Origin of the sequence: Pseudoalteromonas sp. SG43-4 (assembly GCF_014164325.1) — a bacterium.
Classification (GTDB): domain Bacteria; phylum Pseudomonadota; class Gammaproteobacteria; order Enterobacterales; family Alteromonadaceae; genus Pseudoalteromonas; species Pseudoalteromonas distincta.
Window position 1 is genome coordinate 1 of sequence record NZ_JACJFB010000025.1, and the last position, 57,289, is coordinate 57,289.

Below are 57,289 nucleotides of genomic sequence, written 5' to 3' on the forward strand. Positions count from 1 at the left end.
AGAGGAGCCTTCAATCAATCGAACTACTGTATAAAAGGCTTTGGTTGCAGCCAAAGCTTGGGCCTCACATTACCCGAACTTGGTTAAAGTATTAATTAATTTATGGGTTTATTATCCATACAAGGTTAACTAATAGTGTTGGTCACGGTGCTAGGAATGCCCCACTAGATGTTTTAGTACTACAAAGGCTTTTATTAGGTACCACAAAAAAGTATTTCGGTAAAAAAGTACTAAAGCCCGATGGATATTATGGTAGTAAAACTGAAGAGCAACTAAAGCTATTTCAATCCGCTGCATTGGGTAATAAACACCCAAGTAAAAAAGTTATACCTGATGATTTAACTCACAAAGCACTTGTAGCCTCATTAAGTCAGAACTTTCTAAAAAAGCACAAAGAAGCTGCCCTTTTAAATCAAGTTCAAGTTATTGATTATGAACACTTCATTAAAATATATAAAAAGCAGTTCCCTAATGAGCAAGCATTTAATGATCTAAAAAAACTCTTGATTGAGTGTGTAATGGATCCTCACATTACCGATATCCGATGGATTGCTTACATGTTAGCGACAGTAAAACGTGAGTGCGGACGTACCTGGAAACCAATTAAAGAGTGGGGAAAAGGAAAAGGTAAGCTGTATGGTAGCGTACACGATGTTCCAACTACTTCAACTGTAGAAAAAAACATATATTACGGAAGGGGTTATGTACAATTAACATGGGATTATAATTATAAAAAGGTTGGCGATGCTTTAGGGCTTGGAGATAAGCTCTATATAAATCCAGACCTAGCACTTAATCATAAAATTGCATATGCAATAATGTCTTATGGCATGCGAGAAGGTTTATTTGCTAAAGCGAAGCTAGGCCAATTTATATCAGGTGCAACTTCTAATTATATTGGAGCTAGGAGAATAATTAATGGTCAAGATCACGCTTTAGAGATTGCTAATGACGCTATAATTTTTGAGCGACTATTGAAAGCGTCACGAGGTACATTTGAATTTGAAAAGTTATTATTCTCAACAAATGTAGCGTTAGCTTAATACACATATACTTTTATGGATTAACTCTTGGTGAAATTAAATATGACCTTATTTGTTATGATCTTTTTATTATGCTCGCATGTTAATGCCGCTTCACTCAATGCAGATATTAAGAATAATAAACCCTTAAAAATGCAGATACCCTCTGGTCAAAAGTTGCCTCTAGATTTTGAGCTATTAACTCAAAAAAAGCTTCTTGGCTCACTAAATAAAAACGACAACTGTTCTATCAAAGACGAACATCATAACAATCGATTTGTCTCAGTTTTTAAGCTAAGTTCGGGTGATAAATTGCTTGCATTAGCTTGCAACACTGGAGCATATCAAGACAGTTACTTGACCTATTATGTCAAGACGTTAACTAACATGGCTTACCCCATAACTTGGTCAGAACCTACTTTTATTGATAATAAGTGGGAGCTAAAGCAAACTAATTTAATTACCGGCAGTATTGAAGTTAGTGAAATAGGGAATGAATTAAAGTCTCTGCGCTTATACTCTGCTTTTGGCTCTTGCGGTTATAAGGTCAATTACACCATTTCGTTCCCACAACTGATTAATCTAAAACCTAATTTAATACATGCAGACAACGATTGTGGTAATGGCATTTTAGTTGACGAGTGGCCAGTAATTTCCAATTCAAAATAACATCGCTAGTAATTATATTAAGGTCATATACTAATGTGATAAATGCCCCCAGTATGGGGGATTTATCTTTTTTAAATAGCCGCTTTTATAAACTCATGCAGCACTTTAGCGCCCTGCATAGCAATATAAAATTAGTAAAATACGAAAAACTAGTCGCCCAGCCCGAGCAGCAAATAAAAGAGCTAGTTAGCTTTTGTAATTTAGAATGGCAAGCACAGTGTATAGACTTTCACTTAAACACCGCACCGGTCTCTACCGCCAGTAAAGTACAAGTACGCCAACCACTTAACAATAAAGCAATCGGCCGTTGGAAAGCATTTAAGCCACATACTAATAAAACAGTGGAGTACCTTTTAAAGCAAGGTATAAATATTGAGTAAACGCTTTATTTTACCGGTAAGAGACGCCAAATAAGAGGCTTTGTGTAAGTGTAGGTCGGATAAGCGAAGCGCCATCCGACACAGTAAAATACCTTGCCAATTATTATCAACATTTTGTGTTGTGGAGTGGCGGAGAATGCCAACAGCAGATATTACCTTTCAAAGCCTTTAGTGGGACTGCTAAGCCACCATTGCAGTCATTGAGGTTTAAGTTAAAGAGCCAATAAAACTAACACTTCACTTTGTCATCCATTGCTCTACTATGTATAACCAAAATCAGGATGAAATAAGGCCATACATTTCTGTTATTATGAAAAATCTATTATCCATTCGTTCTTATAGCACAAAACCAACCCGTCACTCACATCACTTTAATCAATTGGTTTTACCTTTACGTGGTGTCATAAATATATGCGTTGGTGATTTCAATGGTAAAGTTGCGCCAAGTGAATGTGTTGTAGTTAAAGCCAATGAAGAGCACTTGTTCACTGCAGATACTGAAGCTAGATTTGTAGTTGTGGACATGAAAAACCTACCCCTAAATATTTCATCTTCTCACTGTATTGTTTTTGCAATTAACTCATCCCTTAAAAGTTACTTAACCTTTATCGAAAACCAATTAGAAAATAAAGTTAATGCTCAATTAGAACAGGCGATGTTTGAAATGTTCAGTTTACTGCTTGCAGAGCAACCTTTATTGCCAAAAGTAGATAACCGTATTGGTACAGCAATATCCTTCATAGAGCAAAATATTGCAGAGCAACTTCACATTAAACGCCTGGCTGAATCTGCTTTTCTAAGCGAAACGCAGTTTAAGAAACTATTTAAGCAACAAACAAATATGACTGTGATGAAATACGTAACCAAACTTCGTATGGAAAAAGCGCAAGCTTTACTAACACACACAGATTATCCACTATCAATCATTGGTGAAAAAGTAGGCTACAAAGAGCCGTCAGCCTTTAGCCGAAAGTTTTCACAATTCTTTGGCCTACCACCTAATAAATTCAAAAAGTAAACTTAGTCTTTATTGTCAACGATAGCGTCTTAATTGTTAAAAACTCCTTTCATCATTAGCATACAATTTCTGTATTGAAATAATAAAAAACAGGTATCACTATGCAAAGTCATCACGGAAGTTTTAAAGGTGTAATTGCTATCATTATTGCTAGTTTTTTGTGGGGAACAACAGGCACCGCAGCAAGCTATTCCCCTGATGTGAGTTCGTTTGCAATTGGTGCATTCTCTATGGGAATAGGGGGAGTGCTACTTGTTATTACAGCACGAAAAACGTTATTTATAGATTATAAGCTCATGATTTCACAGCCTAAGGTATTACTTTTAGGTGCCGCTTCTGTCGCTATCTATCCATTAGCATTTTATACTTCAATGCGTTTATCAGGTGTTGCAATTGGCACTGTAGTTTCAATTGCTACGGCACCTTTTTTTGCTGCAATCCTTGAAAGCCTAATTAGTAAAAAAAATATATCACTGGAATGGGTACTGAGTTTTGTTATTGGAGCTATAGGTATTACTTTATTAACGTTAGGTAGAGATCAGAGTAATGATCCTTCATACAGTATTAATCAACAGAGCCTGGGTATTCTTTTGGGGTGTATTGCTGGATTAACCTATGCAGGTTATTCATGGGCAGCAAGGAGTTTAATTGAAAGTGGAGTTCATTCGAAATCGTCAATGTCAGGACTGTTTGGTTGTGCTGCTTTATTGTTACTCCCTTCATTATGGTTTACAGGTGATAACTTATTTTCAAGCGCAACCAATGCATTGGTATCTTTGTATATGGCAGTAATTCCAATGTTTTTAGGATACTTATTATTTAGTTTTGGCTTGAATTATATAAATGCAAGTAAAGCGACATTAATTACCTTAATAGAACCATTAGTTGCAACTGTTTTAGCCGTTTTCGTTATTGGTGAAAGGTTTAAGATAATTGGTTGGATAGGTGTGGCTTTGGTATCACTATGCCTATTAATGCAAACCATCAAACCTCAAAAGCAATTAAGAGTACCTATTAAATCTATGTAGCTTAAGAGCATTGACAATGCTTTTAAAAGCTTACCATAGGGTATAATTCATTTATATAAAGTAAAAAACATGAACGCTCGTAACGAACGTTCATAAAATGTAATAACCAAGGAGACGAGTATTGACTTCATACATCATAATTTCTCACAGTCTGCCTCACGCTCACAGCCGAACTTCGCTAAAGTGCCATTTATAGTATTTGAATTTAGGTCTAGATTGATGATCGTAAATGCCAGCATAGCGGTTGTTCAAGTATTTATATTTAGATGACTTATTTGTATCCCCCTAATCTCTGCCATATTAGAAAGTTACTGGTTAAGATTAGGTTTTTGTATCGCTGATAAAGATGCATATCATGTTCATCACTCTTCTTTATCCAGCAACTCCATTAATCCAACCAGTGCAGCGAAAAGTACAGCCCCTACAGGCCAAATTATCCAAGTTACGCCCCAATCCATAGTCCATAAGCTCCAACCAAGAAAGATAGCGATTAGCAAAGGCCAGTAGAATGCAGCGAGTTTTTCAGCACGTTTTACACGTCTACTCTTTACAGTATCTAGAGGCCCATCTTTTAGAATATTGTTATAAGCCTCGTATTTAGCCGCAACAGGAGACACAATGTATATCCCAGCGGCTATGATGAGCATAAGTACAATTAGCATCATTAGAGTTATACTTGGGCCTCTGAAAAGCATACTAGCAAACATAAGAGGTGCAAAACTGATAATGAACATAAATATACCCAACGATAATCTTCGATTATAGGTAGGTCTGAACTTTGTTAATTTTTCATTGAAAACACCATGTACACCATAGGCTAATTCAAATGCTTCATTATCTATTACCGCTATATCGCTTTCATATTGGTTGGCTCTGAGAAAAAAATTTATTCCCATAGAGACCATAACTACAATACACACAACTCCTATCGCTGCTGCGATATTGCCTGTCAGGTTCAATCGATTGGTTTCAGCCATTGCCAAGAAGAAAAACAAAGGTACTACTGAGCATAAACAAAGTATAACTCCTTTAGTGATTAAGGCTGACACTTCCATCTTATTTTCAATATATTTTGCTGCTTGTTCTAAACTAATTTGAATGATATCAGGCTTTTTATTTTCATCATGAGAATCAAAAGCTTCATTCTCATCTCTTAGTAGAAAGTCAGTAGATACGTCAAAAAGCTCCGCCAACATAATTATCCTATTTAAATCAGGTATGCTATTAGTGCTTTCCCACTTAGACACTGACTGCCTAGAAACATTCATCTTTTCAGCCAATTCTTCCTGCGACCAACCAACTTGTTTTCTTAATCTGACAATCTTTTCTGCTAAAATCATAAAGTTCATTCCTTCATTTGTTGTTGAGCGGTAAGCATAGAAAGTCAGGTAGTTGCAGACCAGCAAGTCAAGTTGTTAATTTGTCAACCAGCGGTTGCAATTAGGCTAAACAGCTAAATTTAAACATTTTATTTGGTGCTAGCAAGTTAGTTTTTCATTTTGAGAGACGAACCAAATTAGACATCCTAAATATAACTAAGCTGTCAATCTATGGCAAAATTTCCCCATCAGGCAGGTCTTCCAGCCCAAAAGCTTTAAAGGTGCCCGTTTGATCCAATTTTGTCACTCGCTTAGGGAAGAGTTTAGTGTTTAATTGCTAAAATCACCCATAGCATAACTAGGGCATCCATAGTTAAACCACCTCAAAAAAAGAATGTTAGTAATGGGTCAATTTTGTTGACTAACGGTTGCTCGATTTAAGTTGTTAATTTACATTATTATTAATAATTTTCAGTAATTTGACATGATTAATTCATTAGAAATCTGTGTAAAAATTAAATGCTAGCGTCTTCTATACTCACAAAGTGATCTTGAAACCGAATTCATTACTGACTGCTTTAGGCTCAAATGAACATCAAGTGATGGAAGTTCAAAGGCAGCAACGAGCTTACACTAGCCCCTCAAACATGCAGTATATATTGGTTTGAATTACCAATAATCTGTTTATTCTTTTACAAAAACTAATGTCAGCTTTCGGCTAATAGTTAGCTTTAGTAAAGCAGGTTCGAACGTCAGCTATAGAGAAAAATGGATTCCAATTACAAGATGCTTGAGCGGCTGTTAATCGCTCCTAGCCGCCTTTAAAAGTCATTCAAACAAGATTAAATTTTAAAACCCTGTCTTAAAATAGGCATACCCGCCGAAGGGATCTATCGCTAATTCATAATATTTAGTTCAGTTAATCTGAGCGCACCACTACGTTTATTTACTTTAGTGTCGGTTCAACGGTAAATAATGTCGATTCAGATAAACATTAATGAAGCAGGTTAAAAAACTCGCTAAATTCCTTATCAACAAAACGCCAAATACCTATTTTGATAAGGAATATAGTCATGAACATTATTACAAAAACAGTTATAGCACTGAGTTTAACAAGCCACTTTAGTGCGCATGCCATTGACCTGCGAGTCGACAATATTCGTGTATACCAAAGTAATTCGCAAAGCTTTTCTGCGCCGAGTTCGCTTTATATTGACGATGGTAAAATTGTAAACGTTGCCAAAGCGACCGACCCACTACAAAACGCAGATAAAACTATTGATGCTAACAACCAATATGCAATACCTGGTTTAATTGATTTACATGTACATTTGGGCTCATCGGGTAGTAACTTTACTGAGTTTCAGTATTTGCCCGTTAAATCGCACTTTAATTCTAATTTGTATTTAGGCGTAACAAACATTGTTGATTTGTTTTCGTTTGAGCAAACCCTAAACGAAGCCGCTCAATTAAAAGAAGCCCAACTAACCCCTAACCTTTTTTATGCGGGTACTTTGTTTACTAACCCTGGCGGGCATGGCACGCAGTTTGGCGGCCACGCATACGAAATTGCAAAAGATGAAGACATAGCTGCACTATGGAAAAAACATATAAGCACTAATCCACATGTAACTAAAGCGGTTATAGAAACCTTTGGCGGTGTGGGTAAATCGTTAACTGATAGCCAATTAAGCGAGCTAGGTAAGCGCTCTAAAGCGGCTAATTTACCGTATTTTGTGCATGTTTCTACACTAGATGATGGCAAACGCGCTATTAAGGCCGGTGCAACGGCTTTAGCCCACGGTATTAATAGCGAAGCGATAGATGATGAGTTTATTACGCTAATGAAACAGCATAATGTAACCTACATTCCTACCCTTGCGGTGTACCACAACCATAGCGATGAAAAGCATAACCATACTATTAGCTCACAAAACGAGTTACTAAAAACCATTCCCGAAAAGCTTCAAGAGTGCTTGTTTGAAAATGTGCCTGCGCCTTCAAAATGGAAAGAACACGCATGGAGTGAACGTAAAACCGCTTATGCAAATATTCAAAAGTTACATAAAGCTAATATCACTATAGGCACCGGCTCAGATGCCGGAAACCCATACACAATCCATGGAACAGGGTTACATAACGAGTTAGATGCACTTAAAAAAGCGGGCCTAACTAATGGTGAAATAATTAATGCGGCAACGGTTAACGGCGCACAAGCGATCAATAAAGCAGATAGTATTGGTAAGCTTGCTAAAGGCTTTGAGGCAAGCTTTATACTGCTTAAGCAAAACCCACTTGATGATATAAACCATATTCACACAATCTCAGAGGTTTATAAAGCAGGTATACAAGTAGACCGCCCAGCGCTTATTGCTCAAAACAAAGCCATAAAGCCACAAGGCCCCACTTGTAATGAAGTAATTAAAAGCAGCCAAGCGCAGCATGTTATTGATGATTTTACCGGTGATACACCATGGCAAGCCTTAAGCGACTCGGTAATGGGTGGTCAGTCTGTGGCAACGCTTACCACGCATAAAAATAGCTTAACTATAGATACAACCATTACAAAGCCAACAAGCTTTGGCGCGTGGGCAGGCGCTGAAATAAAATTTACATCACCGGCTGATGCTTCAGCATTTAAAGGTCTGCGCTTAACGTATAAAGGGTCTACCACGCCTTTTGCTTTGTCTGTTTATCATAGTGATGTAAAAGATTGGGATCACTTTAGTGTACTTTTAAAGCCGCGCGATGAATGGACCACGCTTGATATTCCCTTCACTACACTTAAACAATTTGGTTTTGGTAGCCCAGTTACGTGGTCGGCAACAGAATTAACTGGGGTTAACTTAATGTGGCGTAAAATACCAGGCGCAAGCATTGAGTCATTAAAAAACACACTACAAATCAAAGAGCTAACTTACTTTTAAATGAGTAGCAGTCAAAACACAAAATCATTTGGGTTTTGACTGTTTTTTGTTATGGTTTAATCACTTACAAAAAGAAGCACATACTATGCTCAAACATCCATTTTATAAATACAGCTTTTTTACTCTACTTATTGTAGATATTGCTTATGCCCTTGGGCTAATAATCGCGAACTCCGCCCCCTTTACTACTGGTAGTGCACTCGCTGCATCTGTGTGGTTCGTAACTTTTTACTGGGTTCCTGTTTGGAGTGCGGCAGCAGTTATTTTTTACCTTCGCAATAAACACATTAACAAAATAGCATTTGAATGGTTAATTGCAGTTGTATTTATGGCACTTGGTAATGTGCTTACCGATATATTACTCACACAGCTTTTTGATGGGCATAAATCGATGGGAGTATTTGTTGTATTTAACGGCTTACTTTGGGGATCGTGTATTTACTTTACCAGTATTTTTATTGAAAACAAAAAACGCGCAACAGCCGAAAAACACGCACTTAAACAAGCCCAACTTGCTACATTACGATATCAGCTAAACCCTCATTTTATGTTTAATAGCTTAAATACAATTTCGGCCTATATTCATACAAACCCTGATTTAGCCGATGAAGTACTGCATGAACTTGCTGATATTTTAAGGTACTCCCTTGATACCGCCGAGCAACAGCAAATACCTTTACAGCAAGAGCTTACAATAATAGAAAAATACTTAAATATTGAAAAAGCACGCTTTGGCGATAAACTTCAGGTTAATTACCATATTCCCAATAGGCTTAAAGACATATCGCTACCACCGCTACTTATTCAGCCAATTATTGAAAACGCCATTAAACACAACGCCAACCAAACTTCTCTAATACTTAATATAACCCTGAGTGAGCTTCCAAACGGCGTTAAAATACAAATTAGCGATAATGGTAAGGGTTTTTCGAGCGATGTAATAAAGCACGGGCATGGCAATGGTGTAGGGATGAAAAACATACTCAAGCGCGTCAAACAACTTGGTAAAAGTAAGGTACTACTGAGCAATAATAATGGTGCAGTGGTTACGTTGGAGCTAGCACTATGAACAGCAAAAAACAGCAACATACTATTACTAAAATGCGCGTATTATTTGCCGATGACGAGCTTCCCGCTCGCGAAAAATTAAGCCATCAATTAAGTTTAATGGAGCATGTTGAAGTGGTGGCTATGGCTACAAATGGCAAAGAGGCTATTACATTAATCAATGAGTTGACCCCTGATGTGGTATTACTTGATATTCAAATGCCTGAAATTAACGGCCTTGAGCTTATTGATTTACTTAACTACCAGCCCATTATTATTTACACAACCGCGTATGACCAATTTGCTATTGAAGCTTTTGAGCACGCCTCAACTGACTACTTACTCAAACCTTTTCCTATTGCTAGGCTAAAAAAAGCTCTCGCCAAAGCGCAGCAGCAACTAGAGCAACAACGTGCACATACCCTAGTCAATCACGAACCCAACGAGCAAACGTTTACATTAACCAAAAACACTATAAATAAGCTCATTAGTAAAAACGGTGAGCGGATATTTTTACTCTCCCCTAGTAATATTAAATTTATTAAATCGGAGCAGGGCAATAGTTTGGCGTGGAATGGCGATACATTTCATCATTTAAGCGATACACTTGATCAGCTTGAGCATGCTTTAGCAGCACATAACTTTGTACGAATCCACCGCAGTTATTTGGTTAATATTGACCACATTAAAGAAATACAGCGCTGGTTTAATGGCAAACTTATGGTGATTGTAAATGACGATATTAAATCTGAACTAAGCACCAGCAGAGCCGGCGCAGATAAGTTAAAGCAATTGCTGCATATTTAACTTATCCAATATGCTACTGGTCGTTACTCGAATACACACTTAAAATAGGGAATTTATAATCGGCAAACGATACAGTTACCGATTGTGTTTCGTTGCCTTTAAAACCGAGTTTAAATTCCATTGGCATAAATCGGCTGCCGTCAGCAAAAAGTGCAAGTAAGTGCTCCTCGCCTAATTCTCGATTGCCCGACGATAAGTTAGTTAGCGTTATAACAGCCCAGCGTTCGCCCTCTTCATTGCTCATTAATACATAATTAACGATTTTAAAATCCCCTTTTTTAGGGGTTATGTTGCTATTGTTTGCAAACGATAAGTGCATGCTATTTGGTACTGCACGGTCAACATTTAGCGCTTTGATAGAGTCGGCTTGGCTTGCCCACGAAAGCACCAATAAAATGATCACTAAGGCTTTCTTCACTGTGAGTTCCTTTTTATTACCTAGTAAAATACCTAGTAAATTACCTAATAAATTACATAACAATAACTGTTTAAATTATATTCGCATTCCATACCTATTATGTAAACAAACAATCATCACAATTTTATCCAGCGCTTTGGCTGCGCCACTACAGACTAAGCGCTCATTCAGTGTGCTTGCGCTACTTTGAGGTAATAACGAGTGATAAGAGTAAATAATTCAAAGCTAACTTAAAGTAAAAAGCGCGATTAAACAGGAGTATAAACGTATGGCAAGCACACATAAAAACTCAACAACGGATTTATCTGATCCCAGTAACAGCATTCAAGTAAGAGGGGCACGCGTTCACAACTTGAAAAATGTAGACGTTGATTTACCTCGTAACGCATTGGTTGTTTTTACAGGAATATCGGGCTCTGGAAAATCGTCGCTTGCGTTTGGAACGCTGTTTGCTGAGTCGCAGCACCGCTATCTTGATTCAGTATCGCCTTACGCCCGAAGGTTGATAGATCAAGTTGATGAACCCGATGTTGATTCTATTGAAGGGCTACCGCCTGCCGTTGCTTTGCAGCAGCAACGCGGCGCACCCTCGGTTCGCTCATCCGTTGGCAGCATAACAACTATTTCTAACGCGCTACGCATGCTTTACTCTCGTGCTGGCGATTACCCAGCTGGGCAGAGTATTTTATATGCCGATGCGTTTTCGCCGAATACGCCACAAGGTGCGTGCCCAGAATGCTCAGGAATAGGCCGAGTGTTTGAAGTAACCGAAAAGCTACTTGTGCCAGATGATACAAAAACTATTCGCCAGCGCGCCATTGAAGCGTGGCCACCAGCATGGCAAGGTAAAAACCTAAGCCGTATACTTACCTCGCTTGGTTATGACATAGACACACCTTGGAACAAACTTTCTAAAAAAGCACGGGATTGGATTTTATTTACCGACGAAACACCTAGTGTGCCGGTATACCCAGATTACACCTATGAGCAAACACAAAATGCGATAAAAAATAACGAAGATCCAAGCTACATGGGAACTTTTTCAAGCGCTAAACGCTTTGTTTTACAGTCTTTTGCCACTACCCAAAGCCCGCGTACTAAAAAGCGCGTATCACAGTTTATGCAAATATCGCAGTGCCCTACTTGCCAAGGTAAAAAATTAAAACAAGCATCGTTAAGTGTTAAATTTGCAGGGCTCGATATTGGCGAGCTATCTCAACTTACATTAAACGAACTTGCTAAAAAATTAAGTAATGCCGCCAGCACCAAAGTAAATAAGAATACAAAAAATCCAGAGCAAGCCATTGTTACGCAGCGCATTGCCAGTGACATTCTCACTCGTATTGAAGCACTAACCATGCTTGGTTTAGGGTACTTGTCGCTTGAGCGTACAACGCCAACGCTCTCACCCGGAGAGCTACAACGATTGCGACTTGCCACACAAATTCGCTCTAAATTATTTGGGGTAGTTTACGTGTTAGATGAACCTTCAGCGGGTTTACACCCTGCAGACACTCAAGCACTTTTAAAAGCGCTTGATGAGCTAATAGCGGCTGGCAATTCTGTATTTGTTGTTGAACACGATGTTAGCGTTGTTGAACATGCTGATTGGATTGTTGATGTAGGCCCTGATGCCGGTGTGCATGGTGGCAACATTATTTACAGCGGCCCTGTTGAAGGGCTAAGAAAAATAAAAAATTCGCACACCGGTCGTCACCTTTTTGCTAAAAACGCCAGTCAAGAGTCAACTCAAAACAGCGCGCAAAAAAAGGAGCAAAGGCAGCCAAAAGCGTGGTTAAAATTGGCAGATATTGAGCGTAACAACCTTAAAAAGCTCAATGCAGAATTTCCACTAGGTGTTATGACAACCGTTACTGGTGTTTCGGGCTCTGGTAAATCAAGCCTAGTAAGCCAAGCGTTAGTAGAACTTGTTTACGAAGCACTTGGGCAAAAAGTAATACCGGAAGCGCCAACCGACGAAGCCGACTTACTCGAACAAGAGCTGCAAACACACACCAGCGGAAAAATCATTGAAGGAATAAATAATATAAGCCGCCTGATTACCGTAAATCAAAAAGCGATTGGCCGTACCCCTCGTTCAAACTTAGCTACCTATACGGGTTTATTTGATCATGTGCGTAAACTATTTGCTTCTACCCAAAAAGCGAAAGAGCGCCGTTATGATGCTGGTCGCTTTTCGTTTAATGTTGCTAAAGGTCGCTGTAAAAACTGTGAAGGCGTTGGCTTTGTGAGTATAGAGCTGCTGTTTTTACCTAGCGTTTATTCACCTTGCCAAGTGTGTCATGGCAAACGTTATAACGAGCAAACACTTGAGGTTACATATCGTGATAAAAACATCAGCGATATTCTAAATTTAACGGTTGAATCGGCATATACCTTTTTTGAAAATGAGCCTGCAATACTGCGATCACTCGATGCACTTATGCAAGTAGGTCTTGGGTATTTACGTTTAGGGCAACCTGCCACTGAGCTTTCGGGCGGTGAAGCGCAGCGTATTAAATTAGCAACGGAGCTGCAACGTACGCAGCGCGGTAACACACTTTATATTCTTGATGAGCCAACTACAGGCCTGCATCCATCGGATGTATCAATGTTAATGTCGCAGTTAAATAAATTAGTTGATGCTGGCAATACCGTCATTATGGTTGAACACGATATGCAAGTAGCCCGCAATAGTGACTGGGTTATTGATGTAGGACCCGGTGCTGGCGAAGAAGGCGGCTTAATTGTAGCGCAAGGTAAACCTACAGAGGTAGCCCAATCTAAAATAAGCCGAACAGCACCTTTTTTGAATCGTGCAATTTAAAGAGCAGGTAAACACTAAATAACAAAAAAGAGCCAATGGCTCTTTTTTGTTATTAGCTTTTTAAAAAGCGTTCTATTTTAGGTTTTACCGTAACCGACATTATCAGCATTATAGTTAAACCTATTGGTAATGCGGCTAATAACCCTTCAGCCCATCCAGTTACAAATACACGCATATCTGCATAGCCAATATTATTAGTAGCGGTAACAAACGCCATAACCGACTCCATGATCAGCGCCATAAAAACACTAATCACTAAATTACGTTTTAGCTCGCTACTACTAGGCAATAACTTATTAACTAGCTTATGCATTAAGGTCATCATTACAAAACCAACAGGCGCCATAACCAATACTGCACTTATAAATGAGGTAAACCAATCTGCATAAAAATGCTCTGTAACACCCACATTCACATAAGTCATAATGCCAGTTAGAGTACCGCCAATTAAGGTAATAATACTTACCATAACCAGTATTTTATAAATTACAGGTGTTTTTTTAGGCTCAACCATTACTGGGTTTGCTGATACGGGTGTACTCATTTTTTGGGCATGCCTTAAGCGTTAAATAGATGACAAAATCAACTATAACAAATTAATTGACAATATCAACCACTTTTTGAGCTAACCAAAAATAAGCCAAATTCCAACTAACCCCATTAAGCTACCAGCAATACGGTTCATCCATTTAATATTATCACCACGGCTTAAAAATAAACGTAAACTTTTACCGCCTGTTGCGTAAGCTAACATACTTAAAAACTCGGTGGTCATTATAACACCAAGCAATACTAAAAGCTGAGGGGCTACAGCATGCTCAACACTTATAAAGGGTGGCAGTAGTGAAATCATAAACGCCCACCCTTTAGGGTTAGCAATTGCGGTTACAAAACCTTGCGTAAATAACGACTTCCTACTTACGTCACTTGGTTTTGAGGTATCGACCGACATTTTTCCTTTGGCTCGCCACATGTTAACGCCAATATAAATTAAGTACGCACCGCCTACCCACTTTAAAATAGCAAACGCATCTGGGTAATTTAGCATTACGCTTGCAACACCTAATACCGCAGCTATGGCAACACTTGCGACACCTAACAGCTCGCCTATCATCATCCATAATGTGCGGCGCACGCCAATGCTCATACCGAGTGTCATGGCAAGGGTCATACACATACCAGGCGTTATCGACACAAAAAAGAACGTAGGAATAAAAACCGCAAGTGCTGCTACATCAATCATTAATTTACTCTCATATTAAAAGCAAAAACGTGGCTATAAGTAGCCGCGCTGTTGCTTACTCATTTTTATTACTATTGCCCGGCACTTACCACGGGGTCAGTAATAACCTCTACTGGCTCTGCTGTATCATTTAACAAATACTTATCTAACCACTGTTCTTGTTCCCACAACACATGTAATAAGCTTTTACGCGCACGGTAACCATGTGCTTCATAAGGGAGCATTACTAAGCGAGCATCTTTACCTAAACCTTTAAGGGCTGCGTACATGCGCTCACTTTGCATTGGGAAAGTGCCGTGAGATTGAGGGTGGGTCTTCTTGCACCGTACCCCATATGTAAAAAGCATCTATTGCCCAGCACTTACCAAGTCAGTAATAACCTCTACTGGCTCTGCTGTATCATTTAACAAATACTTATCTAACCACTGTTCTTGTTCCCACAATACATGCAATAAGCTTTTACGCGCACGGTAACCATGTGCTTCATATGGGAGCATCACTAAGCGAGCATCTTTACCTAAACCTTTAAGGGCTGCGTACATGCGCTCACTTTGCATTGGGAAAGTGCCCGAATTAGGATCTTCTTGGCCGTGGATCATTAGCATTGGCTCGTTAATTTTTTCAGCATGGAAAAACGGCGACATATCAGCGTACACACTTTGTGCTTGCCAAAAATCACGCTCTTCTCCTTGAAAACCAAACGGTGTTAATGTGCGGTTATACGCGCCACTGCGGGCAATACCTGTTTTAAATAAATCGCTATGAGCCAATAAGTTAGCAACCATAAATGCACCATACGAGTGCCCTGCTATGGCAATTTTGTTTTTATCGGCAATGCCTTTTTTAACTAATACATCAACAGCTGCTTGCGCACTTGATACTAACTGCTTTCTAAAGTTATCGTTTGGCTCGCTGCCATCAATACCCACTATTGGCATTTTAGGGTCGTCAAACACGGCAATCCCTTTAGCAAGGTAAGGCATTGGGCCCCAATAACCAATGTAGGTAAACGCATAAGGCGATTCGCGTACTTGCGATGCAACGGCTTTATCTTTGTATTCAAGTGGATAAGCCCACATAAGTATCGGTAACGGGCCTTGTGTTTTATCGTACCCTGGTGGTAAATAAAGCGTGCCCGAAAGCTCAACACCGTCATCGCGTTTATAACGTAATTGCTCTTTAGTTACGCCTTTAAATGCAGGGTACGGGTGCTCAAATGTCGTTAATTGCGTTAACGTGTCGTTCTCTAAATCACGTATAAAAAAGTTAGGTTGCTCAGTTTTAGATTCACGAATAGTAATAAATCGCTCACCTTCGTCGTCAAGCAGTGCGCGTACACGCTCGTAGTATGGCGCTTCTGATTGCCATAAACGCTTGCTGCTATTTGTTTTAACATCGTACCTATCTAAAAACGGCACATTACCTTGCTCTGAAGCACCATTACCGCGCAGGTAAATATAACGCCCGCCTACAATTTTAATTACGTTTGCGCCTAAATCATTGCGCTCGTAAATTGCATTACCTGGGTCTTTGTACGCATCGTTGTAACTACGCTCTGAAAATAGCACGCGGTTTCTGTCGGCATTTCGTGGTTGCACTATGTAAGTACGTACTTGGCGATCGCTAAAGCGCCAGTCTGTCAGCATTGCTACGTTTTCGTTGCCCCACTCCATTCCCGCATAACGGCGCTCTACTTTGGCAAATAATTTAGGCTCGCGTTTAAATGGTGCACGTAAGCTGTAAACATAATCATGATGCTCAACGTCGGTTTTCATGTCGCCGCCATCTTGCGCCTCGGCCCAAATAACTTCAGCACCTTGATCGGCTCGCCATTCAAAATCACGGCGGCCAGTGCTTACACTGTCGTAACCTTGTGGAATATTATCGGCAAGTGGCTGTTTTGCCAGCTCTGCTAATGCATAGCCGCGCATGCCCCATATTTGCCACGTGCTTGCAAAGCGGCTGTAAGGCACTTGATACGAAAACGGCTCATTAATACCGGCAACTAAAATATTGGTAGAATCAGGTGATACTGAAAACGATTTAAATAAAGAAGGGCTACCTATTGCTTGAGTATTGCCATCAAGCGTTATGTAAGCCAATTGCCCTTGGCCGTAAAACTTAAACTGTGATTCATCAAACGGGCTGGTTAATAAATTTTGGTAAGTACGTGCTGGCGCTTTTTCGCCAGTACTTTGTTGAATAACAGGCACTACATTTTGGCTGTTATTTTCAAGCCTTGGTTTACCAAAATTAACAGCAAGATTTGCAACAATGGCGCTGCTATCTGGCAGCCATTTATATGGCGATGCAGTTAGTACCGAATTTAACGCAGCACTAGTTAACTCTTTTGCTTGTTTGGTTTCAACGCTGTAAAGCCATAAGTTGGCTTGGGTTGGTTGCTCAACAACAAAGGCTAAATATTTACTATTAGATGACCATTTAGGTGAGCGGATAATGCCATTAGGTAAGTTGTTAATGCTAATAACCGACCCGCTTTGAACATGCTTTAGCTCCACGGCACTAAATTTGGCACTCACACGAGAGCGCGAAAAATTAGCGGGGTTTAGCTTAATACCTGCAAGCTTAAGCTCTTCTTTTGCAAGTTCATCAAGGGTTACTACACGTTTGCGCTCAAAAAGCGCTAGCCACTGGCCATCGCTCGATAAGTAACTAGTGGGTGCTAACTTAGCGTCAACCAATGCTGCAAGTTCGGGTGATGGGGTTTGATAGCCCTGCTCGGCGTAACTTGTTGGGACTAATGCCGCACAACAAACAAAGACAACTAACAGCCTAAAAGCGCTCATGTTTTTATCCTTTTGTTATTTTTTACTCTTATAGGCGTATATAAACACGTTTTGCTTTGTTCATAAAGTATTAAGGTAAGTTATACACCTCTAAAAGATGACTTAATAGTGCTGATTAAGCTAAACTACAGCGCTATTTATTCACCACTGCGGTACTTAAAATACAATGCATAACAAAGCCAAATCAGTCACCATTTTTGATGTTGCAGAGCGTGCTGGTGTATCAAAATCAACCGTATCGTTGGTGCTTACCCAAAGCGATAAAGTGGGCAATAAAAGTAAACAGAAAATACTCAAAGCGATAGATGAGCTAGGGTACGTTTATAATCGTGATGCCGCTGCTATGCGCTCAAAACGCTCTAACTTAGTGGCCTTAGTAATAAATGATTTAACTAACCCAGCTATGGCACACCTTGCTACCAGCTTAGAACTTTTGTTAAACGACAATGGCTTACAAGCCATGATTGTAAGCAGTAATAATAGCCTTGAGCTACAAGCAAACGCAGTTAAAAACTTAAAAGAATACAACGCGGCTGCATTTATTATTTGCCCCGTTGCTAATACTTGCCCCAAATGGCTTGATGCGCTCAGCGCGCAACACAAAGTAATTACCTTAATGAGTGAAGTGCCCTTTAGCGCAGCTCCGTGTGTATTACCCGACTATAAAAAAGCCAGCCACGTAGCCAGTATGCATTTACTCGCACAAGGCGTGACAAACATAGCATTTATAAGCAGTGAACTTACTTTAAGTGATTCACAAGCACTGCAAAGTGGCTTTAATACCGCATGCGCGCAGCACAGCATTACACCATTAGCACCCATTGACTGCGCAGTAAACACAGCCCTTAGCGCTAAAAATGCATTTATAGAAGCATATAAACACAACCCCACATTAAACGCAGTGGTGTGTGCAAACGATATTATTGCTCAAGGTGTTATTGCCGCTATTAACTCATTAACTCATCACTCTATTAAAGTAGTGAGTTGCCACCACATTCCTAATAGCGCGGTTATAAATAATCACTTAACCACCGTGGCTATTAGTACAACTGATATAGCTAAGCGGTGCCTTTTAATACTCCAAGAGCTACTACAAAATACAGCCCCGCCAGTAAAAACACTGGTAAATGTAAACTTACAAATTAGAGATTCTAGCCAATGAAAAAAGTGCTGGTAATTGGCTACGTATGGCCAGAGCCAAATTCGTCTGCTGCGGGAACGCACATGATGTCGTTATTAAATGCATTTAGAGCGCAAAACTGGGACGTTGAATTTGCAACGCCCGCGCAGCGCACCGACCACATGGTAAACCTTGACGACTTTGGTATAACCAGCCAAAGCATTGCACTAAACTGCGATAGCTTTGACGAATACGTTAAAGCTTATAACCCAGACATAGTCATGTTTGACCGTTTTATGATGGAAGAACAATTTGGCTGGCGCATCGATAAACATTGCCCAAATGCCATTAAAATATTAGATACCGAAGATTTACAATGTTTGCGTAACGCTCGCCACGAAGCCTTTAAAGGTGAGCGCGAGTTTACAACCAGCGATTTACACTCAGACATAGCAAAACGAGAAATTGCCGCTATTTTACGCTGCGACCTAAGCTTAATTATTTCAAGTTATGAAATGAGCCTGCTAAACAGCGTATTTAAAATAGAGCCAAGCTTATTACACCATTTACCATTTATGGTCGATTTAAGCTCACTGCCTACAAGTACAAAAACGTTTGAGCAGCGCCAGCACTTTATGACCATAGGTAACTTTAGACACGCACCAAACTGGGATGCTGTACTTTACTTACAAAAAATATGGCCACTTATTCGCAAGCAACTCCCAAAAGCAGAACTACATATTTATGGCTCCTACCCACCACCAAAAGCCACGGCACTAAATAACCCTAAAACAGGGTTTTTAATAAAAGGCTGGGCCGATAATGCGTTTGATGTAATGCAAAGCGCACGCGTATGTTTAGCACCACTTCGTTTTGGTGCAGGCATTAAAGGTAAATTACTTGAAGCCATGATTATGCAAACACCCAGCGTTACCACCTATATTGGTGCAGAGGGCATGCATAACGATTTACCATGGCCTGGTAAAATAGCCAACACCGCCGACGATTTTGCCAATGCTGCTGTTGAAATGTACACCAATCAAAGTGACTTTGAACAAGCGCAGCAAGATGGCAACACGCTCCTTAATACGCTTTACGATAAAGCACAATTGAGTACGGTGTTAATTAAAAAAATCGATTCAATAAGTAGCGATTTAGAGGCTCATCGCGAAAAAAACTTTACAGGCCAAATGCTCAAACATCATACAATGCGCAGCACTCAATACATGTCGCAATGGATAGCTGAAAAAAATAAAAAATTAGATTAAAAATGACTAGACACACACCAATTAGTGTTTAAAATCGCGCCCATCAAACGTGGGCAGTTTTAGCTGTATTGTCTATATTTTTAGCTTAGTTATCGCAATATTTGGTCCAAAAAGATTTGAAAACTGCAACCTTTACAGAAAAACGCAAATTTATCGTTAAATTGGGTAAAATGCTTCACAAGTATGGTACGCCTGCTTACCGCCTAGAAGCCCACCTAATGGAAGTGGCTACATATTTAGGACTTAAATCGTCGTTTGTTATGTCACCAACTTCGGTAACGTTTGTTATTTGGACTGATGGCCACGAAGACGAGTACACCCATGTTGCGCGTGTAGACCCTGGCGATCACGATTTAGGCTCACTTGCCGACACCGACGACCTTGTAAACCAAATGCTTGACGACAAGCTAACTTTACAAGAAGTTGACGCCCAGCTAGATGCTATCTACGACATGCCAAACCCATACAATAAACTTGTTACGGGCGTTGCGTTTGCAACTTCTGGTGGTGCGTTTGCAATGTTAATGGGTACTAGCTGGACTGATGTTATTTGGTCATCGCTTCTTACTTTAGTTGTTTATTTGTTTGTGCTTTGGTCGGGACGCTCAAAACGCGTAGCCCATATGCTTGAGCCATTGGTAGCCATAATATCGGCAATACTTGCCTGTGCAGTAAGCGTGTATATAACACCTGAAATAAACATACGCTTGGTGGTACTTTCGGCCATTATTGTATTTATACCAGGTTTAGCACTTGCGCTTGGCTTAGCAGAGCTTGCAGCGCGGCATTTAGTGTCGGGTACAGCAAGAGTCATGGACTCGTTTATGCTGTTATTTAAACTCTATTTTGGCGGTTTTATTGGCATAGGCATTGGCTTTGCACTCTTTGGGCAAGCTGACTTTGTACAACCTGAACCATTACCAAAGTGGACCGCATGGCTGGCTATATTTTTACTTTGTAGCAGCTTAATCGTTATTTTTAGAACCAAACTTAAGCACGCTGTTTGGTCTATTGCATCAGGCTTTATAGCGTATGGCACCAGTATTGGCTCGGCTATGTACCTTGATTACACGTTAGGTACGTTTGTGGGTGCTTTATCGGTAGGTATATTTAGTAACTTGTTTAACCGTGTTGCTAATGCGCCGGCTTCTATTGTGGCCATGCAAGGCTTAATTGTATTAGTACCAGGTAGCAAAACCTATATTGGCTTAAACTCACTCATTGAAGGCCAAGACTTTATATACGCAGAGCATATAGGCCAGCAAACGTTTTTAATATTTATGTCGCTTGTTGCAGGGCTAATATTTGCAAACGTAGCCCTACCGCCTAAAAAGAGTTTGTAACTGATACTGAGCACTCGCTTTACTTTAATTGAGTAAAGCGGGTAAAACATTAAACTAAAAACAACTACCAAGTAGCAATTGATGCCAATGCTAAGTGTTTTAGCTCTTTACATCGCACTTGAGTGAGCTCAAAAGCATCGTAGTGATTCCAACACTATACTAAAAAACCTTCCATTTTAATCATATCCTACTTCTAATTTACACTTCCCTATTGAGCAAAAATACTCAACAGGAAAGTAACTTAACTAGCGTGACCAGTTAGTTTTGGCAAGCTCTACAATCTCGTTTCCTTTGCCGTTTATCAGCGCCTTCATCATGTAAACACTAAAGCCTTTTGCTTGCTCTAATTTGATTTGCGGTGGCATTGAAAGCTCTTGTTTTGCAGTATCGACTTCTAAAACAACAGGTCCTGAGTGGTTCATCATCTCGTTCATTGCCGATGGTAATTTTTCAGGGTCATCCACATGAATCCCTTTTAATCCACAAGCCTCTGCAATGTTAGCAAAACTTGGGTTTTTTAAATCGGTATCGCTTGATAAAAACCCACTGGCTTTCATTTCCATAGCCACAAAACTAAGTGAGCGATTATTATAAACAACAATCTTTATTGGTAAATTAAGCTGCTTAAGTGAGATTAAATCCCCCATTAACATCGAAAAGCCACCATCACCACACATTGCAATGACTTGGCGGTCTCTATCTACAGATTGAACCCCCATTGCCTGCGACATCGCATTTGCCATAGAGCCATGATTAAACGATCCTATTAAGCGACGCTTACCATTCATTGATAAATAACGCGCAGCCCACACTGTTGGCGTACCTACATCACAAGTAAAAACAGCATCGTCAGTCGCTTGCTCGTTGAGTAAACGTGTTAGGTATTGCGGATGAATTAAATTTTGCGAGGTTTTGCCACTGGCAAGTTCATCAAGATCTTGTCGAGACTCTTTGTAATTTTTAACACATTTTTGTAAGTGCGAACTGCTCCGTTCACCTTTAATATAATCAAGCAGTGTGGCCACTGAGTTTTTAGTATCCCCTAACACGCCACAGTCAATTTGCACGTGTCGCCCGAGTGACGCAGCCTGATTATCAATTTGCAATATGGTGGTATTTTCGGGATAAAAAGCACGATAAGGAAAACTAGTACCAATCATTAATAACGTATCGGCTTCTTGCATTGCATGATAGCCCGATGCAAAGCCAATAAATCCGGTCATACCAACATCGTAAGGATTATCGTATTCAATAAATTCTTTACCGCGCATGGCATGCACTATCGGTGCTTGTAATTTTTCGGCTAGCGCAACAATTTCGTCGTGGGCATCCTTACAACCTGCACCACACAATAAGGTTACTTTTTTACTTTTATTAAGATGAGTCGCCATTGCTTCAATATCAGATAAAGCGGGAGTATGTGTTGCTGGCCTTGGCACGTTCCATTTTGGTTTGATAGCTTTAGGCATATCTTTTAATGCTATGTCGCCAGGTAGCACAAGTACACTCACGCCTTTATTTAATATTGCTTGTCGCATTGCTGTTTCTAGCAGGTACGGCATTTGCTCAGGGCTCGACACCATTTCACAATACACACTGCATTCTTTAAATAATTCTTGCGGATGGGTTTCTTGAAAATAACTACTACCAATTTCAGATGAAGGAATATGTGCGGCAATTGCTAATACTGGTACATTATTACGCTGACAATCAAATAAGCCATTAATTAAATGAAGGTTACCCGGCCCACAAGAACCCGCACACACCGCAAGCTCGCCTGATAAATGGGCTTCGCCACCAGCTGCAAATGCGGCAACTTCTTCATGTCGCGTTCCTAACCATTCAATTGTTCCCATTTTTCGCAGACTTTCACTAATGCCGTTAAGTGAATCGCCAGTTACTCCCCAAATACGTTTTACGCCAGCTTGTTCGAGGGTTTTAGTGATAAAACTTGCGATATTTTGACTCATAATATAGAACTCCTAAATATTCAGTTATTCTGTAAATTGATTTTTCGTCTCTGATCTATCAGGTAAGTCATCGTTTCGAAATGCGCTCAATTATTGAGAATCGATAAGCTTAAATATTTTGATAATGATAAATATATTACTACTGAGACTTTACTAACAAACGCCTATGCTTGCTGCGACCCCATACTGATACATAAAACATGAATGTCCGCTTTAAAGTGTTTATGAATATGCGGGTGCGAGATTTTTAGTGGCTTAACTATGAATATGTTATTATGCGCTCAATTATTTTACTGAATGCTTTTCTCTTACTTCTATGTCAAATTCTGCTTCTTGCTTTACATTATTTTCTCAAAATATTGATGCTCTCGCGCTTCCTGAAAAGTTTACTTTCCCTTTTTATTACGAGCCGCAACCATTAGCTGTAGCAGCCACAAAACAATTACAGCAACAACTTGAAACGTTAACGCATTTAAAAGCAGAAAATGCAGGTAAAATGTTTGGGGTTTTAGTGGTGCAAAATGCTAAGCAACAATTAGGCTTTTTAAGTGCTTATTCGGGACAAATTGAAGGTGATAAAGGCAATATTAGTTTTGTGCCGCCTGTTTCTAGCATGCAACTTCAAGATGATACCTATTTGGCTCAAAGTAAAATAATTAACGATATTAATGCTCAAATTGAGCAGTTAGAAAATAGCGAACAACTACTTGAAGTTAATAACAAACTTGATGATGCAACACAGAGCTACCAGCAAGCGCTATTAGCTCAACAGGCAGTAATGCAAGCCGGTCGTCAGCAACGAAAAATACAACGTACTGAAGGTGAATTAGAACTTAGCGAAAGTGATTTTGAGCAGTTAAAAAATAAGCTTGCAGGGCAAAGCATCGTAGAAAAAAAGCAACTGCTGGCACTTAAAGCCTATTGGCAAAATATAATCGAGTCACTGCAGCAAACACACATCAATATTTCTGATGAAATTGCTCATTTAAAAAAACGCCGTAAAACGCTTTCTAAAAGCTTACAAAAAAAGCTATTTGCACAGTACCAATTTTTAAATGCAAATGGTGAAACTACAGACTTAAATGCTATTTTTGCAGCATTACCTGAGCACACTCCTCCTTCGGGTGCTGGCGATTGTGCAGCGCCTAAATTATTACAATACGCCTATAAACATGACTTAAAGCCACTTGCTATGGCAGAGTTTTGGTGGGGAGCTGCACCTAAATCAGCAATTAGGCAGCATAAGAATTACTACCCTTCTTGTTACAGTAAATGCCAACCAATACTTGGGCATATGCTAAAGGGTTTAGATGTTGAAGATAACCCGCTACTTATCAACCCAGCTCAGGGTAAAGATTTAAGTATTGTTTATAAAGATGACGACTTACTTGTGGTAAATAAGCCCGCTGAGTTTTTATCGGTACCTGGCGTTAATATTGATGACTCAGTTTATATGCGAATCAAAACGCAGTTTCCAGAGGCATCAGGGCCACTAATTGTACACAGATTAGATATGTCGACTTCTGGGTTATTGATGATTGCGCTTAATAAACGCGTGCACAAAGCACTGCAAAAGCAGTTTATTGAACGCACCATAGATAAACGTTATGTCGCATTAGTTAATGGTAACGTAGCTGAGGATAGCGGAGTAATTGATTTACCCTTAGTGCTCGACTTTGATGATAAACCGCGCCAAATGGTATGTTATAAACACGGTAAGCCATCACTTACTACCTGGCACGTTTTAGAGCGTAACAACAATATTACCCGATTACAGTTATATCCTAAAACAGGGCGAACTCATCAACTAAGAGTGCATTGTGCGCACAGTTCAGGTTTAAACATGCCAATTATAGGCGACACACATTATGGGAAAAAAGCCGAACGATTACATTTACATGCAGAATACTTAGCATTTACTCACCCAATTACACTTAAACGATTAGAATTTGAAGTAGCCGCAGATTTTTAACAAAAGCACATAAACCGCTACCACTAAAACGTACAAATATTGGCTTTTATTAATTAAATTGATATTGTTTATGGTCTTATTTTTTTCAATGATGAGTATAAGAAACAGTTCAAACCCAAGTTTATTAAGCAATGCGAAAAAGTATTTCAATAATAAAAATAAATCAGCAAAGGATTAACATGGCTAACAATACACAAATAAAGATTTTAGGTAATACTTTATGGGCAAAGTATATTGTTCTCCTTTTATTTTTACTTTTTAGTAAACTTGCCTCTGCTAACGGCGATTCATTAAATGCAACTTCACATGCGCTAGACTTTGACACGACTCAAACTCTCATCAATAACATAAAACTAAATGAATTAGACTATCTTCAAAATGGAGACAAACTCACTCAAGCGTTTAAAATAAGCAAAGATCAAAATTGGGAAAAGCTTCATCTAGAAGCGGCCGCTTTGTATGCGGAGTTACTTTTTAGACAAGAAAAATACGAAGCGTTAAACACACACTTATCCTATTACTTAAAGAACAAAGAGTTACCAAACCAAAAAAGTGTGTATTTATTATTTCTCGAATCACAACTCAAGTCTCTAGCGAGGGATGCAAACCCAGCTCCAGCACACACGCTAGCCACAAAATTAGAAGAGAGCTTGCAACAGCATTCATCTAAAGAAAAAATTATTATTTTACGAGCACTTGCTTACTATTACACCGATACTGATGCATTGAAAAAGACCCTAAATGTTGCACTAGAAGGGCTAGAATTAGCATTAAAAGATGACGATTCAGCATCTCAAGGATACTTTTTTAGAAAAATAGCCGATGCATATAATTATCTAAACGAAAAAGACAAAGCCGTATATTATGCAAAAAAAGCGGTTGCGGCATATGAGCAAACGCAAGATGGGCTTTTTACTGCAAAAGCATATTGGAGTTTAGGCAATGTATTGCTGGAGATTAAGAAACCTAAAGATGCCTTAATATACCTAGACAAAGCATTGCTCTATTTCAAAAAAGTTAATATGCAAAAAGGCTTAACCTTTGCCCAATACTCAATTGCCAGTATTGAGTACTTACAAGCAAACTACGATAAAGCTTTAACTTTAACTAAAGAAAACATTGAGCTTGCTCGTTCTGCAGGTGTTTATGATATGCAACTCGCATCGCTCATTTTGTTAGCTGACATATATATAAAACTAGATTTAATTGATCAAGCAAATGAAGCAAACGATGAGGTGTTTTTAAAATTAGATAAATTCAGCCGCAGTATTTATAAAGCCGATTTTTTAAGTAAACGCTATGAGCTAAAGCGACGCCTTAACTACACTGACGAGGCTTTTGAAGCAATTGAACAAAAGCTCCTTTATACAAAAAAACACTACGAAGCTACCAGTGAAAGTAATATAAAAACACTACAGGTACAGTTTGAAGTAAAAGAAAAAGAAGAAAAAATACAGCAACTAGAGTACGCAAAAGACATTAGTGAACTACAAGCTAAAGAAGAGTACCAACAAAAAATAATTTGGCGGCTTAGCGCTGCTATAGCGTTTATTTTAGTGATTGCTTCATTATTTTTATTTTATCGGCAAGCTCGACAACGTCAAAAATATCACGATATTTCATTAACAGATTATCTAACAAATAGCCCTAATCGCAGAGGAATAATGCGCGCCGCAGAAGCAAAGCTTGATGAAGGTAAAATGACGATAGCAATTGTTGACTTAGACTACTTTAAAAAAGTTAACGACCAATTTGGTCACGATGTTGGAGATTTAGTTCTTATTGCCTTTGTAAAGGCTGCAAAAGAAACACTAAGTGGTGATCATCAGTTTGGCCGCTACGGCGGCGAAGAATGGTTATTTGCACTAAATACGGCTGATGAACGAATAATTCGCGATATATTTAACCGACTCGCCATTAGCTTCGCCGAGCATTGCAGTAATATAGAAGACCTTCCTAGTGATACAAAAATCACTTTTAGTGTGGGAGCCTCTGTAAGTAGCCCTTTAAAAAACACACTAGATGTTCTTATTAAGCATGCAGATAAATTACTTTATAAAGCAAAAGAAAACGGAAGAAACCAAGTCGTTGTTGATTAAATACAGCTAAAAGTACTTGCTCAGTTAATTGACTAAAGTCCATCTAAAACCATCTGTTTAATTTTATGTGCTTTTACAAAATGATCTAATTTATGGGTGTGTATCCACCAAGTAGCAGCTTCCATAAGTAGCTCTGGGTCGTCGTTTTTATTAGCAAAAAATGCATAAAAAGAAAGCCCTACATTTTCGCCTTTAACTGCTATTTTTTTATCGCACACGGTAATTATTTTTGCTCTTAGTTCTTCCCTCATACATACCTTATTTAATTATATTTTTACTATTAAAATACGCCATTTAAAAAGCTAACGATTAGCTGTAAAAGGCTTCTATCAACCAAGCCATGATTCTCAAGCTCTTTATTAGGCGTATTTACTTTTGCAGCTTTGCATTCATTATCTAGTGTCTCATTTTTACGTGTATCGGTTTCGTATGCAATATCTGCTTGTTCCATACATTTTGCCGAGCCTGCGTAAGGCTTCGCCGCACAAGCGCTTAGTAATAAAAAAAGTGGAATTGCTATCAATAATTGCTTCATAACTAATCCTATTTTTACGCAACTTATTTACTTTAAATTACAGTTGCAAGTTAGCCTATTTACTTTTCTACCACCATTACAAAAAATTCAAAAAAGAACGTACCGATGGCATCAAAAAAAGTGTTATTTTTTTCATCCTTTTTAATTTGTGCGCTAATGCATTGATTGTAAACCTGTGAGCTTGTTTGAGCGCCATTTCGATCAACCATTTCAGCCTCTTCAATGCATAAGTTAGGGTCAGAACGCGGGGCTGTACTACATGCACTCAGTAAAGCGCACAGCAATAATGCGGCGACGGGGCTTTTTATGTTCATCTTTAAACTATCCTATTAAGTTAACGTGCTACCTGCATTTATGTGTGAGAGTAATATATAGGTTGTACCCAAATAACACTGGCACTTTATCACTGCAATAAAATAAACAACCAATAAATATTTGTAAGGTTCTGTAGGGATTTATATTCACTTTTATAATTGAACTGCGCGAAAGCCTGAAATTATTGCATTCATATCACTGTAAAATTTACAGTGATCGCAGCCAAAGAATAAAAAATTAAATTAAATTTATTAAAATACAATAACTTAATATTTGGCATTTAGTTTGCTAGTTAATGATATAAGCAAATAAATTGTAAAAGGACTAGTTATGAATATTTTTGAAGCACTACGTCATGACCATGACAAACAACGAGAATTGGTAGATGCGCTTATTCAAACACACGGCGACACAGAGCAGCGCCACACGCTAATGGATGAGCTAAAAACAGAATTAGAAAATCACGCAAAATTTGAAGAACGTTACTTTTATAACCCACTTATGTTTGATGACTTAACTCATGAAAAAGCGCGCCACAGCGTAGCTGAACATCACGAAATTGATGAATTAATTGAACAACTTGAAGATACCGAAATGAGCTCGTCTGCATGGTTAGTTGCAGCTAAAAAGCTACACCATTTGGTACATCATCATTTAAGTGAAGAAGAACACGAAGTGTTTCAATTAGCGGGTAAAGCACTTACCGAAGGGCAAAAAGAGAGCCTTGCTGAGCAATACAACGACGCTATGCATTAGTTGTAAACACGCAAACCGACTTCCACACACTCCCTGTGTACTTATTGGTTATAAGCCTTATGGCTTATAACCAATTTTTTTGCATGTACTTTATTACTTTACAGTAAATTTCACGTCTTGGTCGCGTAATAAGTAAAGTGCAAAACACGCAGCCCACATTGGCCATGCAGTAAAGAATAATAAGTTATTAAAGCCATCTATGTACTGGTTGTAAGAAGAAAGCGTAGATAAGCCATGCATTACAAAAATGATACCGTACGTTATACGCTTTTTAATACCTGCTAAAAATGCTAAAACAAGCACTAACTGCACCGCACCAATAATGTAAGCCACTATATCTGTAGAGCCACTAATACCGTAAAAATGTTCAAAAATACGTGCGCTATGCCCAGGATTAACAAACTTATCGAATGTCCACATAACCATTACAATAAACACGCCTAAACGCAAAGATAAAAGTGACCACTGCAAACGGTTTTGCACATCAGAATTCATTGAACCTGTCATAAAATTTCCTTAAATGAATATTAATAAACGTAGAAGTAACCTAGACCGTATAAGTTATTTTTTATTTCAAAAATTTTTAATTAAATTCATTAGTTAAGCCATGCAGTACTAAAAGTGAAGCTTATTTAAGTAATTTAAAAATGCTGCATAAAAGTTAACTCTTTTAAAATGTTAGCAGGTTGAAAGTAGTCTATAATTAAAAATTCTATTAAAAGCATATATTTACATTCAGTCTAGTACAATCGCTGTATTAATATTTTATCAACTAATAAAACAATACTACTTAATTACCATCTTTATAATGCATCTGTTTTGTTATGTTCTAAAAAACAAAAAGAATCAAAATTTTACTGAAAGTTATTTTTAATCCTTTCGGTCTTTATCGCCAACAACATTTTAACCGTAGAGAGAAAACGTTTGAAACACGCATATTTAGCACTTTCCCTAGCCACCATATTAAATACACCACTTAATGCTTTTGCAGCCGAAGAATCAAAAACAGCAAAAGAAGGCGCAATTGAGCGTATTGAGGTGGCAGGCCAAGTTATTAGATCTCAAGGTCTTTCGGTTAATAATGCCACTGTAGACGGCCCTTTTGGCGACAACTTAGCTCTACGAGATATAGCCCGATCAGTAACACCAATTTCAAGCGAGTTAATAGAACAACTCAATATTACGACTTTACAAGACGTACTTGCAGTAAGCCCTAATACCTATTCAGCCAGTGGTTTTGGGGCACCAAGTTTACCTACTATTCGTGGGCAACTAGGTGAGCTTTTCCAAGATGGTACACGCCGCCAAGCAGGTAATAATGGCTTTGGCGTGCCGTTATCGTTCAACTCTATAGAACAAATAGATGTAGTAAAAGGCGCGCCACCGGTATTATTTGGTTCAAGCCAACGCAACGGTGGTTTTGTAAACTTACATTCTAAAAAAGCATCAACTGACGACAGTAAAGGCAAAGCAACGGTATCGGCAGGACGATGGGATCAGTACAGCGTTTTAGTTGATTACAGTGCACCTATAGTAAAAGACAAAGTAGGTTTTAGAGTAAGCGCTGAACACATTGATAACGGCAGTTACTACGACTTTTCGGGCACGAAAAGCGACAGCCTATTTGCAGCACTTAGGGTGTTACCTGATGACAAGAGCAGCTGGGATATTAACTTTGAGTTATACCAAGTTGAATTTACCGATAACGCAGGTATTAACCGCCCTACTCAAGCGCTAATAGATAATGGCCTTTATATTACCGGCCAAGGCGTGCAAGTAAATGGCAGTACAGTTCCAGCGGCAGGTTCTATTGTTTCACCTACTGGGCAAGTAAAAATAGACCGTAGTACAGTACTTACCGACCCTGACAATCAAAACGAAGCCACTACTTATTTACTACACAGTATTTATAAGCGTGAACTTTCAAACAACGCATCAATAAAAAACATTACGTATTTTCAGCACTTACAACGCGAAGAAATTGCACAAAATAGCTTTGTTGAAATTATAGATGGTGCCGATACCGCGCAGAACCGTACCGAACTGACTTACCAATGGAGCAACGAACAGCAAACAATTTTTGCTTTTGATGTGCGTTACAACCGCGTGCTAGGCTACAGCCAATTTACAACAGAAGCCGACCTACCTATTGATTTAACTGGCCCAATTTCAAATCGCCGCATTCCTTTAACTGATTCACAACAAGCGCGTTTAATTGAAATTAGCCCAGGTGTATTTGTATCCCCTGGTGGTCAGTACGATATTAATAACGATGGCAGCGGCGACTTTAACTTATCAGACACTACCGATTCGCGCTCATGGCAAACGGGTTTTGCTATTCAGCAAGATTCAGATTGGACAGATAAGTTTCATACAAGTGTTGGCTACCGCATTGATTTTTATGACGTAGACGCGCACGACCCAATAGCACCAGAGGGTGAAATTGCAGCGAGCGATAGCATTAACGATAAGCTACATTCGGGGCAAGTAAGCTTTAATTACCGATTAAATGGTGATTACACCACTTATGGTGCAGCAAGTTACAACGAAGCCACATCAAATAGCATGGCTGGCGGCACGTCTCTTGGTGGTGACAACACGATTAGCGCGCAAAACTTTTCAACCGAAAATACCTTAGTTGAATTCGGTTTAAAATACGCACCAACCGACAGTGATTGGTACGCCGATGGTGCAGTGTTTAGCCAACGTCGTAGTTTACGTAATCGCGATGGTAGTAATACCGGCATTCGTACTACCGGCTTTGAAAGCCAAGTATTCTATGATGCTTACCCTTATTGGTTAAGTGCCGGCTACAGCTATATTGACGCTCGCTACGATAATTCTGCAAGTAGCCAAGATTCAGCGCAAGTAGCAGATGCATTTGACAACTCACGTCCAGATATTATTGCAGGTACCAGTGTTGGCGCACCTAGCTTTACCGCGTTTGCACCTTCAAACCGCCAAGTTCAGGGCATCCCTGAGCAATCTTTCAGCTTTAACGGAAATTATTCAATTAATTCGAAATGGCAAACGGGTTTTTCAGGTCTATATACAAAGAGTTACCCATTAGACTTTTTGGCGACAGTAAAAATTCGTGATCAGTACACCCTAAACGTAAATACTAGCTATGCTTTTACGCCTAATACCAAGTTACGATTAGATGTGAACAACGTGACGAATCAAAAAAACTGGCGCCCAGTATTTGAAGGCGGTTACTTTGGTGCAACTTTAGCTTTTCCTGAGTTGCCAATTAACGCCAAGTTAACCCTTACGCATAGTTTTTAAGAGAGAGAACATGATTAAAAAAATATTTCTATTATTGATTGCAGCGGCCGCCGTCGGCCTGTTCTTTCATTTTGACTTACACCAACTACTTACGCTTGATGGCTTAAAAGGATCGATGGATCAGTTTAACCAATACAAAGAGCAGTCACCGTTACTCGTTATTGGTGGGTTCTTTTTACTATACGTAGTAGTTACTGCTCTCTCTTTACCAGGCGCCGCTATTTTAACACTTGCCGCAGGTGCATTGTTTGGCTTAGTTGAAGGCTTATTGGTTGCATCTTTTGCCTCAACTATTGGCGCAACACTTGCCTTTTTAGTATCGCGTTACTTACTACGTGACACTATTAAACAACGTTTTCCTGAGCGATTAGCCGCCATTGATGCAGGCGTTGAAAAAGAAGGTGGATTTTACTTATTTACGCTTAGATTAGTGCCGGTGTTTCCGTTCTTTTTAATCAACTTACTAATGGGTGTTACTTCAATAAAGTCTTGGACTTACTACTGGGTAAGCCAAGCAGGTATGCTCGCCGGTACATTTGTATTTGTTAACGCAGGTACACAACTGGCGCAAATAGAAAGCTTATCTGGAATTTTATCATTCAACTTAATCTTATCATTCGCTTTATTGGGTATATTCCCATTCATTGCAAAAGGAATCTTAAACGTGTTTAAAAAGCGCCGCGTATACAAAAACTACACTAAGCCTAAAAAATTCGACCGTAACATGATTGTTATTGGCGCAGGCGCAGGTGGTTTGGTAACAAGTTATATAGCCGCTGCTGTTAAAGCAAAAGTAACCCTTATTGAAGCGGGCGAAATGGGCGGTGACTGTTTAAACTATGGTTGTGTTCCAAGTAAAGCAGTCATTAAAAGCGCTAAAATTGCAGAACAAATTCGCCATGGTGAAAACTACGGCCTAGAAAATGCGACACCGCAGTTTTCGTTCAAAAAAGTAATGGCACGTGTACACAAAGTAATTGCCGATGTAGCACCACACGACAGTGTTGAGCGTTACACTGACTTAGGCGTAGATGTTGTAAAAGGCTACGGTAAATTAATAGACCCGTGGACTGTAGAAATTAAACTTAACGATGGCGGCACGCAAACACTAACCGCTCGTACTATTGTTATTGCCACTGGCGCGCGCCCATTTGTACCGCCACTACCTGGTATTGAAGAAACAGGCTATGTAACAAGCGATACGTTGTGGAATAAATTTGCAGAGCTAGATGAGGCACCTAAAAAACTTGTAGTACTTGGTGGTGGTCCAATTGGTAGCGAATTAGCACAAAGCTTTGCACGTTTAGGTTCAAGTGTTACGCAAATTGAAATGGCGGAGCGCATCATGATCAAAGAAGATCTTGAAGTGTCTACTTTTGCTCACGAAGCGTTAACCGAAAGTGGCGTTAATATTTTAACATCGCACCAAGCACTTCGCTGTGAAGCTCGCGATGGTAAAAAATATATTGTTGTTAAACATAACGACAAAGAAATAGATATTGAATACGACGAGCTATTATGTGCCGTTGGTAGAAGTGCGCGCCTTAAAGGTTACGGTCTTGAAGAGCTAGGCATTGAAACAAACCGCACAGTAGTAACTAACGAATACCTAGAAACACTTTACCCAAATATTTTTGCAGCAGGCGACATTGTAGGTCCATACCAGTTTACACATGTGGCAGCCCATCAGGGTTGGTACGCAGCGGTAAATGGCTTATTTGGTCACCTTAAAAAGTTTAAAGTAGATTACCGTGTTATTCCGTGGACTACGTTTATTGACCCAGAAGTAGCACGTGTTGGCTTAAACGAGCAAGACGCAAAAGACAAAGGCATAGATTACGAGATCACTCGCTTTGAATTTGAAGAGCTAGACCGTGCAATTACCGACAGCGCTACAAAAGGTTTTATTAAAGTGATTACACCAAAAGGCAAAGACAAAATACTCGGTGTTACTGTGGTGTCTGAACACGCTGGCGATTTGATTGCTGAGTTTGTACTGGCAATGAAACACGGCTTAGGCCTTAATAAAATACTCGGTACTATACACAGCTACCCTACTTGGGCTGAAGGTAATAAGTACGCAGCAGGCGAGTGGAAACGCGCTCATGCACCTGAAAAAGTGCTTAACTTGCTCGAAAAATACCACACTTGGCGTCGAGGTTAATTATGTTTAAAACACCCCTAAAAGCATTGTTATTTGGCTCAGCTTTAGTTGCAACATCGTTTACAACGTCATTTTCGGCCCAAGCCCAAAACATGCACGATAGCTGGAATGCATTGTTAAATAAGCATGTTGTCGCTATTAACCATAATCACAGTACTGAGGTTGATTACGCTGCCATAAAACGTGAGCATGCACAGCTAAAAACGTATTTAGATTCGTTAACGGCTGTAACGCAAAGCGAATTTGACGCATGGGAAAAGCCTAAGCAACTCGCTTTTTTAATCAATGCTTATAATGCGTGGACTGTTGAACTTATATTGACAAAGTACCCAGATCTTAAATCAATTAAAGACTTAGGGAGCTTTTTTAGCTCACCATGGAGTAAAGAGTTTGTGCCATTACTTGGCAAAACTCGCAGCCTTGATGATATTGAGCATGGTTTAATACGTGGTAGCGGTAAATACAACGACCCACGCATTCACTTTGCGGTAAATTGCGCGAGTATTGGTTGTCCAGCGCTTCGAGAAGAAGCGTATACAGCCACTGATTTAGAGAGCCAATTGCAAGAGCAAACGGTGCGCTTTTTATCTGATATGACACGTAATATGGCTCAAGAAAATACGCTAAGCGTGTCTTCAATATTTAAGTGGTACGGCGATGACTTTGAAAAAGGCTTTAGAGGTGCAAACACGCTACAGCAGTTTTTCTTGCAGTATCCTGATGCCCTTAAACTGATACCCGCTCAGCAAAAAGCACTTAAGAATGATGACATGAAAGTTAAATTTTTAGACTACAACTGGGATTTAAATGTTCGCCATTAAGTTTTGGCAAACACTGACGCGATACAGCTTTTGCTGTGTCGCGTTTTGCGTTTGTGCAATCGTAAATTTAGCTGTTTTTTCGAGCACTGCGTTTGCTAATCCCGCTATTAACTCAAATAGTAAAAGTAATTTAGTAATTAACACACAACAGGGATCTCGCTGGCAACAAGTTCAAACACTTGGTCGCAATCAAGATGTATACTTTTATGCATGGGGCGGCGACGCGCAAATAAATGCCTATATTCAATGGGCAGCTCAGCAAGTTAAAACTAAGTACAACATTAACCTAGTGCATGTAAAATTAAGCGATACCAGCGAAGCAGTAAGCCGTGTACTTGCCGAAAAATCAGCAAACAATAACAACCAAGGCAGCGTAGATTTAATGTGGATCAACGGGGCTAACTTTGCCACCATGAGTGAGCACTCTCTGCTTTTAAAAGAATGGGCTAATAAACTCCCCTACTTTGCATTAACCGATCCGGCTAACAACCCTGCTGTAACCTTTGACTTTGGTTTACCTACCAATGGTATGGAGGCTCCATGGGGGCAAGCGTCACTTACATTTTATTACGACAGCATTGCAATAAATGGTAAGGCAAACAATAAATTGCCGACGACATTAAACGAATTATTAAACTGGAGCGCGCAAAACCCTGGTCGCTTTAGCTACCCAAAGCCGCCTGACTTTTTAGGTATGAGCTTTTTAAAATACGCCTTAGTTGTACTGCATCAGCAAAGCAGCGAAAGTATTAAAGCGCAGCTAAACCAACCAGCTACAACTAAAAATACAGCGCAAGTGTTAAACCCACTGTGGGACTTTTTAGATAAATTACACCCAACTCTTTGGCGTGGTGGCACTCATTTTATGCAAAGTGGTGCTCAAATGCGCCGCTTAGTAGACGATACAGAGTTGAGTTTAGCCTTTACTTTTTCAGCACCAGAAGTACCCGCTGCTGTAAAACGCTATGATTTACCAAACAGCATTCGCAGTTACGCAATGAGTGATGGCAGTTTGAGTAATACCCATTTCGTGGCAATCCCTTACAATGCAAGCCACCAGCAAAGTGCGCAATTAGTGGCTAATTTTTTAATGAGCCCTGAGGCGCAAGCTGAAAAACAAAAAGCGCATATATGGGGCGATAAAAGCGTACTTATTCAATCAACGTTAACACCTGATCAGCAAGCCTTATTTAAAACAGCTAAACCGCATCCAAGTGCACTGCCTTTAAACAGTATTAAACGCACATTGAGCGAACCTCATCCAAGCTGGGTAAACGCCATTATGCAAGGTTGGCAAACCCGTTATGGAGTAAGCCAATGAGCGTCATTTCAAAAAGTGTAGCAGTAAATACCAAAGCAACAACGCAGTGCAGCACCGATATGTTTACGCGCATTGTAAAATTTAGCCCGCGATTTTTACTCGCTTTACTTATATTACCCGTACTTGGTGGCTTAATTAGCGTATTGCTGCCTGCCTTTGGTTATGCGCCCGTACTTGAGCAAACAACGTTTAGCTTGCAAGGTTTTAATGCCCTTTGGCAAACACCTGGCCTTACCCAAATGGTTACCTTAAGCGTTGCAACAGGCTTAATAAGTACTTTGCTTGCATTTATCATTACCCTAATGATTTTAGCTGCGTTTTTTAACAGCCCGTGGCTTAACCAAATTCAGCGTTTATTGAGCCCTATATTAGTTATACCTCATGCCGCAGCCGCTATTGCGGTGGGGTTTTTAATAGCCCCTTCAGGTATGATTTCACGCTTAGCGTCGCCTTGGTTAAGCGGCTGGGAACTTGCACCAAACGGCATGTTTCCGCATGATTCGTTCGGTATTAGTATTATTTTAGGCTTAACACTCAAAGAGCTTCCCTTTTTATTATTAATGGCACTGGGCGTACTTGCTCAACCTGAGCTTGGCAAAAAATTACGCCAACAACATAAGGTTGCGCTTAACTTGGGTTATTGCCCAATGACCGCCTTTTTTAAAGTAATACTGCCAAGTCTTTATCCGCTGCTGCGTTTACCCCTTTTAGCCGTGCTTGCCTATGCAAGTGCCAGTGTAGAAATGCCACTCATTTTAGGCCCAAATACACCACCAACGTTGGCCGTTGCAATAATGCATTGGTTTAACGATGTTGATTTAAACCTGCGCATTAAAGCCTCTGCAGGTGCTTTATTACAACTGGCTGTTACAGGCGGGTTATTAGCGCTCTGGCTTGGCGCAGAAAAGGCCGTAAAAGTGTTATTTAGCGACTCTCTCACTAATGGGGTGCGCGAATACGGCGGCTTTTATTGGCAAAAAATAACGGTAGTACTCACCACATTAGTAATTAGCTTTATACTGTTGTCACTTATTGGTTTAGTTATGTGGTCGGTTGCAGGCTTTTGGCGCTTTCCAGATGCAATGCCTGAGCAATTTACGCTACTGCATTTTAAAAGTGCGCTAATGCAAATGGGCAGCCCGCTTTTTAATACGCTAGCAATCGGTTTAGTAACCACACTATTTGCCATTATTCTTACTTTATTGTGTTTAGAATCAGAGCAATTGAGTGACAAACCTATTTCTCGTTTTACCAGTTTAATTATTTACTTACCGTTATTAGTACCCAGTATTGCCTTTTTGTTTGGGCTAGTATGGATACAGCAATTGTTAAATAACCAAGCCGCATTTTTTAATGTGGTACTTACGCATTTACTGTTTGTGTTGCCTTATGTGTTTTTGTCACTTGCGAGCAGTTATAGGCGCTTAGATCCTCGTTTTGCTCATGTTGCAGCAAGCTTAGGCGCAGCGCCATGTAAGGTGTTTTTTAAAGTAAAACTACCTCAGTTGTTTGCCCCTATTTTAATTGCAGCCGCACTGGGCTTAGCTATTAGTTTTGGACAATACCTCCCCACGCTTTTAGCTGGCGGCGGGCGTATAGCCACAATAACAACCGAAGCCGTTACGCTTGCCAATGGCGCAAGCAGACGCACCAGTGCCGTGTACGCTATTATGCAAATGGTGTTACCGCTTATTGGATTTATACTGGCATGGGGTTTACCTAAATATTTTTTCAAAAGTGCACGTGTTTAAACGTGCACATATGTAAAGCACCCATGTTTAACACTATCAGGGTTAAGGTTTTTTAATGCAGTCATCGTTACAGATTAAAAATTGTCAGCTTTATCGCCAAAATGAACTGTTACTTAGCTTAAACGAGCAAGTTAATGGCGGTGAAATTCTGACTATTATGGGCCCATCAGGCAGTGGTAAATCAAGCTTATTAAATTGGCTTACGGGTACTTTACCAAGTAGCTTTAAGGCCAATGGAGAGGTGTGGCTTAATGGTCAAAATATCGATAACACCCCTCCACACTTGCGCCATATTGGAGTGCTTTATCAAGACGCTTTATTGTTTTCGCATTTAACTGTTGCTGGTAACATTGCCTTTGCAATGCCCAAAGGCAATAAAAAACAACGCCTTGAAAAAATAGAACACGCACTTGAGAAAGTCGGCCTTAAAGACATGGGTAATCGTCACCCCGACAACCTCTCAGGTGGGCAACAAGCTCGTGTTGCATTATTACGTATGCTGCTGAGCGAACCTAAAGCCATTTTACTTGACGAACCCTTTAGCAAACTCGACACCCAACTGCGTGTTGATACACGCGAACTCGTGTTTAGCCAAATACGCGATCATAAGCTACCTGCAATTATGGTTACTCATGATCATAGCGATGCCGACGCTGCAAATGGCAAACTCATTACTTTAAGTAGCGCACTTTAATACATGACTTTAATGAATAGTTTTAAACGCATAAGGCAACAAACATGCTAGACAAATTTATCACCCCTGTAATTAAGCCACTGTTAACACCTGTGGTTATGCTTATGCATAAACGCGGCATAACCGCCGATCAGCTAACCGTAGTTGGCTTTTTAGTTGGCTTATTAGCAGTGCCATTACTGGCGTTTGAAATGTGGTACGGCGCATTAGTTGCCATTGCTTTAAATCGAATTTTAGATGGACTTGATGGCGCATTAGCACGCTATGCAAACCAAAGTTCAAGCGCAGGTGGCTTTTTAGATATCACACTCGACTTTTTATTTTACGCGGCTATTCCGCTTGGCTTTATTTTGGCAAACCCTGAGCAAAACGCGATAGCGGGATCGTTATTACTTGCTACTTTTATTGGTACGGGTTCAAGCTTTTTAGCTTTTGCGATTGCCGCCGAAAAATTTAAACTCGAAAAACCGCAATTTAAATACAAAAGCTTTTACTACTTAAACGGCTTAACCGAAGGCACTGAAACAATAGCGCTATTTATTGCATTTTGTATTTGGCCGCAGCACTTTGCGGTTATGGCGAGCATTTTTGCTATTGCGTGTGGCATAACTATTTTTACCCGTATACATGGCGGTTATCACACGCTTAAGCAACAAGAAGCCGATGCTAACAAAGCAGCTGAAAACGTGCCTAACAGTGCAAATTCTGAGGTAATAAATGACTAATGAAGTATGGTGGCGCTTAGGCTTCTTTTTTAGCATTTTAGTTATAATGATGCTGCTTGAAGCGCAAAAACCAGCGCGTAAATCACCAATAAAAAGCAGTACACGTTGGTTTGCTAACTTTGGGTTAGTGTTTGCTTCATCAGTTGTTGCGCGCTTAGTGGTTCCCATTGGGCTAACCGCCGTAGCACTTTACAATCAAGAGCACGGCATAGGCTTATTTAATCAAATAGCTCTACCAAGCAGTTTAATTATTATATTGAGCATACTTTTACTCGATATATTAATTTATTGGCAGCATAGATTATTTCATCAAGTGCCTATTTTATGGCGCTTGCACCGTGTACACCACGCCGATGCACACGTAGATACCAGTACAGGGCTGCGCTTTCACCCTATCGAAATTGTGCTGAGCATACTTATAAAACTCATTGCAGTAACAGCTCTTGGCGTACCTGCCATTGCGGTACTTATATTTGAAATAGCACTTAATGGTTTAGCATTATTTAATCATGCAAATATACGCCTACCTAATGCTATTGAAAAACCACTGCGTTTAATATTAATGACGCAAATATTGCATCGAATTCACCATAGCCAAGTGGTTAGCGAAACTAACTCAAACTATGGTTTTAGTGTAATTTGGTGGGATAAATTATTTGGTAGTTACAAAGGTAAAGCTAAAAAAACCGACGCAGATATAAATATTGGCTTAAAAGAATACCCAAGCCAAAAGCAAAATGCCTCGCTTTGGGGTTTATTGATCATGCCATTTAAAAATAAGTAAACCGCGTACATTCTCGAATTAGTCCTATATTTAATAGGCTCTTATTAAAGAGCCTATTATGAATTAAGTAACACTAAAACGCCTCTTACCGTAAACTAATTGTAAATAAAATAAACAAATATGTTGACCATTTGCGTACTCCACAATATCATTTGTAAGCGCTTACAAAACACAATCTAAAATGTAAGCGCTTACAGCATGAAAAACAAAGCTCAAAAAACAATTAATCTGACAATAATCTGTTGAAACCGGGGTTCAGTTATGAACATTGAAACAACGCACATTACACGTTTACTTGCCGCTATCTCTTTAGTTACGTTAGCTGGCTGTGGTGGTGACTCTGCCACTAAATCAAATTTTGAAAATGTAGATGCCTCTGAGCCAGTATCAGATTGGCAAATGGTTTGGAGCGACGAGTTTGAAGGCTCAGCCATTGATACAAACAAATGGAACTATGAATTAAACTGCGATGGCGGTGGTAACAACGAGAAACAGTGTTACACCGACAGTGAGCAAAATGCATTTATTGCAGACGGTGTGTTAAACATTGTTGCCCTACCCGCTGAAGAGGGTGCAGAAAAACCTTACACTTCAGCGCGCTTAAATACGCGTTACAACGCCGACTTTACATATGGTCGCTTTGAAGTGCGCGCCAAACTTCCATCAGGACAAGGTAGCTGGCCAGCATTTTGGATGCTGCCAACTGATGAAGTTTACGGCACTTGGCCTCGTTCTGGCGAAATAGATGTTTTAGAATCAGTAAACCTTAAAACACCAGATGAAGATGGCGGTATAGAGTCCAGTATCCACGGCACCCTTCATTACGGACGTGCGTGGCCAGATAACAGCTACACAGGGCAAGAATACAAATTCCCTGAAGATACTAATCCAGCAGATGATTTCCACACGTATGCTGTTGAATGGCAAGAAGGTGAAATTCGCTGGTACGTAGACGGTTACCTTTATGCAACTCAGCGTCAATCAGAAGTTCGTACTAATGCAAGTGGTGAGGCTGTAGGCCTAAAACATCGTGGTTGGTTTGCAGAATACTTTGAACAAGGTTCTGGCGAACTTACAACGCATTGGGATAGCGCACCATTTGATAAAGACTTTCACTTATTGCTAAACCTAGCAGTAGGCGGTGACTGGCCTGAAAACGTAAATGATTTAGGTGTAGACGCTAGCGCATTTGAAAACGGCCAAACCTTTGCTATTGATTACGTACGTGTTTATCAATGTGCATCAAACCCTGAAACAGGTAAAGGCTGTGAAACTATTCGCCCAGGTTACAATAGCTTAGACGATGCGTTGCTTGAAGGCGATGCACCAATTCCTAGTCCACCTTCGACAGGCATTGCAACACCACTAACTATTTTTGGTGAATCATTTAATCCAAATTGGCCTGCATGGGATTGTTGTGGTGGTTCTACTCCCGCTATTGTTGCAGATGAAACCCAAGGTGATGTAGTTGAATTTGTAGTAGGTGCAGAACCCACTGTAATGGGCTTTATTAGCCGTGAGATTTTTATTACTGACGAAGCAGGAAAAGCCAGCCCGTTTGATGCATCTCCAATGCTGGATGAAGGTTACGTTCGCTTTAAAATGAAAGTAACAAATGCACCAGGCACAGCTGATGCAGCTTGGCTTGTAAAACTTGAAAGTAATGAAGGTTCTAGCGCATTAGAAATGCCGATTACAGACAGTGTTGAAGGCGTAAGCCCTGTTGTTGGCCAATGGCAAACTTATACATTTTTACTAAAAGATCTAGATGCAGCAAATTTAGATATTAGTGCAATTGATGTGATCATGGTGTTTCCAGCATGGGGCGCAGGTGAAGGCGCTGTTTATTTAATTGACGATGTTGAGATTACTCAAGATAACTTAGGCGTATCACCTGAGCTTACTATTTTTACTGATGAGCAAAATCTAGCATGGCCAATGTGGGATTGTTGTGGTGGCTCAACCCCTGTTGAAGCTATGGATGATGAAGAACATGGTCTAACTGCAGAGTTTAGCATTGGTGCAGAGCCTACTGTGATGGGCTTTAATAGCCGCACATCGTCAGGAGGCGCAGGCGAATCGTTTGACGCTAGTAGCATTTTAGATGAAGGCGTTATTCAATTTGATTTAAAAGTAACCTCTACTCCTAGCGATCCAGCTACACCGTGGTTATTTAAAGTTGAGTCAAATGGCGGCGACTCTGCAGTAGAGCTTGAATTAACGGCAAGTGTTGAAGGCGTAGCGCCAGTTACTGGCGAGTGGCAAACATATACATTTAAATTGTCTGATCTTGCAGCTGCTGGCTTAGATGTAAGTACTATAGATGTATTAATGATTTTCCCAGCGTGGGGGGCAGGTGAAGGCTCTGTTTACCGTGTAGATAACGTTAAGATTTATAATCCAAATGCAGCGCCAGCTGCAACGGGTGAGCTTACTGTATTTAAAGATGCAGCTGCCGATCAGTGGAGTATTTGGGATTGTTGTGGTGGCTCTACACCAACAACAGAAACCGATGATGACGCGCATGGCGCAGTAGCGCAATTTAGCATTGGTTCTACTGCTACAGTAATGGGCTTTATAGCTGATGAAGACGTATCGTTTGATGCCTCTGCAATACTTGAAAATGGTGTAGTTCAATTTGATATGAAAGTTGTATCAGCCCCTTCAGATATTGACGCTCAATGGCTATTTAAAATTGAATCAATTGGTACATCGAGTGCCGTAGAGCTTGCTTTATCTAGCAGTGTTGAAGGCCAAGTACCTGTAACGGGCGAATGGCAAACATACACCTTCCCTCTTCAGCAATTATTTGATGCCGGCTTAGACATTAGCGCATTAAACGTAATTATGGTTTTTCCTAGCTGGGACATGGGCGATGGCGCGCTTTACCGTATAGATAACGTGATTATTGCAAATCCATAAAACACACACCAATAGGCGCTTAGCGCCTATTGCTACACAACAACATTTTATAAAGCAGAGCTATTATGAACACATTCAATTTTAAAAAGAGCCAACTTGCGGCTGCTGTGTCTCTCATCATTGCTGCGAGCACATTAAACACAGCTATTGCGGCAGAAGCACAAACAAGCGTTTCATCTGATGTAGAAGTTATTGAAGTAAAAGGTATTCGTGGTTCACTTATTCGTTCTATGGATATGAAACGCGACTCTTCAGGTATTGTAGATGCCATTTCGTCTGAAGAAATGGGTAAATTCCCAGATACCAACTTAGCAGAATCATTACAACGTATTACCGGCGTATCGGTGAGCCGTGCAAACGGTGAAGGTAGCCAAATTACAGTACGTGGTTTTGGCCCTGAGTTTAACTTAATAACCTTAAATGGCCGCCAAATGCCGGGCACAGGTTATACACGCTCGTATAATCTTGAAAACGTTGCCTCTGAGGGCGTAAGTGCCCTTGAAGTTTTTAAAACAGCACGTGCAGACGTGCCAAGCGGTGGCTTAGGTGCAACAGTTAATATTTCTACTGCGCGCCCTTTTCAAAAGCCGGGTCAAAACTTTTCAGCAACCGTTAAAGCAAATCACGACTCGTCAAACGAAGCTGGTGATGACGTAACACCAGAGTTTTCTACTGTTTACAGCAATACTTTTGTAGATGACACTTTTGGCTTTGGTTTTTCGTTTTCGCACCAAGAGCGTGACTTTCAAAAACAAAGTGCCAATATTCAAGGCTGGCAGGCAAACGTAGACTTACCTGAATTAGATAGCAGCAACGTCGTTGATAACCGCACAGACCCTGCAGGTAACTACTACTTCCCTAAAGACATGAATTACTCTATTGAAGATGTAGAACGTGAACGTACAAACGGACAAGTTACCTTTCAATACGCACCGGTAGATGGCTTTGTAGCAACACTTGATTACACCGCAAGTAAAGCTGTAACAGGTTCTCAAAGTATTGGTTGGGGTATTTGGAACGACTTTGGTAGCAATATTAATGGCTACGAGCTTGATGAAAATGGTACGGCTGTTTATGCTGATATTAGCGGTAACGATGCCTCGTTTACAGCCAACAAAGGCACTACAGAAGTAAAAGCGCGCTCACTTGGTTTAAACCTAGATTGGGAAATTAGCGACACGTGGCACGTAGAGCTTGATTACCACGACTCTAAAAACGAAACCGATAACGGCGCCGACAATGGGCTGGGAAGTGCCGGCCAAGTAATTTTAGGTTCTGATCAGCTAGCTAATAAAATTTATGATTACCGCACAGGCGAAGTACCCAGTGCACAAGTTAATTGGTTAAATGGCACAAGTGAATTAACGCCTGGCGAAATTGATTCAAACTTTAGTCAATTTACTCACTCACCGGGTGAGTCAAACATTGAACAATTACAGCTACATACAACATGGTATAACGAAAGTTATGACATTGGTTTAGTTAAAGTTAAATTTGGCGCATCACGTACAGAACAAAACACCGGTGGTTACACCGCGTGGAGTGGTTTAGTAGGTGGTCCAGGCTTTAACCCATCATATACAGAAATATTCCCAGACGGCATGTTTACCCGTCACGATACATCGGGCCTTTTAGATCAATTTGAAGGGGGCGGCAGTGACTTACAACCTGGTTACTACTATACCTACGATTTTGACGAAGCTGTTGCGCGCCAAATTGCTTACTTAACAGCTGATGTGACAGGCGGCGATGCATACGCCGCAAATGCATATATGGATGGTATTGACAGCGAAAGCTACGTAGAAGAAATCACTAATAGCTTTTATGTTCAATCAAGCTGGGAATTTGACGTAAGTAACTACTACGTAAAAGTAAATGCAGGCCTACGCTATGAGCAAACAGATGTAACCAGTACTGTGCGCCAACGCGTTGAAGATCAAGTTAATTGGATCAGCGCTTCTGAGTGGATCATGCAATACGCTGCTGGCGGCGATGATAACTTCTTAGAGCAACAAGGTGATTACGATGTTTTACTGCCTTCAATCGACGTAAGTGTTGATTTAACTGAAGACGTAGTAGCCCGCGTATCTTGGGGTAAAACAATGTCGCGTGCACCACTGGGTAATTTAGCCGGTGGCCGCAGCTTAACAGGCAGCCCAAAACCAGGTTCTCGCACAGGTAGCCAAGGTAATACAAACTTATTACCGTTTGAATCAACAAACCTTGATTTATCACTTGAGTATTACTACGCAGAAGGCAGCTACGCATCTGTTGGTTACTTTAAAAAAGACGTTGATAACTTTATTCAAACCACTATTACGCAAACCACTATTGATGGCTTGCACGATATTTTAAACGGCCCTCGTTACTTACAAGCCGTAAGCGATATTGAATCACGTGGTGAGCAAGCAACAACCGACGCTATTTTTGCACAAATGATTGCCAGCGGTTACGGCAATGCAAATGGCGTTATTGAACCAAACAGCGACGATCCGCTAATTACATGGAATATTAGCCAACCACAAAACACCGACAGTAAATCGGTAGATGGTTTTGAAGTAGCTGTTCAGCACTTAATTGGTGAAACCGGTTTTGGTGTTGGTGTTAACGCAACGTTTGTAGATGGCGACGTTGAATTTGATAGCGAAAGCCTTGATCAACAAGCACCGCTTACAGGCTTAAGTGACTCAGCTAACTTCCAAGGCTTTTACGAAAAAGACGGCCTATCAGTTAAGATTACTTATGCATGGCGCGACTCATACCTAATTGGTGTTGGCCAAGCGCAAGGTTCAGCTGATGCGCCTCCGCAATATGCTAAAGCGTATGGCCAATGGGATATGAGCGTTAACTACGATGTAAACGAAAACGTAACGGTATTTTTTGATGGCATAAACTTAAATAATGCAACCGAAGAAGGTTACGGACGTTACGAAGAGCAGTTCTTATTTGCTAATCAATACGGTCCTCGTTACTCAATTGGTGCTCGTTACACGTTCTAACTAAATTTCCTTTAGTAAAAAATGCAAAAAACCGCTCACTGAGCGGTTTTTTATTGTCTAAAGTCATAATTTTTTAATAAATGGTACCAATCTGTTTATATATGGGGTCTATTTAACGTTAAGAAAATTACGCTATAACTAGGAAAAAATTTTTGTACCTAGGGTCTGTTGATCTTTGCGGATTAAAATTTGTTCAAACTAGGGGCTATTTAATCGCGGCGCGAGGTTTGTAACCTAGTGGGCTAAGTAAAAACCGAGCAACAAAGAGTAAATAGCCCCAAGAAAGAACCCTTTGGGCAGCGCCTGTTTGGCATTAATGCTACGTTATCGCCCATTTATGGGGAATAACCACACCACATAGGCTCTGCCTTGCCTAAATACCAAACAGACTGCTGCAAATTTAACCTTGAAAGATCAACAGACCCTAGTTGTTCTAAATAAAAATTTCAGCGACGCTATAGTGAAATTTAATTCACTAAATTGCTCAAAGATTCATGTCGGTTGGTATGATTACATATACATACCGCCCGATACCTCAAGTCGCTGGCCTGTCATCCAACGGTTTTCGTCCGCTAATAAGTTGGCAATCATAGGCCCTATATCGTCTGTTACACCGACTCTGCCCATTGCCGTTTGTGATGTAATAAACGCATTTACTTCATCGTTATCACGAACGGCGCCATTACCAAAGTCGGTTTCAATTGCACCAGGGGCTACAACATTTACCGTAATATTTTTAGGTGCAAGTTCTTGAGCTAAATACCTTGTCATTACTTCTATTGCACCTTTGGTCATTGCATAAGTAATATGACCGGGTAATGAAAAACGCGTTAAACCACTTGATAAATTAATAATACGACCACCGTTTTTTATAAAGGGCAACAATGTTTGGGTAACAAAAAATACTCCCCTTAAGTTAATATTTATTAACGTATCAAAAGTTGATTCACTTGTGTCTGCAAAACTGCTAGTAAGCCCCACCCCTGCATTATTAATTAAGTAATCAAACTCACTTTGTTGCCAATGAGTCTGCAGGACATTTTGTAGTTGTTGTGCAAAATCCTCAAAGCCGAGCATATCACTTACATCTAATTGCAATGCAACCGCTTTAGAGCCTAGCTCCTGTACTTGCTTTACAACCTCTTTTGCTTCTTTTTCATGACGACGGTAAGTAAAGATGCAATCGATATTTTGCTTTGCAAGGCAAAGCACCGTGCTTTTACCAAGCCCACGATTACCACCGGTGATCACTGCAATTCGTTTGTTCATTGTTATATCCTGTTGAAAATAAAAGCGGGGAGTTAAATAACTTCCAAGCCAGTATATTTTTTCAAGCAACAAAGATAAACAGGCTGAAAAGAGTTACACTGTTCAAAATAAACGAACAATAAACGGTATTATGAAAGACCTAAATGCAATACGTATTTTTATTAAAGTAGCGCAACTCAGTAGTTTTTCTAAAGCAGCAACAAGCTTAAATCTTCCTAAGTCAAGTGTATCGCAAGCAGTAACCATGCTCGAAAGTACATTAAATACGCGTTTATTACACCGTACTACACGCACCGTAAATATGACTTCAGACGGTGAGCTATTTTATCAACGTGCACTGGGAATTATCAGCGACGCTGACGATTTAAAAAATTTATTTGTAAGTGAGGATAAAGGTTTAACAGGCCGAATACGTGTAGATATGCCACAAGCTGTTAGTCGAGATACCATAATTCCAAACTTAAGTTCGTTTTTAAAAATGCACCCAAATCTTGAAATAGAACTTGGCAGCTCCGATAGACGAGTAGATGTCATTAAAGAAGGATTTGATTGCGTAGTAAGAGTGGGCGAACTTACCGACTCATCATTAATTGCACGACGTTTGGGTAGCTTTAAAGTTTTAAATTGCGTAAGCCGTTATTATGTAAAAAATCATGGCTTACCTAAAACTCTAAACGATTTAAAAAATCATTACATTGTTCGCTACAGTCAAACACTTGGTATCCCTGATCCGGGTTTCGAATATTTAGATAGCAATAATCAATTGCAATCAATAACGATGAAAAGCCAGCTTACTGTTAACTCCTCAGAGGCATATTTAAGCGCCGCACTAAATGGCTTTGGGCTTATTCAAACCCCTATTCATGGTATTAGTAAACATTTGGAATCTGCCGAACTTGTCCAAGTTTTGCCTCAATACGCTATGCCCGACCTACCAATCAATATTTTATACCCGAATAGGCGTCACTTACCTAAACGAGTAAGTGCATTTATGCTTTGGCTTGAAGAACAATTGAGTGTATTTACAAAGTAATAACCTAGTTGCTCGCTTGAGTTACTAATACAAGTTACAGATTTTTAATCTGCTCAAGCAACACATTAGTTGTCCAATCAATACGCTATATTATGCCACTGCGCTTTTGTTGTAGGTTCTGCGTGCTCTTGTGCAGTATTTACAACTGCTGATAGTAGTAAAATTGGAGCAATACATAATTGGTTATTTTTGTTTTTATAGTCATGAAAATCCATTTAAGCTAAAAATAAATTACTGGTACGTTATTGTTCATTAACAATACTAATAAAGCAATTTAAGGTACATAAGTAAATACATACCTAGCACCTAAGTTAAAAACTTAAGAATCGTCCAACCTTATTTAGTAGGTGAGCAATGTGTCTGATACAGTAAAAAAGCCATGCCAATTAAGTTACGCGATTTATGGTAATCATCGGCCGCTAAAAATTGTCCAATTAATCCTGGGGATTTCGTAACTTCATAATCAGTTGATCATAGTTTTCACTTTTCGGCACAATACTTAACTCACCGTCGGCCTCGAAAACCACCGCCATGACTGTGCTTAAATCACCAAAACCGGCTTTTCGAACACTCCCTTCCACTTCGGTGCTGGTGAGTCGAGTGTCTTTCATAGCAGCCTCTATATATTCACCGTCGAAAAAAACTAATTGCGGAGAGGTTTTAACTACTTTGTCGAACGTCGAAAAATGGGCGCTGATCCAAGTGAGTAGATATTGTAAAAAGAGGAGCAGGCTTACCGCGACTAAAACCTCAACTATAACTACGTCTTTCAATAAGATAGCAGAACCTAAGATGGAGCCTACCGCTACAGTGATTATCCAGTCAAAGTTGTTCATTTTAGCAAATGAGCGTTTACCCAATAAATGCGTCGCTAGGATTAAAAAGGGATAAATAATCAAGGTTGTGGTGACAATGCGTGTTATTTCACTCCACGATTCAAAAAACATATTTCCCTCTACTTAAGGCGCTGAATAAACTAAGAATCATAAAAACTAAACAGCCACCTGAATCACACAAACTAGACAGCCACCTTAATAAAACAAACAATACTGTGCAACTAAATCTGCCATACAGATTCAGGATTTATCTTTTATTAATGGGTCTCTTTACGAATAATTTTTAATTTATGCCAGGACACCAAATTATGATGACACCCACTTTATTTAACCTATTGAATCTAGGCATCAAAAAGTGCAAAGTTTAAGATGGGTGTCTGGTTAATTCTTCTTCTGACCATGCAAAAACGCGTTACTATCCCGTGATAGTTAATTGAGATCCCATTAATCGGATTTAAGCCGCAAAAATTTTAACCTCATCGAATAGAACGAATTTATTTAAAAAAACAAAATAATTTTTCACAAAGAAAAGTAAATATAATGTTTACAAAATGCACACAGCTCGATAACATAAAAAGTACCCAATTCGGGGTTTACATTTTAAATGGAGATTAAAATGATAAAACACCTTCTAAAACTTGCCTTTACTGCACTGTTTTTTTCCCATACAACCAGTGTTGCCGAAGTTAACGACGCTGAAGAAATGATCCGCTTTACAGATAAAGCCAATAAAATAGAGCAGTGGCGACGTGGTACAACTAAGCGCTTTGACACCTTTGAGCAGTTTTTTTTAAATGCCGGAGGCCGTGCTTACACAGGAGCTGGATACTTATTTGATATCAAAAACAACCACTGGCTCAGCTATGAAGAAGCCATTAAAGTTGCCCCTGATTTAAAAGACCTAATAGTTAACCAAGAGTATACTATTAATATCACCACCGAAGAATTACTCGCTTTTACAAATATACAAGTACCTACAAATACTCTCTATGTATATTTATATTTTGATAGACCTGTTGACGCAAAAAAAAAGACGTATATGTTTGCTGAACAATATTCTGTCGACCCTGCAGTTGAAAAACTATTAATAAAAAACTATGAGCGACGTAAACGCTTTGCACTGACCATGCAAAAACACGCAACAATACCGTGGTATTTAATTGAGATCCCATTAATCGGGTTTAAGCCGCAATAGAGTTTTGATATTTTAAGTGGAGGCTAAAATGATAAAACACCTTCTAAAACTTGCCTTTGCTGGGTTACTTTTTGCCCATACAAGCAGCTTTGCAGAAATACAGATCACTGAAGAAATGAAAAGCTTTACAGATAAAGCCAATAAAGTAGAACAGTGGCAACTCGGCACGACCAAGCGCTTTGATACCTTTGAGCAGTTTTTTTTAAATGCAGGCGGCGATGCATACTACCAAACAGGCTACATTTTTGATATCGAGAGTGAGCATTGGCTCAGCTATGAAGAGGCAATTAAAGTCGCCCCTGATTTAAATGGTGTACTCAGCCAACAACAACTCAATATAAATATAACCACTGAAGAATTACTTGCTTATACAAATATACAAGTACCTGCAAACGCCCACTATGTGTATTTATACTTTGATACACCAACTGACCCAAAAGACGGCACTTATCTGTATTCAGAAGGTGGAGCTTTTACCAAATTATTAATCGAAGCCAATAAAAGACGAAAAAGTGCTGCACTTACTCTGCAAAAGCATGCAACTATCCCGTGGTATTTAATTGAGATCCCATTAATAGGATTCAACCCACAATAGTGTGTAATTCGTAGCGCCATGCGTGCTTAGTAGCTAAAAGGACAATAAATGTTAACCATTCCAAAGCAAGATTCCAACTTAATAAAATCGCGAACTGTTTTGCTGCTTGCCTTGGGTGTATTGGTATTAGTGGCAATAGTTTGGCTTGTGCTAACGGTATTATTTAGTAATAAAGCGTACGACATCAAATATTCAGCGGTAGAAAAGGGTGCGGTACAACAACAAGTTGCCGTGTTTGGCCGGTTAAAACCCCGCGTTTCAAGTAGTTTAGTGGCGCAAATAGATGGCCATATAAGCCAATTAAATGTACTTCCGGGTAGCCACCTAGACAGCAATACCGTTGTACTTACGTTATCTAACCCGCAGTTATTACGCCAATACGATATAGCAAAATTAAACTGGCAAAAAGCACAAGCAATGCATGTATCAGCACTAGCTAAATTACAGCGCGAAGCAACACAACTGGCTAACGACGTTGCTATGGCGCAAAGCGAACTAAAATTTGCAGAGCAAGAAATTGCCACTTTAGATGTATTACATAAACAGCAGCTACTAAGTGAGCTTGATTTTTTAAAAGCTAAAACGCGGCTTGAACAAATTCGCTTAAAATTAGATTTAACAAAACGCAGTGAAAAAGCTTTTTTAACGGCGCGTGAGTATGAGGAAAAAGCATTAGACCTAACCCTTGAATCTGAAAAACAACAGCTCGCCCTCACATACAGTGATGTACAAAATCTTGAAATAAAAACCTCACAAGGTGGTATTTTAACAGAGTTGCTTGATGAAATTGATGTTGGGCAAGCCGTGAGTAAAGGAACGGTACTGGCTAAACTATCAGATAAAAATAGCCTTTATGCCGAATTACTCGCCCCCGCAAGCGCAGCTGATACTATAAAAATAGGCATGCCTGTGAAGGTTGAAATTAAAGGTACTTTATATAACGCAAAAGTTGTGCGGGTGTTTCCAAGTATTGAGGCGAATCAAATAAAACTAGAAGCTGCATTTATACAGCAAGTACCTACATCTGCAATCAGTAACTTATCTATTGCTGCCAACGTATTAGTAGCAGACAAAGAAAACGCATTACGTATCGCCAAACCCATTTATTTAAATCCTCGTCAACTAACACAAAATGTATATATATACGAAGAGGGAGAAATTTTTGCTAAAGAAGTAACAATAGGCTTACAGGGTGAGCAATATATTGAAATTTTAGCTGGGTTAAATGAAGGGGATTTAGTATTAAGCACACTTCCAAATGATTTAACTGAATTATAAAAGCGATGTAAAAATAAAAATAGGTATAACAATAAAAACAACAACCCCAGCTAAGGAGCGCACAGTGGAGCAGTTAATTACGTTAGAGCAAGTATCAAAGTCATTTTCAGCCAATGCCAAGCCTGTATTGGAAGACATTAATTTAACAATCAATGATGGTGAATCAATCGCTATTTTGGGCCCTTCTGGTAGTGGTAAGTCAACTCTATTATCTATTATTGGTTTACTCGATGAACCGACGGCTGGTGACTATTTACTACGTAGTGAAAACATTACAGCGTTGACCCGTAAACAAAAGAGTTTGGTGCGCAATGCCCACATAGGCTGGATATTTCAAAACTTTAATTTAATAGCCAGTATGACAGTGCTGGAGAATGTAGTGCAGCCTATGCGCTTTAATAAAGCCATAAAATCTAGTGAGTACATTGACCGTGCAAAGCAGGCGCTTAATGATGTGGGGTTACTAGACAAGCACGCCACCACGCCAGATAAGCTTTCGGGTGGCCAACAGCAACGTGTTGCTATTGCAAGGGCTCTAGTAAATAAACCTGCGCTGATATTAGCGGATGAACCGACGGGAAATCTTGATCAAGCTACGGGTGATGAAGTAATTGCGTTATTACAGACGCTATGTGATAAAGGCAGCACACTCATAGTCGTTACACACGATGAAAGCGTTGCACAACGCTGCAAGCGCCGAATCAGAATTTTAGATGGACGGATAGATTATGATGGTAAGTAATCTAGGCTTTGAGCTGTTGACACAATGGCGACGTTGGCGTGGGCAATATTTAAAACTGGCTATATTATTACTTGGATTTGCTTTAACCGCCGCCCTCTTAAGTATCGCGTTGCGCTTAGGCAGCATGCTTTTTTATGAAAACCCAAGCTGGACCAATACAAATAAGCCTTTGTATACCCTAGGCAGGTTGAGCGAAGATAACCGTTTAAGTGCAGTTAGTAAACAAGCGCTTGATCAGCTAAAAACACTACCAATGGTTGAAGATGTATCATGGCTCGTGTTTAAAGAATTCAACTTTTCGATTGATAACGCAAAGTTAAGCAATGTCAGAAGTGCTATTTTTTCACCCAATATGGCCGACAATTTAGCGATTGACGTGCTAAAAAATAACAACGTGTCTGGTGCGTGGATCACTGAAAAGTTTTGGCGAGAAACACTCAAAAGTGATGCCAATATTAAAGGAAAAATACTTTCTTATAAACGCCTTGAGCGAGGTATACAAATTCTTGGTGTTTTAAATAAAAAATATAATCAAGTGGGAGTTAATCATGTCGATGTATGGCTACCAGAAGATATTTTGCGCTATTCCACTCCTTTTACCAATGACTCAATGGTAGACCGATTTTTACAAGCTGCACCTTTATATTATGGCGTGTTCTCTGCAAAAATGTCTTTTGATCCTGAACAAACAAAAAAACAATTGGAGAGTATAGATTTAAGTGTTAAAGGTATGTCTTTTGGTAAATCACCATTGCCGCTAGTTATTTTTTCGGGCATAAATTTTGACCCTAAGTCGTATCAGCATATGGTACTACTATGGCAATTATTATTAGGTTTAATTGTTACGCTATTTTTTATTTTAACATTTAGTTTATTTTCAATTTCCAGCAGTAAAGCAATTGTGTTTGCCGATGAGTATAAAACCTTACAGTTGTTAGGCGCACAATCGTACGACTTTATTCGACCTGCGCTCCTTTTTTCATGTCTGAAAATCGTGGTAATAAGTTTGCTTAGCGTACTAAGTCTATACTTGCTTAGTCAGTTAATAACTAGCAGTACCAGCTACCAATTATTATTTACTGATAAAGGCCTGTCTGTAGATAGTGTAAGTTTTATCAGTGCAATCGCAATGATAACTGTGAGCGTAATTTTATGTTCACTCATACCCCTTGTAAATTTGCTCAAAGGATCATTGTTTACTCGAATGGCAAATACGCGAGTGTCATTATTTCAAAAAGCTTTGGCTGGAGGAATTTTAGTCATTCAATTAAGCGTTGCACTAACAGCCACCTATGCGCTGAGTAATGTTGCTCTCTCTCAGTGGCAAAAATATAAACACAGTAATATTAACTTATCTGTTGCTCAGGTAAGTGTAGACTCTGGACACTTTGCGATTTCTTGGCGCCAAGCCTTAAATAAGATACAACAAGTAGACCCGCAAGCCGTCATTTTGTCGTCCCCTTTTGAAAAATTACAACAGTATACGCTTGCTGGGCAAGGTGCAAAGGAAGCTATGGATATCAAAACAAGCTATGTGAGTAGCCACTTTTTTGATTTACTTGATGTGGATGTTCAAGGAAAACAATTAGCTAATTGGCAAAATGGTGTGATCATCAACCACGCTCTTGCTAAGCATTTAAGTAGTACGCAAAAGCTGAGTTCACTCATTGGCACGACGATTAGTTACGGTTTAGAAAACCAGCAACTCACAATTATTGGGATCACTGAGAATATCCCTCATTGGGGGCGCAGGCAAAGCATTATGCCCACTTTATACTTACCCTTGAATACATATGATGAGGAAGTGTTAAAAAATTTTTCAATTCTATCAAACAACATTGACGCACTTAGTAACAACAGTGACTTTAATCGTTGGTTAAGCGAACAAGCCTCAAATATTAATATCCATAAAGCAGCGGCATTAGCAGATATTTTGGCAAAATTTGATCAACAATCAACTGATTTACTTTGGTTTGGATTTGTAATTACACTGATCATTCTTGCAGGGATCTTTAGTGGCTTATGGTATCAAGTACTTGCACAACTTAGGCTAGATAAACAGTCTATTTGCGTATTGTTGGCTATAGGGGCTACAGACGGTTTTATCGTTTTTAATCGCTGTAGACAAATACTCTTTGCTTTTATATTGGCGCTCATTGCGTGTTTTATTTTTTATAAATTGATTGGGTCGACTTTACTTGGCTTTGACTTACTTGCATTATTCATCGCACTTTTAACCACGCTAATATTGTGTGTAACTGCAACATTGTCGCCTTTAGTTAAATTACTTAAAACCCCTATTCAGCAAGCTTTAAGAGACTTGTAAGTGATATTAGGCTGTGTGTAGATATACATAGCCTAATTTAGCAATCACTTATTATTTAGTCCCTTTTGCTAATTGAGTTTTTCAAGTTAGTTGTCGCATCAATTCAAAGTGTTATTACAAGGTATTGAGCAGTAAGGTATTGCTGTAAAGTTGGCTTACAAAGCGCAACAGGATAAGAAGATATTTGATAGTTTACCAGGTGCAGGCCCACAATTAGCTCCACGTTTATTAGTTGCTTTTGGTAGTAATAGAGCTCGCTATAAGGATGCGTCAGAACTACAAAAATACGCTGGTATTGCGCCGGTCATTGAGCGCAGTGGTAAGAAGATGTGGACACATTGGCGATATAGTTGCCCGACTTTTTTAAGGCAAACATTTGTAGAATGGGCAGGCTTTTCTATTCGTTATTCATTTTGGGCAAAAGCGTATTACGAACAACAAAAAGCCAAAGGCAAGCCGCATAATAGCATTATTAGATCATTGGCATTCAAATGGATAAGGATTGTATTTAGGTGCTGGAAGACAAATACACCGTATGATGAATCGACATATTTAGCTGCATTAAAACGAAGAGATTCACCACTTTTAAAGTTTGCAATAAATTATTAATTTTACTAGCTGTCCACCTCAGGGCGTGTTGTTAGTTCAAGGCACTATTTAAATTCAAATGCGAGTCATTTTGGCATTGTTTGATGTGGCCAAGTTCCTATTTAGGTTCAATTGCTACTTTTGTTTTTTTAGTTTTGCGAGCTCTCTTGATTTAATTTTTAGCACTTTAATTTTAGCGCCATACCAATTAGCCATAGGTGCTGCTGCAATACCGTGTATTAACGTACTCATCCATACAGCGTTAATCGCAACAATTAAAATTGAGTGGCCGTATTCGCCTAAAATATCTTTAGAAATAATAAGTGCAAAAAGCGCTGTTGCAAGACCTCTAGGACCAAAGAAGCCCATAAACACTTTTGTTAATGTTTTTGCTTTTGTACCAATTAGCGATAGGTAAATAGCAAGAGGGCGTACAATAAATATACTCACTAAAATATAACCAACTATGGGGAAGGTTAAGTGCTCTATAGCTGAAGGCAGTAAACCAAGCCCAATAATAACAAACGAAGACCATATTAACATTTGCCCTTCGCTTTCAGTAAATTGGTATATAAAGCGGCAATGCCCTTTTACACTATTACCAAAAGCTAAACCTGCAACAAATGCTGATATAAATCCATTTCCGCCCATTAAAGTGGCCATTAAATATGATGTGCCGGTAAGTGCTAAAACGCCAATCCCTTCATATATAGTCGATGATATTTTTTTTGACTCCGTGTATAAAAATAAGCGTCCGCTCAAGTACCCCATTAATGCGCCAACCAAAATACCTATAAATATTTGGCTAAATCCAAACACTAACCATGACATTTCATTTTCTTGAGAACCGGTTTCCATAGCAACTATACTGGCAAAAAATAAAATAACAGGTAATGCTAGTCCATCATTTAAACCGCTCTCAACTGATAAACTTTGTCGCTCGTTTTGTAGTGGTCAATAAAATTTGGCCACAGTTTTAGAATCTTGATATCTAACCTCAGATTCATTTGGCGCTAAACCGGCATTATAATGATGCGGCCTAACGTTGTTGTAATATCCGTTGATATAATC

44 protein-coding genes and 2 pseudogenes are annotated in these 57,289 nt (G+C 39.6%); 32 read left to right on the top strand and 14 right to left on the bottom strand.

Going from position 1 to position 57,289, the window contains the following annotated elements:
• Nucleotides 1-296: 296 nt before the first annotated feature.
• The 5 genes from H5160_RS18150 to H5160_RS18170 all read left to right on the top strand — a co-directional run bounded on the left by H5160_RS18150 (nucleotide 297) and on the right by H5160_RS18170 (nucleotide 4,117).
• Entirely contained in the window at nucleotides 297-1,043 is a 747-nt protein-coding gene (locus H5160_RS18150) for a glycoside hydrolase family 19 protein (protein WP_182716833.1), read from the top strand.
• A gap of 42 nt (nucleotides 1,044-1,085) precedes the next feature.
• Nucleotides 1,086-1,691, top strand: coding sequence for a hypothetical protein (locus H5160_RS18155; RefSeq protein WP_182711695.1), 606 nt, complete (start codon nucleotides 1,086-1,088; stop codon nucleotides 1,689-1,691).
• Between the two features lie 35 nt (nucleotides 1,692-1,726).
• Nucleotides 1,727-2,071 carry a sulfotransferase gene (locus H5160_RS18160; RefSeq protein WP_310736676.1) on the top strand — a complete coding sequence of 115 codons (345 nt, stop codon included), beginning with the start codon at nucleotides 1,727-1,729 and terminating at the stop codon, nucleotides 2,069-2,071.
• 310 nt (nucleotides 2,072-2,381) lie between these two features.
• Complete coding sequence (locus H5160_RS18165) at nucleotides 2,382-3,089, top strand: AraC family transcriptional regulator (RefSeq protein WP_024597340.1); 708 nt, start codon at nucleotides 2,382-2,384, stop codon at nucleotides 3,087-3,089.
• Between the two features lie 101 nt (nucleotides 3,090-3,190).
• Nucleotides 3,191-4,117 (top strand): DMT family transporter, encoded by a 927-nt coding sequence (locus H5160_RS18170; protein ID WP_182738252.1) that lies wholly within the window; start codon nucleotides 3,191-3,193, stop codon nucleotides 4,115-4,117.
• A gap of 362 nt (nucleotides 4,118-4,479) precedes the next feature.
• Here H5160_RS18170 and H5160_RS18175 read toward each other — a convergent pair whose 3' ends face one another.
• A complete protein-coding gene (locus tag H5160_RS18175; protein WP_182711697.1) occupies nucleotides 4,480-5,457 on the bottom strand; it encodes a helix-turn-helix domain-containing protein in 978 nt (325 codons plus the stop codon).
• A gap of 1,052 nt (nucleotides 5,458-6,509) precedes the next feature.
• On the opposite strand from H5160_RS18175, the gene H5160_RS18180 reads away from it, so the two are divergent.
• Genes H5160_RS18180 through H5160_RS18190 form a run of 3 tightly spaced genes read left to right on the top strand, consistent with a single transcriptional unit; the run spans nucleotide 6,510 to nucleotide 10,217 of the window.
• On the top strand, nucleotides 6,510-8,363 hold the full coding sequence (locus H5160_RS18180) for a CIA30 family protein (RefSeq protein ID WP_182738254.1): 1,854 nt from the start codon (nucleotides 6,510-6,512) through the stop codon (nucleotides 8,361-8,363).
• Nucleotides 8,364-8,391: 28 nt separating this feature from the next.
• Nucleotides 8,392-9,432, top strand: coding sequence for a sensor histidine kinase (locus H5160_RS18185; RefSeq protein WP_182711699.1), 1,041 nt, complete (start codon nucleotides 8,392-8,394; stop codon nucleotides 9,430-9,432).
• Complete coding sequence (locus H5160_RS18190) at nucleotides 9,429-10,217, top strand: LytTR family DNA-binding domain-containing protein (RefSeq protein ID WP_182738256.1); 789 nt, start codon at nucleotides 9,429-9,431, stop codon at nucleotides 10,215-10,217. Before H5160_RS18185 ends, H5160_RS18190 begins: the two co-directional genes overlap by 4 nt.
• A gap of 13 nt (nucleotides 10,218-10,230) precedes the next feature.
• On the opposite strand, the gene H5160_RS18195 is transcribed toward H5160_RS18190, so the two are convergent.
• On the bottom strand, nucleotides 10,231-10,635 hold the full coding sequence (locus tag H5160_RS18195) for a hypothetical protein (RefSeq protein WP_182738258.1): 405 nt from the start codon (nucleotides 10,633-10,635) through the stop codon (nucleotides 10,231-10,233).
• 268 nt (nucleotides 10,636-10,903) lie between these two features.
• Between H5160_RS18195 and uvrA the strand changes: the two genes are divergently transcribed.
• Nucleotides 10,904-13,462 (top strand): excinuclease ABC subunit UvrA, encoded by a 2,559-nt coding sequence (gene uvrA / locus H5160_RS18200; RefSeq protein WP_182738260.1) that lies wholly within the window; start codon nucleotides 10,904-10,906, stop codon nucleotides 13,460-13,462.
• 52 nt (nucleotides 13,463-13,514) lie between these two features.
• Here the strand turns inward: uvrA and H5160_RS18205 are convergent, their stop codons facing one another.
• From H5160_RS18205 to H5160_RS18220, 4 genes and pseudogenes are all read right to left on the bottom strand, one after another.
• Entirely contained in the window at nucleotides 13,515-14,006 is a 492-nt protein-coding gene (locus H5160_RS18205) for a DUF2798 domain-containing protein (protein ID WP_182692473.1), read from the bottom strand.
• An 81-nt stretch (nucleotides 14,007-14,087) separates the two neighbouring features.
• On the bottom strand, nucleotides 14,088-14,705 hold the full coding sequence (locus tag H5160_RS18210; RefSeq protein WP_024595057.1) for a LysE family translocator: 618 nt from the start codon (nucleotides 14,703-14,705) through the stop codon (nucleotides 14,088-14,090).
• A 71-nt stretch (nucleotides 14,706-14,776) separates the two neighbouring features.
• A pseudogene (locus H5160_RS18215) lies at nucleotides 14,777-15,001 on the bottom strand (alpha/beta hydrolase family protein); the annotation flags it as partial.
• 51 nt (nucleotides 15,002-15,052) lie between these two features.
• On the bottom strand, nucleotides 15,053-17,512 hold the full coding sequence (locus H5160_RS18220; RefSeq protein WP_182738263.1) for a prolyl oligopeptidase family serine peptidase: 2,460 nt from the start codon (nucleotides 17,510-17,512) through the stop codon (nucleotides 15,053-15,055).
• Between the two features lie 166 nt (nucleotides 17,513-17,678).
• Here H5160_RS18220 and H5160_RS18225 point away from each other — a divergent pair, with 166 nt between their 5' ends.
• The 3 genes from H5160_RS18225 (at nucleotide 17,679) to H5160_RS18235 (ending at nucleotide 21,243) form a co-directional block, all read left to right on the top strand.
• Nucleotides 17,679-18,674: a LacI family DNA-binding transcriptional regulator gene (locus tag H5160_RS18225; RefSeq protein ID WP_182738265.1), complete on the top strand. Its 996-nt coding sequence runs from the start codon at nucleotides 17,679-17,681 to the stop codon at nucleotides 18,672-18,674.
• Complete coding sequence (locus tag H5160_RS18230; protein ID WP_182738267.1) at nucleotides 18,671-19,900, top strand: glycosyltransferase; 1,230 nt, start codon at nucleotides 18,671-18,673, stop codon at nucleotides 19,898-19,900. The genes H5160_RS18225 and H5160_RS18230 overlap by 4 nt, the downstream gene beginning before the upstream one ends.
• A gap of 116 nt (nucleotides 19,901-20,016) precedes the next feature.
• Complete coding sequence (locus tag H5160_RS18235) at nucleotides 20,017-21,243, top strand: threonine/serine exporter ThrE family protein (RefSeq protein ID WP_002960134.1); 1,227 nt, start codon at nucleotides 20,017-20,019, stop codon at nucleotides 21,241-21,243.
• 245 nt (nucleotides 21,244-21,488) lie between these two features.
• On the opposite strand, the gene poxB is transcribed toward H5160_RS18235, so the two are convergent.
• A complete protein-coding gene (gene poxB, locus H5160_RS18240) occupies nucleotides 21,489-23,213 on the bottom strand; it encodes a ubiquinone-dependent pyruvate dehydrogenase (RefSeq protein WP_182738268.1) in 1,725 nt (574 codons plus the stop codon).
• Nucleotides 23,214-23,529: 316 nt separating this feature from the next.
• Between poxB and H5160_RS18245 the strand changes: the two genes are divergently transcribed.
• Together H5160_RS18245 and H5160_RS18250 are read left to right on the top strand one after the other, a co-directional pair.
• Entirely contained in the window at nucleotides 23,530-25,185 is a 1,656-nt protein-coding gene (locus H5160_RS18245; protein WP_182738270.1) for an RluA family pseudouridine synthase, read from the top strand.
• Between the two features lie 179 nt (nucleotides 25,186-25,364).
• Nucleotides 25,365-27,284, top strand: a complete 1,920-nt coding sequence (locus H5160_RS18250; RefSeq protein ID WP_182738271.1) for a GGDEF domain-containing protein — start codon at nucleotides 25,365-25,367, stop codon at nucleotides 27,282-27,284.
• Nucleotides 27,285-27,316: 32 nt separating this feature from the next.
• Here the strand turns inward: H5160_RS18250 and H5160_RS18255 are convergent, their stop codons facing one another.
• From H5160_RS18255 to H5160_RS18265, 3 genes are read right to left on the bottom strand one after another with little or no spacing between them, the layout of a single operon-like run.
• The gene (locus H5160_RS18255) at nucleotides 27,317-27,535 is read right to left on the bottom strand and encodes a DUF6500 family protein (RefSeq protein WP_024591904.1); all 219 of its coding nucleotides are present in this window, start codon (nucleotides 27,533-27,535) and stop codon (nucleotides 27,317-27,319) included.
• Nucleotides 27,536-27,564: 29 nt separating this feature from the next.
• Complete coding sequence (locus H5160_RS18260; RefSeq protein WP_039488404.1) at nucleotides 27,565-27,819, bottom strand: hypothetical protein; 255 nt, start codon at nucleotides 27,817-27,819, stop codon at nucleotides 27,565-27,567.
• 59 nt (nucleotides 27,820-27,878) lie between these two features.
• Nucleotides 27,879-28,133 carry a hypothetical protein gene (locus H5160_RS18265; protein ID WP_076924239.1) on the bottom strand — a complete coding sequence of 85 codons (255 nt, stop codon included), beginning with the start codon at nucleotides 28,131-28,133 and terminating at the stop codon, nucleotides 27,879-27,881.
• A 331-nt stretch (nucleotides 28,134-28,464) separates the two neighbouring features.
• Here H5160_RS18265 and H5160_RS18270 point away from each other — a divergent pair, with 331 nt between their 5' ends.
• Nucleotides 28,465-28,890, top strand: coding sequence for a hemerythrin domain-containing protein (locus tag H5160_RS18270; protein WP_008134499.1), 426 nt, complete (start codon nucleotides 28,465-28,467; stop codon nucleotides 28,888-28,890).
• A 93-nt stretch (nucleotides 28,891-28,983) separates the two neighbouring features.
• Here the strand turns inward: H5160_RS18270 and H5160_RS18275 are convergent, their stop codons facing one another.
• Nucleotides 28,984-29,397: a hypothetical protein gene (locus tag H5160_RS18275; RefSeq protein ID WP_002960120.1), complete on the bottom strand. Its 414-nt coding sequence runs from the start codon at nucleotides 29,395-29,397 to the stop codon at nucleotides 28,984-28,986.
• Nucleotides 29,398-29,814: 417 nt separating this feature from the next.
• Between H5160_RS18275 and H5160_RS18280 the strand changes: the two genes are divergently transcribed.
• The 10 genes from H5160_RS18280 (at nucleotide 29,815) to H5160_RS18325 (ending at nucleotide 46,356) form a co-directional block, all read left to right on the top strand.
• A complete protein-coding gene (locus H5160_RS18280) occupies nucleotides 29,815-32,175 on the top strand; it encodes a TonB-dependent siderophore receptor (protein ID WP_182738273.1) in 2,361 nt (786 codons plus the stop codon).
• A gap of 10 nt (nucleotides 32,176-32,185) precedes the next feature.
• Complete coding sequence (locus H5160_RS18285; RefSeq protein WP_039488400.1) at nucleotides 32,186-34,339, top strand: FAD-dependent oxidoreductase; 2,154 nt, start codon at nucleotides 32,186-32,188, stop codon at nucleotides 34,337-34,339.
• Between the two features lie 2 nt (nucleotides 34,340-34,341).
• Entirely contained in the window at nucleotides 34,342-35,160 is an 819-nt protein-coding gene (locus H5160_RS18290; protein WP_182738275.1) for a DUF547 domain-containing protein, read from the top strand.
• Nucleotides 35,147-36,481, top strand: a complete 1,335-nt coding sequence (locus H5160_RS18295; protein WP_182724071.1) for an ABC transporter substrate-binding protein — start codon at nucleotides 35,147-35,149, stop codon at nucleotides 36,479-36,481. Before H5160_RS18290 ends, H5160_RS18295 begins: the two co-directional genes overlap by 14 nt.
• Nucleotides 36,478-38,232, top strand: a complete 1,755-nt coding sequence (locus tag H5160_RS18300) for an ABC transporter permease (protein ID WP_182720928.1) — start codon at nucleotides 36,478-36,480, stop codon at nucleotides 38,230-38,232. The genes H5160_RS18295 and H5160_RS18300 overlap by 4 nt, the downstream gene beginning before the upstream one ends.
• Nucleotides 38,233-38,287: 55 nt before the next feature.
• Entirely contained in the window at nucleotides 38,288-38,926 is a 639-nt protein-coding gene (locus tag H5160_RS18305) for an ATP-binding cassette domain-containing protein (protein WP_076924245.1), read from the top strand.
• 44 nt (nucleotides 38,927-38,970) lie between these two features.
• On the top strand, nucleotides 38,971-39,651 hold the full coding sequence (locus H5160_RS18310; RefSeq protein ID WP_039488395.1) for a CDP-alcohol phosphatidyltransferase family protein: 681 nt from the start codon (nucleotides 38,971-38,973) through the stop codon (nucleotides 39,649-39,651).
• A complete protein-coding gene (locus H5160_RS18315) occupies nucleotides 39,644-40,435 on the top strand; it encodes a sterol desaturase family protein (protein ID WP_182738277.1) in 792 nt (263 codons plus the stop codon). Before H5160_RS18310 ends, H5160_RS18315 begins: the two co-directional genes overlap by 8 nt.
• A 261-nt stretch (nucleotides 40,436-40,696) precedes the next feature.
• Entirely contained in the window at nucleotides 40,697-43,357 is a 2,661-nt protein-coding gene (locus tag H5160_RS18320) for a glycoside hydrolase family 16 protein (protein WP_182738279.1), read from the top strand.
• A 65-nt stretch (nucleotides 43,358-43,422) separates the two neighbouring features.
• Nucleotides 43,423-46,356 carry a TonB-dependent receptor gene (locus H5160_RS18325; protein WP_182738281.1) on the top strand — a complete coding sequence of 978 codons (2,934 nt, stop codon included), beginning with the start codon at nucleotides 43,423-43,425 and terminating at the stop codon, nucleotides 46,354-46,356.
• Nucleotides 46,357-46,866: 510 nt separating this feature from the next.
• On the opposite strand, the gene H5160_RS18330 is transcribed toward H5160_RS18325, so the two are convergent.
• Complete coding sequence (locus H5160_RS18330; RefSeq protein ID WP_182692359.1) at nucleotides 46,867-47,625, bottom strand: SDR family NAD(P)-dependent oxidoreductase; 759 nt, start codon at nucleotides 47,623-47,625, stop codon at nucleotides 46,867-46,869.
• A 130-nt stretch (nucleotides 47,626-47,755) separates the two neighbouring features.
• On the opposite strand from H5160_RS18330, the gene H5160_RS18335 reads away from it, so the two are divergent.
• The gene (locus tag H5160_RS18335) at nucleotides 47,756-48,658 is read left to right on the top strand and encodes a LysR family transcriptional regulator (RefSeq protein ID WP_182692360.1); all 903 of its coding nucleotides are present in this window, start codon (nucleotides 47,756-47,758) and stop codon (nucleotides 48,656-48,658) included.
• A 434-nt stretch (nucleotides 48,659-49,092) separates the two neighbouring features.
• Here H5160_RS18335 and H5160_RS18340 read toward each other — a convergent pair whose 3' ends face one another.
• Entirely contained in the window at nucleotides 49,093-49,605 is a 513-nt protein-coding gene (locus tag H5160_RS18340) for a DUF421 domain-containing protein (RefSeq protein WP_182738283.1), read from the bottom strand.
• 505 nt (nucleotides 49,606-50,110) lie between these two features.
• Here H5160_RS18340 and H5160_RS18345 point away from each other — a divergent pair.
• The 6 genes and pseudogenes from H5160_RS18345 to H5160_RS18370 all read left to right on the top strand — a co-directional run.
• Complete coding sequence (locus H5160_RS18345; RefSeq protein ID WP_182738285.1) at nucleotides 50,111-50,689, top strand: hypothetical protein; 579 nt, start codon at nucleotides 50,111-50,113, stop codon at nucleotides 50,687-50,689.
• 28 nt (nucleotides 50,690-50,717) lie between these two features.
• Nucleotides 50,718-51,284, top strand: coding sequence for a hypothetical protein (locus tag H5160_RS18350; protein ID WP_104643937.1), 567 nt, complete (start codon nucleotides 50,718-50,720; stop codon nucleotides 51,282-51,284).
• A gap of 48 nt (nucleotides 51,285-51,332) precedes the next feature.
• Nucleotides 51,333-52,562 carry an efflux RND transporter periplasmic adaptor subunit gene (locus tag H5160_RS18355; protein ID WP_182738287.1) on the top strand — a complete coding sequence of 410 codons (1,230 nt, stop codon included), beginning with the start codon at nucleotides 51,333-51,335 and terminating at the stop codon, nucleotides 52,560-52,562.
• Between the two features lie 64 nt (nucleotides 52,563-52,626).
• Nucleotides 52,627-53,304 carry an ABC transporter ATP-binding protein gene (locus tag H5160_RS18360; protein WP_182738289.1) on the top strand — a complete coding sequence of 226 codons (678 nt, stop codon included), beginning with the start codon at nucleotides 52,627-52,629 and terminating at the stop codon, nucleotides 53,302-53,304.
• Nucleotides 53,291-55,630: an ABC transporter permease gene (locus H5160_RS18365; protein WP_182738291.1), complete on the top strand. Its 2,340-nt coding sequence runs from the start codon at nucleotides 53,291-53,293 to the stop codon at nucleotides 55,628-55,630. Before H5160_RS18360 ends, H5160_RS18365 begins: the two co-directional genes overlap by 14 nt.
• 186 nt (nucleotides 55,631-55,816) lie before the next feature.
• Nucleotides 55,817-56,239: pseudogene (locus H5160_RS18370) on the top strand (transposase); the annotation flags it as partial.
• A gap of 114 nt (nucleotides 56,240-56,353) precedes the next feature.
• Here the strand turns inward: H5160_RS18370 and H5160_RS18375 are convergent.
• Complete coding sequence (locus H5160_RS18375; RefSeq protein ID WP_404936239.1) at nucleotides 56,354-57,103, bottom strand: cation:proton antiporter; 750 nt, start codon at nucleotides 57,101-57,103, stop codon at nucleotides 56,354-56,356.
• Nucleotides 57,104-57,289: the final 186 nt, after the last annotated feature.

Excerpts from the sequence above, each read along its gene's own strand:
- H5160_RS18265 (WP_076924239.1), bottom strand. The coding sequence starts at position 28,133 with ATGAACATAAAAAGCCCCGTCGCCGCATTATTGCTGTGCGCTTTACTG.
- H5160_RS18180 (WP_182738254.1), top strand. The coding sequence starts at position 6,510 with ATGAACATTATTACAAAAACAGTTATAGCACTGAGTTTAACAAGCCAC.
- H5160_RS18245 (WP_182738270.1), top strand. The coding sequence starts at position 23,530 with ATGTCAAATTCTGCTTCTTGCTTTACATTATTTTCTCAAAATATTGAT.
- H5160_RS18220 (WP_182738263.1), bottom strand. The coding sequence starts at position 17,512 with ATGAGCGCTTTTAGGCTGTTAGTTGTCTTTGTTTGTTGTGCGGCATTA.
- poxB (WP_182738268.1), bottom strand. The coding sequence starts at position 23,213 with ATGAGTCAAAATATCGCAAGTTTTATCACTAAAACCCTCGAACAAGCT.
- H5160_RS18300 (WP_182720928.1), top strand. The coding sequence starts at position 36,478 with ATGAGCGTCATTTCAAAAAGTGTAGCAGTAAATACCAAAGCAACAACG.
- H5160_RS18350 (WP_104643937.1), top strand. The coding sequence starts at position 50,718 with ATGATAAAACACCTTCTAAAACTTGCCTTTGCTGGGTTACTTTTTGCC.
- H5160_RS18315 (WP_182738277.1), top strand. The coding sequence starts at position 39,644 with ATGACTAATGAAGTATGGTGGCGCTTAGGCTTCTTTTTTAGCATTTTA.
- H5160_RS18295 (WP_182724071.1), top strand. The coding sequence starts at position 35,147 with ATGTTCGCCATTAAGTTTTGGCAAACACTGACGCGATACAGCTTTTGC.
- H5160_RS18290 (WP_182738275.1), top strand. The coding sequence starts at position 34,342 with ATGTTTAAAACACCCCTAAAAGCATTGTTATTTGGCTCAGCTTTAGTT.
- H5160_RS18365 (WP_182738291.1), top strand. The coding sequence starts at position 53,291 with ATGATGGTAAGTAATCTAGGCTTTGAGCTGTTGACACAATGGCGACGT.
- H5160_RS18285 (WP_039488400.1), top strand. The coding sequence starts at position 32,186 with ATGATTAAAAAAATATTTCTATTATTGATTGCAGCGGCCGCCGTCGGC.
- H5160_RS18225 (WP_182738265.1), top strand. The coding sequence starts at position 17,679 with ATGCATAACAAAGCCAAATCAGTCACCATTTTTGATGTTGCAGAGCGT.
- H5160_RS18175 (WP_182711697.1), bottom strand. The coding sequence starts at position 5,457 with ATGATTTTAGCAGAAAAGATTGTCAGATTAAGAAAACAAGTTGGTTGG.
- H5160_RS18210 (WP_024595057.1), bottom strand. The coding sequence starts at position 14,705 with ATGATTGATGTAGCAGCACTTGCGGTTTTTATTCCTACGTTCTTTTTT.
- H5160_RS18205 (WP_182692473.1), bottom strand. The coding sequence starts at position 14,006 with ATGAGTACACCCGTATCAGCAAACCCAGTAATGGTTGAGCCTAAAAAA.
- H5160_RS18275 (WP_002960120.1), bottom strand. The coding sequence starts at position 29,397 with ATGACAGGTTCAATGAATTCTGATGTGCAAAACCGTTTGCAGTGGTCA.
- H5160_RS18325 (WP_182738281.1), top strand. The coding sequence starts at position 43,423 with ATGAACACATTCAATTTTAAAAAGAGCCAACTTGCGGCTGCTGTGTCT.
- H5160_RS18320 (WP_182738279.1), top strand. The coding sequence starts at position 40,697 with ATGAACATTGAAACAACGCACATTACACGTTTACTTGCCGCTATCTCT.
- H5160_RS18345 (WP_182738285.1), top strand. The coding sequence starts at position 50,111 with ATGATAAAACACCTTCTAAAACTTGCCTTTACTGCACTGTTTTTTTCC.
- H5160_RS18305 (WP_076924245.1), top strand. The coding sequence starts at position 38,288 with ATGCAGTCATCGTTACAGATTAAAAATTGTCAGCTTTATCGCCAAAAT.
- H5160_RS18190 (WP_182738256.1), top strand. The coding sequence starts at position 9,429 with ATGAACAGCAAAAAACAGCAACATACTATTACTAAAATGCGCGTATTA.
- H5160_RS18270 (WP_008134499.1), top strand. The coding sequence starts at position 28,465 with ATGAATATTTTTGAAGCACTACGTCATGACCATGACAAACAACGAGAA.
- H5160_RS18250 (WP_182738271.1), top strand. The coding sequence starts at position 25,365 with ATGGCTAACAATACACAAATAAAGATTTTAGGTAATACTTTATGGGCA.
- H5160_RS18340 (WP_182738283.1), bottom strand. The coding sequence starts at position 49,605 with ATGTTTTTTGAATCGTGGAGTGAAATAACACGCATTGTCACCACAACC.
- H5160_RS18155 (WP_182711695.1), top strand. The coding sequence starts at position 1,086 with ATGACCTTATTTGTTATGATCTTTTTATTATGCTCGCATGTTAATGCC.
- H5160_RS18230 (WP_182738267.1), top strand. The coding sequence starts at position 18,671 with ATGAAAAAAGTGCTGGTAATTGGCTACGTATGGCCAGAGCCAAATTCG.
- uvrA (WP_182738260.1), top strand. The coding sequence starts at position 10,904 with ATGGCAAGCACACATAAAAACTCAACAACGGATTTATCTGATCCCAGT.
- H5160_RS18355 (WP_182738287.1), top strand. The coding sequence starts at position 51,333 with ATGTTAACCATTCCAAAGCAAGATTCCAACTTAATAAAATCGCGAACT.
- H5160_RS18255 (WP_024591904.1), bottom strand. The coding sequence starts at position 27,535 with ATGAGGGAAGAACTAAGAGCAAAAATAATTACCGTGTGCGATAAAAAA.
- H5160_RS18260 (WP_039488404.1), bottom strand. The coding sequence starts at position 27,819 with ATGAAGCAATTATTGATAGCAATTCCACTTTTTTTATTACTAAGCGCT.
- H5160_RS18170 (WP_182738252.1), top strand. The coding sequence starts at position 3,191 with ATGCAAAGTCATCACGGAAGTTTTAAAGGTGTAATTGCTATCATTATT.
- H5160_RS18330 (WP_182692359.1), bottom strand. The coding sequence starts at position 47,625 with ATGAACAAACGAATTGCAGTGATCACCGGTGGTAATCGTGGGCTTGGT.
- H5160_RS18335 (WP_182692360.1), top strand. The coding sequence starts at position 47,756 with ATGAAAGACCTAAATGCAATACGTATTTTTATTAAAGTAGCGCAACTC.
- H5160_RS18310 (WP_039488395.1), top strand. The coding sequence starts at position 38,971 with ATGCTAGACAAATTTATCACCCCTGTAATTAAGCCACTGTTAACACCT.
- H5160_RS18165 (WP_024597340.1), top strand. The coding sequence starts at position 2,382 with ATGAAAAATCTATTATCCATTCGTTCTTATAGCACAAAACCAACCCGT.